A 57,059-nucleotide genomic window follows, 5' to 3' on the forward strand; every position below is an offset into this window, starting at 1 on the left:
GCCCGAGTTCCAGACCCGCCAGCAGGGCATGCTGGGCCTGGAGTCCGTGTACGGCCTGAAGTTCAAGTCGTTCAAGGCGCTCGACGCCGGCGGCCCGCTCACCCAGGCCGCGCTGAAGAAGAACACCGTGCAGGCCGCGGACGTCTTCACCACGGACCCGACCATCACCAAGGAGAAGTTCGTCGTCCTCCAGGACCCGAAGAACCTCTTCGGCTTCGCGAACGTGACCCCGCTGGTCTACAAGAGCGGTCTGTCCCAGGAGGGCGTCGCCGCGCTCAACGCGGTCTCCGCCAAGCTCGACACCAAGACCCTGCTCGACCTGGACTCCCAGGTGCAGCTGGAGAACAAGGACCCGCTGGACGTCGCCAAGGCCTGGCTGAAGACGGCCGGCCTGGACTGACCCACCCCGCGCGCAGCCCACGTGGACACCACGGCGAACGGACCGACCCGGGTGCCCCCGCACGACGGCGGGGGCACCCGGGTCGTCCTGGACGGGACCACCCTCACGGCCGGCGACCTGGTCGCGCTCGCCGACGGCACCGCCGTGCCCGCCGTGGCACCCGGGGCCCGCGCCCGCGCCGTGCGCTCCTGGCGCGCCGCCCAGCGGCTCGCCACCGCCGGCCGCCTCTACGGCCGCGGCACCGGCGTCGGCGCCCAGCGCTCGGTGGCGGTCGCCCCGGACGACGAGGCGGCCCACGGCCTGCGCCTGCTGCGCAGCCACGCCGGGGGCGCCGGCGACCTGCTGCCCGCCCGGCAGGTCCGCGCCCTGCTCGCCGTGCGCGCCAACCAGCTCCTCGCCGGCGGCTCCGGCATCCAGCCCGCCTTCGTCGACGCCCTCACCGACGCCCTGCGCCTCGGCGTCCACCCGGCGGTCAACGAGTACGGCGGGGTCGGCACCGGCGACCTCACCGCCCTGGCCCAGACCGGGCTCACCCTGATCGGGGAACGCCCCTGGCTGGACACCCGGCGGGAGCACCCGGCCGACCTGCCCCCGGACGGCCTGCCCGCACCGGTCACCCTGCGGCCCGGCGACGCGCTCGCCCTGCTCAGCAGCAACGCCCTCGCCCTCGGGCAGGCCGCGCTCGCCTGGCACGACCTCGACGTCCTGCTCCGGGCCACCCACGCGGTGGCCGCCCTGTCCCTGGCCGCCGTGTCGGGCTCGCCCGAGGCCTACGCCGCCCCCGTGCACGCCCTGCGCCCCTACCCCGGTGCCGCGCGCGCCGCCGCCGAGGTGCGCCGACTGCTCGGCCTGCCCGAGCGGCCGCCCGGCCAGGGCCGGCGCATCCAGGACCCGTTCGGCTTCCGGGCGTTCCCCCAGGCGCACGGCTGCGCCCTGGACGCCGCCGACCGGCTGCGCACGGTGGTCGAGGTCGAGATCAACTGCCCCACGGAGAACCCCCTGGTGGCACCCGACGGCTCCGGCGCCTACCACCACGGGGGCTTCTTCGCCGCGCCCCTCGCCCTCGCGCTCGACGGGCTCGACCTGGCGCTGCTGCAGACCGCGCAGCTCTCCGCCGCCCGGCTGACCGCGCTCGGCGATCCCGGGCTGACCGGGCTGACGCCGTTCCTCGCCGTCGGGCCGGCCGGCAGCTCCGGCACGATGATCCTGGAGTACGCCGCCCACTCGGCCCTGGCGGAGCTGCGGGCGAGCGCCGACCCCGCCTCCGCCGGGCACGCCGTCCTGTCCCGGGGACTGGAGGAGGCCGCCAGCTTCGCCGGCCAGGCCGCCCGCCAGACCCTGCGCGCGACCCGCGCCTACGCCACCGTCCTGGCCTGCGAACTGGTCGCCGCCGTACGCGCGTTGCGCCTGCACCCGGCACCCCCACCGGTCCCCGCCTTCACCCTGGCGGCGGCCGCCCTCCCGGCGGGCACGGACGACCGCCCCCTGACGGGCGACGTGACGACGGCGACGGAACTCCTGCCGAGGCTGGCGGAGTTGTAGGGGCGGTGTCGATGCCCGGTTGTCGGCCGGCGGTTGTCGGCCGGCGGTTGTCGGCCAGCGGTTGTCGGTCGTCGGTGGGCGGTGGCGGTAGGCGGCTGTCCGGAGGCGGCGGGACGGAGGTCGGACGGGTGCTGCCTGCTGCGTGAGAAATCAGGTGGGGCTTCCCCCGCCCGCTGGCTAGGCTCGCGTCCCGTGAACCGACGGCGACAGAAGAAGCTCGCGCGGCGTCTCGTCGCGGCCGTGCTCTGCGACGACGGGCGGGCGGTCGACGCGCTGTTGCGGGCCGGTGCCGACCCGGGCGCCGCCGACGCGGACGGGGTGACCCCGCTCTACACGGCCTGTGTGCAGGGCAGCGCGGACACCGCCCGGCGACTGCTGCGGGCCGGGGCGCCGCCGGACGCGGAGAGCGGCGGCCCCGGGGCGGACGGCACGCCGCTGTGCGCGGCCGCCTGCTGGGGCCACACCGAGACGGTCCGCACCCTCCTCGCCCACGGCGCCGACCCCACCCTCCGCGAGGACGAGGGCACCGGGCGCACCCCGCTGGAGTGGGCCCGCGAGGGCGCGCATGCGGAGACCGTCGCGGTGCTCGTCGCGGCGGGGGCGGGCTGAGGCCTGTGCGGGGGACGGCCGGTCGAGAGGGCAGCGCCCCCTCGACCGGTGACCGTCCGGGTCCGTACGGCGGACGTACCCGCGGGCCGGGACCGCGTCAGACCTTCGTCAGGCCCGCCCCGTCCGCCGGCTTCGCCTGCTTGCGTACCCGGCGGCCCCGGCGGGGCTCCTGGTCGGGGAGCCAGCCGAAGGCGAGGCAGCTGCCCGTGACCCCGAGCAGCAGGCCGATGAGGAAGCCGCCGAGGTTCGAGGTGACCCAGGTGCCCAGCGAGAGCAGCACTCCGGTGATCGAGTAGAACAGCCGCTGCGCCGGGTTGAAGAGGATCAGCAGGCCCAGCAGCAGCATCAGGCCCGGCAGGAGGTAGCCCGCCAGGCCCTGCATGCCGATGTGCAGCACGACCTTCAGGGACGCCTTCTCGGTGAGCAGGATCCAGCCCCCGCCCAGGGCGAGCAACAGCCCGCCCCAGAACGGCCGTCGGGCCCGCCAGTGCCGGAAGGCGGGCCGCAGTCCCTGACGCGGACGGTCGGCCGTGGTCATCAGCAACCCGAGCTGCTGAAGCTCAGCTTGAGGCCGGGCAGCTTGAACACACCGGCGGTGGTCGCGTAGTTGACCTGGCGCAGGTTGGCGATGTGGACCGTGTCGGCCTGCTGGCTGAACACGCCGATCGGTCCCTTCACGCCGGCCTTGGTCAGGGTGCTGGCGTCGTTGCCGATCTCGATGTTGTCGAAGGAGGCGTTGCCGGACAGCTCGGTGGAGTCCGTGGTCAGGTCGGTCGCCTGCACCTTCTGCGACCCGGAGCCGGCCTGGATCTTCAGGTTGGTGCCGCCCAGGTCGACGCTCTGGCACAGCTTGGTGAGGGTGGCGTTCTTGATGGCGGAGGTCACCACGAGCACCTGCCCGCCGGTGTCACCGGCGTTGGGGCTGCCCTCGGCCATGTTGTCGAGCGAGCCGAACTGCTCGAAACCGGTTCCGGTGAGGTCCGTCGCGGTGACCGTGAACGGCATGCCGGAGATCGCGAACTGGACCCCCAGCGCGCCTTGGGCGGTGAGGACCGCGAGTCCGGCGGCGACCAGGGTCGCGGGCACCGCCATGACGGCGGCCCGGCGCATCCGCACCCGGCCGCGCCGTTCTTCGGAACCGCTTTCCGGGTTCCCGGGTGTTCTGTCGGCGGACGACGTGACGTCCGAGGACGAGGCCATGTCTGCTCCCATGGGCATAGTCATGCGGGTTGGGCATCAGTGGCGCGTTGTCCTGGCGCGGACACCGGCTGCCGCGAGCGACTCCTCACCAGTCCCGGATTCGCAAGGGCTTTCTCGTTACGCGGCAGTAGCCATTTCGGAAGTTACCGATGGTTACACCCAGGGGTCAAGGGACATGTGGAAAAACGGTGTTCATGGCGTGTCTCCCGGGGGGCGCCCGTCTGGACGGGCCGCGCGCATATATCTGTCGGACCGTCAATTACTGTGATCGACACGTGCGTTGAGCCTTGACGACGTCCCGCGGCGGGTCTACAACTGCCCCAGGCCGACTCCGTGGGCACCGCCCCGGCCGGCCCGGATCCGTGGCGCCGGATCCCCCACGCGGCAGGACGGCCGCGTTTCCCGGACGCACCTCAGCACGGGCGGATTCGCCCCTGAGTCCGTTTTTCTGCACCTCTCCACGGCGACGGCTGCGACCGCTTTCCCCCGCGGTCGCGCCCGTACGTCCCGTTCCGCCCGGCCCGGCCGGGGGCGACTCCCCAGGTGGGTCCCCGGCCGGTACCGGTCGGCTGCCGTTGCCGGTCCGTCGCGTACGGAGAAGGCGTGACGAGCCGGCAACGGCCGGCGCCGCGGACCACGTCCGCGCCCTTTCCCCAACCCTCACACGAAAGAGGCACCCGCATGCGTGCACGCTCCTTCCTGGCCGTCGCCGGTACGGTCGCCGCGCTCTCGATCCCCGCCATCACCCCGGCCTCCGCGGCCGGCAACGTCCTGACGACCGGGAGCGCCGGCGGCACCGCCGTCGCCGCGGGTGACGTCGTCACGGCCCCGCTGGCCTCGGGCACCAGTGCCACCCTCTACTCCAGCGCCACCGGCACCAGCGGCGTGGTCTGTGCCACGTCGCAGTTCACCGCGGCCGTCAACACCAACCCCGCCGCGCCCGGGACGGCCACCGAGTCCGTCACCGCGCACACCTTCGGCAACTGCACCAGCAACGTCACCGGCGTGCTCGGCGTCAACAGCATCACCGTCAACAACCTGCCCTACCAGTCCACCGTCGCCTCCAACGGCACCGTCACGGTGGCCGCGGCCTCCGGCTCGACCATCCAGACCACGGTCGTGCTGCGCACGCTGCTGGGCACCGTCACCTGCGTCTACCGGGTCCCCGGCCTGACCGGCACCGCCAGCAACGCCGACAACAGCATCACCTTCTCCAACCAGCAGTTCACCAAGGTCTCCGGCTCGTCCCTGTGCTTCGCCAACGGCTTCTTCACGGCCAAGTACGCCCCGGTGACCGACAACGGCGCCAAGGTCTTCGTCAACTGACCTGCCGACGCACTCCGTTCCACGGTTCGACCGTTCCACCGTTCACGCCCCCGGCCCGCGGGCCGGGGGCGCTCAGCGCCGCCGCAGCCGCGCGGCCAGGGCGGCGCCGCCGGTGAGCACCAGCACCGCCGCGGCGCCGCCCGCCAGCAGCGGGGCGGAGGGTCCGCCGCCGGTCTCCCGCGACGCGGCGGCCACCGGCGTGCTCCCGGCGGCGGGCCGCTCCGCGGGGGCGCCCGCCGGGGAGGGCGACGTGGTGCCCGGGACGGCGGGGGCCCCGGCCGCCTCCCGGTCCTTCGCCTCCGGGGCGGCCACCGCGCTCGCCCGCGCGTCGCCCCGGCCGCCCCGCGCCGACGGCGTGCCCGCACCGGCCGTGGGGGAGGCCGCCCGGACCTGCGGGAACACCACGTCCGCACACGAGTAGTAGGTGTCGGGCGTGCTGGTGTTCTGCCAGACGGTGTAGAGCACCTGGCGGCCCGTGCGGTCGGCGGGCAGCTTCGCCGTGAGGTGGTAGGCGCCGTCGCTCAGCGCCGGGTCGGTGATCTCGGCGAACGGGCGCCGGGGCAGGTCGTCCCAGGTGAGCGGCTTCGCCGGGTCGTACCCGGGCTCGGTCAGGTACAGCCTGAACGTGCCGGTGTGCGGGATCGTCGACGCGTAGGTCATCCGCAGCCTCCCGCCCGGCGTGAGCCGCGTCGCCGGCCAGTCCGCGCGGGCCAGGTCGAGCCCCCGGTACGCGGGCAGGCCCCCGCTGCACAGCTCGCCGTCGGGCACGACCTGCCGGTCGCGGCCGTCGACGTTCGCCACCCGCAGGTTGTCCCACGCGGTGAAGGGGCCCCCGTTCGCCGCCACCGCGGCCCGGCACGCGGCCGTCCGGGACGCCGCACCCCCCTCGGGCGAGCAGGCGTACACCCGGCTGACCGGATCGGTGGGCGCGCCGTGCGCCAGGGCCGGGCCCGCGGCGCCCAGGGCCAGCAGGACGGGGCTCAGGGCGGCGGCCGCCAGGGCGGCGAGCGGGCCAACTGCGGTCATCCGGGGCATCGGGGACGTCTCCTCGGCCGGCACGGGAACGGTCACCCCAGCAGTACGGGAACGACCCCCGGTGCGTTCACGGCGCCCACCGGCTTCCTGGACCGCCCGCCGGGCACCCCCGCTCGCAGCCCCCGTGTCGGTCCGTCCGCCGGACGCCCGGCCGCCCGTCGCGAAGGCGCCCTACGAAGCTGCCCGTCGCGAACGCGTCCTAGGAGGCCGCCCGTTCCTCCTCCGACGCCAGCACCCGGGCACCCCGGTCGGCGCGGGCGTCCAGGCCCGGGAGCAGGCCCGGGACCGCGATGCTCGGCAGGATGTGCGCCCACATGACCGCGAGCCGGTCGGCCAGGTCGGCGCGGTCCGTGAGCGCCCGGGCCATCAGCTGGACCCCGGTGAAGCACCCGACCAGCAGCTCCACCGTGTCGCGCGGCCTGACCGTCGGCAGCAGCTCGCCGCGCTCCTGCGCCAGTTCGAGCAGCTCGGTGAGCCGGTCGGCCCACTGCCGGAACGGCTCGCCGTGGTCGACCCCGGCCGGCGTCTCCTGGTCCACGGCCAGCCGGACGCTGCCGCGCAGCAGCGCGTTGCCCAGCAGTTGCCGCCCCACCACGAACGTCATGTCGATGACCTCCTGGAGCTTGCACGCCTGCGGCGGCACGGCCCCGAAGGAGACCTGCGACTCCACCACGGCCTGCGCCAGCGACTCCTTGGAGGGGAAGTGGAAGTACAGGGCGCCCTTGGTGACGTCGGCCCGCTCCAGCACCATGGAGATGGTGGTCGAGGCGTAGCCGTGCTCGTCGAAGACCGCGCCGGCCGCTTCGAGGATCGCCCTGCGCGTCCTGATGGCGCGCTCTTGTTTCGCCATAAGAGCCCTTTCACGGCGCCGAGTCGACCGGGCCCCCGCGATCGCCCGCGGCCTCGGCCCGATCATAGGATGCCGTCGACTGATCTCGTTGAAAAACAAACCGGTCGCCTCGTACTCTAACGCCCGACGGAGTGACGGTTCGCCGTCGGCCGTGACCCGCGGGGGGCCGTAGGGAGAGAGATGACCCGACCGCGGCAGCCCGCCGACCCACCGTCCCTGACCACGACGGTTCCCCGCCAGCTCGTCCACCGCGCCGCCGTCGCGGAAACCCTTCCCACCGGCTGGCGCAGGACTTCCGCGGACCACTTCACCGTCCGGGCGCAGTGGCCGCGCGCGCACGGGTTACACGTGTCGCCGGACTGGACGGCCTACGACCCGCTGCTCGTGGTCGAGACCGTCCGGCAGGCCGGCACCCTGATCGCGCACGCCGAGTACGGGGTGCCGCTGGACCACCACTTCGTCCTCCAGGAGTTCCACACGCTGACCCGCCCGAAGGAGCTGGCGGTCGAGCGGCTCCCGGCCGAACCCGAGCTCGAACTCGCCTTCACCGAGGTGCAGTACCGCGGACGGCGCCCGACCGGCGCCCGCTACACCGCGCGGGTCCTGCGCGACGGCGCGGTGGTCGCCACCGCCGACGTCGGCTTCACCTGCGTTCCCGCGGCCGTGTACCGGCGGCTGCGCGGCGGCCGCACCCCGGACACGGTCACCGCCCTGCCCGTCCCGCCGGGGGTCGCGCCGGCCGCGGTGGCCCGCGCCCTGCCCGCGGACGTGGTCCTCGCCCCGACGGCGATATCCGGCCGCTGGCAACTCAGAGTTCATACCGCGCATCCCGTTTTCTTCGACCACCCGCTGGACCACGCCCCCGGGATGCTCCTGCTGGAGGCGGCCCGCCAGGCCGCGTACCTCAGCACGCGGGGCACGCGCGCCCCCGCGGAGTACGAGGCGCACTTCCACCGGTACGCCGAGCTGGACGAACCGTTGTGGATCGAGGCGCGGGACGACGGCACGGGCGTCGTCCAAGTGACCGGGACGCAGGCCGAGTCGGCGGTCTTCACCTGCCGGGTCGGCACCGAAGCGAGGTGAGCTATGGTGGACACGGGGTAGAAAACAAACGGCATGACCCGTTCTTTGCGGCCCAGGAGAGACCCGGATGGCGAGGCAGTTACGCGCCGAACAGACGCGCACGACGATCATCACGGCCGCGGCCGACCTGTTCGACCGGCACGGCTACGAGTCGACCAGCCTGAGCGACATCGTCGAGCACGCCCAAGTCACCAAGGGCGCCCTGTACTTCCACTTCGCGGCCAAGGAGGACCTGGCCCACGCGATCATGGAGTTGCAGTCGCAGGCCTCGCGCCGGGTCGCCTGCGAGATCGACGACCGGGGCTACTCCTCCCTGGAGTCGCTGATGCGGCTGACGTTCGGCATCACGCGCCTGTCCGTGGAGGGTCCCGTGGCCCGCGCCGGGCTGCGCCTGGCCACCGGGGGAGTCGCCGTGCGCCCGCCGCTGCGGCACCCGTTCACCGAGTGGCTGGAGCTGATCTCGCGGGGCCTCGCGGGCGCGGTCCGCGAGGCCGACGTGCACCCGGACGTCGACGTGGACGCGGTGGCCCACTCCCTGGTCTGCTCGTTCGTCGGCACCCGGGTCGTCACCCGCACCCACGAGCCGCCGACGCGACTGCCCCGCCGGATGGCCGAGATGTGGTACGTCCTCATCCGGGGCCTGGTACCGGTACCGCGCCGGCCGCGCTACCTGTCGCTGGCGACCCGGCTGGAGCGGGAGGTCATGGCGGTGTGCGCGGTCTGAGGAGTGCGCGTCCCGAGGGAGGGGCGCGCGAGCGCCTCAACCGGCGCGCGCCCCACCCCGCGCTACGGTGATCGGCATGCACCACAGCCCCGCCCCGCCCGTCCTCCTCGGCGACGAACCCGGTTCCTTCCCGCACGGCGTCCTGGCCGAGCGGCACCCGGCGATCATCGAGCAGGTGCGCGGTGCGTTCCCGTACGGTCCCGAGGTCCACCGCGCGCTGGACGCCCTGCGGGAGAGCTGCCTGCACGGCGTGCTGGAACCGCTCCCCGACGACGCGCACGACCAGCGGCGGTGGCGGGAGTGGGGAGCGGACGCCGTGCTCGGCCGCTCCTGGTTCGACGTGCCGTGGCTGTGGTCGGAGAGCTATTTCTACCGCCGGCTCCTGCACGCCGTCGGCTACTTCGCCCCCGGCCCCTGGCAGGGCGTCGACCCGTTCCGGCCGTTCAAGCTGGCCGAACTCGACAGCGCCGAGACCCGCGAGGAACTGGCCGCCCTCGACGCCCTCGCCCATCGCCCCGCCGCCGACCGCGCCGAGGCCCTGCTGCACGGCTCGCTCTGGGGCAACCGCGCCGACCTCGGCTTCCGGCTCTCCGACGCCGCGGCCGAGGACCGCGCCGCCGCACCGGGACTGGTCGCCGACGACAGCGCGCGGCTGTGGCCGCTGCTCACCGGCCGGGGCACGCTCTGCCTGGTCGCCGACAACGCCGGCCGGGAACTGGTCCCCGACCTGCTGCTCGTCGCCCACCTCCTCGCCGAGGGGCGCGTCGAACGGGTCGTCCTGCACGTCAAGCCCTACCCGTACTACGTCTCCGACGCCACGACCGCCGACCTCGTCGACGCCCTGCGCGCCCTGACCGCCGCGCCCGGCGAGGCCGCCGCGTACGGCCACGCCCTGTGGTCCGCGATGACCGACGGCACGCTCGCCGTGCGCGCCCACCCCTTCTGGGCGTCCCCGCTGCCGTTCGAGGACCTGCCCGCCGACCTGCGCGCGCAGTGCGCCGCCGCCACGCTCACCGTCGTCAAGGGCGACCTCAACTACCGGCGCCTGGTGGGTGACCGGCGCTGGCCGCCGACCACCCCCTTCGCCGACGTCACCGCCCACTTCCCCGGACCGGTCGCCGCGCTGCGGACCCTGAAGTCCGACGTGATCACCGGTCTCGCCCCGGACACCGAACGGGACCTGGTCGCCGCCGAGGGACAGCGCTGGCGCACCGGCGGCACCCACGCGCTCATCCAGGTACGGGACTGAACCGCCCGGCGAGAACCTCCCGACGAACGGCCCGCACACAGCAACGGGGGTGCGAAAGCAAGGGGTTCCGCCCGATTCACGCGATGGTGTGACCATGTGCCCTGCCGAGGATGCCCGTCGCGGCCCCTGGGTAGCCCCCGGCCATGACGCAGCCGTTTCACCTCCCGCGCTTCTACATGCCGTACCCCGCGCGGCTGAACCCGCACGTGGACGCGGCGCGGGCCCACTCCACGCGGTGGGCGCGCGACATGGGCATGCTCGAGGGGTCCGGCGTCTGGGAGCAGGCCGACCTGGACGCCCACGACTACGGCCTGCTGTGCGCCTACACCCACCCCGACTGCGACGCCGACGCGCTGTCGCTGATCACCGACTGGTACGTGTGGGTGTTCTTCTTCGACGACCACTTCCTCGACATGTACAAGCGCACCCAGGACCGCGCCGCGGGCAAGGCCCACCTGGACCGGCTGCCGCTGTTCATGCCGGCGGACCCCGGCGCGGCCGTCCCGGAGCCGCGGAACCCCGTCGAGGCGGGCCTCGCCGACCTGTGGGCGCGCACGGTGCCGGCCATGTCGGCCGGCTGGCGCCGCCGCTTCGCCGTCGCCACCGAGCACCTGCTCAACGAGTCGATGTGGGAGCTGTCCAACATCAACGAGGGGCGCGTCGCCAACCCCGTCGAGTACATCGAGATGCGCCGCAAGGTGGGCGGCGCCCCCTGGTCGGCGGGGCTCGTGGAGTACGCCACCGCGGAGGTCCCCGCCGCGGTCGCCGGCACCCGGCCGCTGCGGGTGCTGATGGAGACCTTCTCCGACGCCGTCCACCTGCGCAACGACCTGTTCTCCTACCAGCGCGAGGTCGAGGAGGAGGGCGAGAACAGCAACGGCGTGCTCGTGCTGGAGACGTTCTTCGGCTGCACCACCCAGGAGGCCGCCGACACCGTCAACGACATCCTCACCTCACGCCTGCACCAGTTCGAGCACACCGCCCTCACCGAAGTGCCCGCGCTCGCCCTGGAGGAGGGACTCGGCCCGGACGAGGTCGCCGCCGTCGCCGCCTACACCAAGGGACTCCAGGACTGGCAGTCCGGCGGCCACGAATGGCACCTGCGCTCCAGCCGCTACATGAACGAGGGGGCCGTGTCCTCCGCCGCGCCGTGGCAGCGGCTCACCGGACCCGGCACCTCCGCCGCGGACGTGGGCGCGCTGCTCGCCTCGGCCGCCGCGGAGCGGCTGCGCGCCCACGCGCACGTGCCGTACCAGAAGGTCGGACCCGCGCGACTGCCCGAGTTCCGCATGCCGTTCCCGCTGCGGCTCAGCCCGCACGTGGACCGGGCCCGCACCCACCTCCTCGGCTGGACCCGCCGCATGGGCATGCTCGCCGAGGGCGTGTGGGACGAGGACCGGCTCGCCTCCTGCGACCTCGCCCTCTGCTCGGCCGGCCTCGACCCGGACGCCACGCCCGAGGCCCTCGACCTGAGCGCCGACTGGCTGGCCTTCGGCACCTACGGCGACGACTACTACCCCCTGGTGTACGGCCACCGCCGCGACCTGGCCGCCGCCCGGCTGACCACGGCCCGCCTGTCGGCGTGCATGCCGGTCGACGCGGCGGACGCGGTGCCGGTCGTCCCGGCCAACGCGATGGAACGCGCCCTGGCCGACCTGTGGGCGCGCACCACGGCGGACATGACCGCCGAGCAGCGCCGCACCCTGAAGTCCGCGGTCGACGCGATGACCGAGAGCTGGGTGTGGGAGCTGTCCAACCAGCTGCAGAACCGCGTCCCCGACCCGGTCGACTACCTGGAGATGCGCCGCTGCACCTTCGGCTCCGACCTCACCCTGAGCCTGTGCCGCATGGGTCACGGCCCCGCCGTCCCGCCGGAGGTCCACCGCAGCGGACCCGTGCGCTCGATGGAGAACGCGGCGACCGACTACGCCTGTCTGCTCAACGACGTGTTCTCGTACCAGAAGGAGATCCAGTACGAGGGCGAGATGCACAACGCGATCCTCGTCGTGCAGACCTTCTTCGGCTGCGACTACCCCACCGGGCTGCGGATCGTGGCCGACCTGATGAACCAGCGGATGGAACAGTTCGAGCACGTCGTCGCCCACGAACTGCCCGTGCTGTACGACGACTTCGACCTGTCGGCCGAGGGGCGGGCGGCGATGGGCGCCTACGTCGACGACCTGCGGAACTGGATGGCGGGCATCCTCAACTGGCACCGCAGCGTGGACCGTTACCGCGCCGACTACCTGGCCCGGCGCGCCCACGGCTTCCTGCCCGACCGGCCGCCCGCGGTGCCCGCGCCCGCGTACCGGGTCACCGCCTGAGCGGCGCCGTACGGCTCGCGTGCTCGACCGCGGCGCGCGCCAGCCCCCGGACCATCGGGTGCGGGCGCGTGCCGTCGCCGTACAGCTCCGGCTGGAACAGCGACGCCAGGAAGAACGGGTGGCCGGGCAGTTCCGCGACCCGCACCTGCCCGGCGGAGTCCCGGCCGGAGAAGCGCAGTCCGTGGGCGCGCAGCGTGTCGAGGTGCCGGCTCGGCCCGTAGTGGCAGGAGTAGCGCTCCACCGAGCGCTCCGCGCCGAACACCGTGCGGGCCAGCGACCCCGGCTCCAGCACGACGGTGTCCTCGTGGCCCGCCAGCGAGCAGGCCAGCGGCTCGATCAGGAAGTCCTCGGCGTCCGGGTCGTTCTCCGCGTGCGCCACGCCCGTCAGGCCGCAGGCGCCGCGCGCGAACTCCAGCAGGGCGTGCTGGAACCCGCCGCACGTGCCGAGGAACGGGATGCCCTCCTCCCGCGCGGTGCGGATCGCGGCGAGCACACCGGCCTCGCTGCGGTACGGGCTGCCCGGGACCACCCACACCGCGTCGAAGCCCCGGACCGCGCCGGGCTCCTCGGCGTCCCCGGAGGGGATCCAGTAGGGGTCCAGCACCAGCCGGTCCCGGGCGGCCAGGGACTCCAGCAGGAGCGGGATGCGGGTGTGGGAGACGACGTGGGGGGAGCGGTCGCCGACGAGGGCGACCTTGGCGATCTGAGCTGCGCTGTCGGTCATGCCGACCATCCTGGGCAGCGACCCGACTTCACGTCCAACGATGATTCACGCACACGCCATAAGCACCTCTGATGCGGCGGGTGGGATGCTGGGCGCGTGGACCCGCACCTCCTGCGCACCTACGTCACCGTCGCCCGCCTCGCCTCCTTCTCGGCGGCCGCCCGGGCCCTCGGCTACACCCAGTCCGCCGTCTCCCAGCACATCGCCGCCCTCGAACAGGACCTCGGCGCCGCGCTCCTCACCCGTCGCCCCGTGGCGCCCACCCCGGCCGGCGAGCGGCTGCTGGAACACGCGGAACCGCTGCTGCTGCGCCTCGACGCGGCCCGCGCCGACGTGGTGCGGATGGCCGCCGCGCCCGCGTTCGGCCTGACCCTGGCCGCCTCCGCGACCGCGCTCGGCGCCCGAGTGCTCGCCGCGCTGCCGCCCGCCGGCGTCACCGTGCGCGTGCTCGCCCGCGACGCCGTCCCCGCGGCCGTCGCCGCCGGGACGGCCGACCTCGGCCTGGTCGACGGACTGGCCGCCCCGAGCGACCCGCTGCGGCTGCCCGACGTGGCACCGCTGACGACGTACGGCGTGGCGGAGGAGCCCGTGCGCGTCCTGCTGCCCACCGCCCACCCGCTCGCCCACCGCACCGGCCTGCGACTCGGCGACCTCGCCGACGCGCGCTGGCTCGACGCCCCCGACACCGGCCTGCCCCTGGCCCAGCTGCGCGCGGCGAACGGCAGCCACGGCTTCCGCCCCGCCCTGCGCTACGAGGGCACGGACGTCCGCGTCCTGATCGCCCTGGTGGCCGCGGGCCACGGCCTGACCCTCCTGCCCCGCACGGCGACCGACACGACCCCGGGCACGACCGCGATCCCCCTGACGGAACCCCGAGTGGTCCACCGCACGGAACTCCTCCACACGACGACCCCACCCGACCCGGCCCGCACCCTGGCAAAGTCCCTGTCCGCCGGCTCTTGATCAGGGGTCGCGGAGGAAGACGAGCGCCCATCACAGCGACCCCAGGGGCGCGGGGAACTGCGCGATCAAGCCCCACGCCCCCGCAGCCGAACGACGACGACCACCACAGCCGACCCAGGGGCGCGGGGAACTGCGCGACCAGCCCCACGCACCCACGGACGAAGACGAGCGCCGACCCACCCCACCGCCCCCAGTCTCACCCGTTCGTGTCCCGTACCACCCCGCCCCACCGGGTAGTGCACCCCCCGGAGGCGATCCCCATGGAACAGACCGCGTTGCGTCCCAAGCCCCTGCCGGGCCAGGAACCCCCCGCCCCGTGCGGCGGTGACACCGGCACCAGCAGGCCCGGCCCCCCGCCCCACCGCCCGCACGCCGCCCGCCGCCGCGGCCGTCGGCTGACGACCCTGCTGCTCGGCCTGCTCGCCGGCGTCGTCCTGGTGCTGACCGGCGTCGGCCTCGGCACCATGGGCGCCACGGTGATCGGCATGAGCAGGCTGGCCGAGTTCCAGCGCCAGGCCGCGGCGGCCCAGGCCGCCCCCGCCACCGGCGCCGCCGACGCGCCCACCGGTCCCCGCACCGGCCCGGCGCACGCCGCTCCGCCCGCACCGGCGCCCGCCCGGGCCACCCTCGGCGTCGAGGCCGTGGACGCGTACAAGGCGGGCGCCAAGGTCGTCGCCGTCCACGTGCCCGGACCCGGCTACACCGCCGGGCTGGTCCGCGGCGACGTCGTGCTGTGGTGCGGCCGCACCCGCGTCGAGACGGCCGCCGACCTCGCCCGGGCCGTCGCCGGGGCGAGCCCCGGCAGGAAGGTGACGCTCACCGTGCGGCACCGCAGCGGCGGCTACCAGCAGCTCGTCGCGGTCCCGGGCGTCGTGACGTGACCGGCCCCGCCCCACGCCCCGCCCCACGCCCCGAAACCCGCCGACCGGCTCGCGCCGCCCCCGCGGGCCGGGCAGGATGCTGCCCGTAGTCCCGCACGTCTCACCTGGGAGGCCCGGATGACCGGCAGCACGCCTTCACCCTTCACCGCCGACGACTACCGGGCCCGCATGGAGCGGGCGGTCCGCGCGGCCGCCGACGCCGGTCTCGCCGGGCTCCTGGTCGCCCCGGGCCCGGACCTGGTGTGGCTCACCGGGTACGCGCCGCCCGCCGTGACCGAGCGGCTGACGCTGCTGGTCCTCGCCCCCGGCCAGGACCCCGTGCTCGTGGTCCCCGCCCTGGAGGCCCCGGACGCCGCCCGCGCCCCGGGCGCGTCCGCGCTGGCCCTGCGGGACTGGACCGACGGCAAGGACCCGTACGCCGCCACCGCGGCCCTCCTCGGCGCCGGCGGCCGGCTCGGCATCAGCGACAACGCCTGGGCGCTGCACCTGCTCGTCCTGCAACGCGCCCTGCCCGGCTCCTCGTACGCCTCGCTCACCGAGGCCCTGCCGATGCTGCGCGCCGTCAAGGACGCCAGGGAGCTGGAGCTGATGGCGGCGGCGGGCGCGGCGGCCGACGCGGCGTTCGAGGAGATCCGCACCGTGCGCTTCGCCGGCCGCCGGGAGTCCGAGGTCGGCGCGGACCTGGCCCGGCTGCTGCGCGAACACGGCCACGAGCAGGTCGACTTCACCATCGTCGGCTCCGGACCCAACGGAGCGAACCCGCACCACGAGATGGGCGAGCGGGTCATCGAGCACGGCGACATGGTCGTCCTCGACTTCGGCGGGCTGAAGGACGGCTACGGCTCCGACACCACCCGCACCGTCCACGTCGGCGAGCCCACCGAGGAGGAGCGCCGGGTGCACGACGTCGTCCGCGAGGCCCAGGAGGCCGGCTTCCGCGCGGTGCGCCCGGGCGTCGCCTGCCAGGAGGTCGACCGGGCCGCCCGCCGGGTCGTCACCGACGCCGGGTACGGCGCGTACTTCATCCACCGCACCGGCCACGGCATCGGCGTGACCACCCACGAGCCGCCGTACATGATCGAGGGGGAGGAGCAGCCCCTCGTGCCCGGCATGTGCTTCTCCGTGGAACCCGGCATCTACCTGCCCGGCCGCTTCGGGGTGCGCATCGAGGACATCGTCACGGTCACCGAGGACGGCGGGCGCCGGCTCAACGACACGACACGCGAGATGGTGGTGGTCGACTGACGGGACGACGCGGCGAGCGGGGATCGCCGGCGACTCCCGGGAACCACCCGCGAGCCCCCGCCCCCTACGACCCCCTCCGACCCCCTACGACCCCCTTCGAGCCCTCTGCGAGCCCCCGCCGAGGGCGTCCATCCGAGCGACGACGGCGCGACCATGACCCAGGCACCGACACCCACCCCGGACACCGTCCGCAGACTGGTCCGCACCCTCCTGCACGAGGGGGGCCCGGCGGGCGCCACCGCGCGCGACGACGCGGGCGGCCCCGACGTACGGCCCGTCGCCGAGGGCGGCGGCCACTGCACCTGGTGGGTCGGCACCCGCCACGTGCTGCGGCTCGCCCCCGACCGCGAGGCCACCGCGCGCCTGCGCCGCGAACTGCGGCTGCGCGACCTGGTCCGCCCGCACGTCCCGCTCGCCGTGCCGACCAGCGTGGCGCACGGCGAGTGGTCGCCGGGGCTGGCGTACACGCTCGACACCAAGGTGCCGGGCGGCACCGCCGAGGACCACGACGTGACCGCCGTCGGCGAGGCCGACCTCGCCGGGCTGCTGGGCGGGCTGCGGGAGGTGCCGCCCCGGCAGGCCGAGGCGCTCGGCGTGCCACGGGCCGCGCCGCGCTCTCTGGAGGCGCTGCGCCGCATGGCGGTGGCCGCCGCGCAACGCCTCGCCGACGCCGACGAGTTCGACGCCGGGCGGCTGCGGCAGCTCACCCCGCCCGGAGCGGCCCAGCTGGCCGCCCAGCCGGGCACGGCCGTCCTCGTCCACCACCGGCTGCGCGGCGAACACCTGGTGGTCGGTCCCGAGGGGCGGGTGCGCGGCGTGCTCGACTGGACCGGGGCGGTGCTCGGCGACCCCGCCGAGGACATCGCCGGCCTCGCCCGCGCGGTGGGCTCCCCGGCCGCCGTCCGCGCGGCCACCCTCGCCGGGTACGGCGCCCGCCCCTGTCTGCGCGGCCTGTGGCTGGCCCGCTGCGACACGGTGGTCCGGCTCGCCGCCGAGCTCGACGGCCACGCCACCGGGCCCCTGCCGCTGCTGCGCGCCCAGCTGCACCGCACCTGGGAGCCGATCCTGCTGGAGCGGGTCACGGACTTCCGCGGGGCCGGGGAGGACTGACCCCGGGAGGCCTCGGACACGGAGCGGGTGCCGGTGCCCTCGGGGACCCGGCACCCGCTCCTGCCGCTCACTCCTGTTCCAGCACCACGCACGACTCGCCGGGCAGGTGCAGCAGGCCGTCCTGACCCGGGACCTCCACGGGCTCCCAGGCGGCCAGGACGCGGGCCGGGCGCGAGCCCAGCGGGATCGCGGCCGGCTTCGGGGAGAGGTTCACGGCGACCCGTACGTCACCGCGCCGGAACGCGAGCCAGCGGGCCTGCTCGTCGTGGGCGACCCGCAGGTCCCCCAGGTCCGGGTCGGTGAGGTCGGGGTGGCTGTGGCGCAGCGCGATCAGCGAGCGGTACCAGGCCAGCAGGCGCGCGTGCGGTGCGCGCTCCGGCTCGGACCAGTCCAGGCACGAGCGGTCGCGGGTCGCCGGGTCCTGCGGGTCGGGCACGTCCTCCTCGGCCCAGCCGTGCGCGGCGAACTCCCGCCGCCTGCCCCGCCGTACGGCCTCGGCGAGCTCGGGGTCGGTGTGGTCGGTGAAGAACTGCCAGGGCGTCGACGCCCCCCACTCCTCGCCCATGAACAGCATCGGCGTGAACGGCGCGGTGAGCACCAGCGCCGCCGCGCAGGCCAGCAGCCCGGGGGAGACCAGGTGGGACAGGCGGTCGCCCTGGGCCCGGTTGCCGATCTGGTCGTGGGTCTGGCTGTAGCCGAGCAGCCGGTGCGCGCCCACGCGCGTGCGGTCCAGCGGCCGCCCGTGCCGGCGTCCCCGGAAGCTGGAGTACGTGCCGTCGTGGAAGTAGCCGCCGGTCAGGGTCTTGACCACGGAAGCCAGCGGGGAGCGCGCGAAGTCGGCGTAGTAGCCCTGCGACTCGCCGGTCAGCGCGGTGTGCAGGGCGTGGTGGAAGTCGTCGTTCCACTGCGCGTGCAGCCCGAGCCCGTGCTCCTCGCGCGGGGCGATCAGCCGCGGGTCGTTCAGGTCGGACTCGGCGATCAGGAACAGCGGCCGGCCGGTCTCGTCCGCCAGCGCGTCCACCGACTCGGTCAGCTCCTCCAGGAACGGGTACGCGCGGGTGTCGACCAGCGCGTGCACCGCGTCCAGGCGCAGCCCGTCCAGCCGGTAGTCGCGCAGCCAGGCCAGCGCGCTGCCGAGCAGGAACGCCCGCACCTCGTCGGAGCCGGGCGCGTCCAGGTTGACCGCGGAACCCCAGGGCGTCTGGTGGGTGTCGGTGAAGTACGGGCCGAAGTACGGCAGGTAGTTGCCCGACGGGCCCAGGTGGTTGTGGACCACGTCCAGCACCACGCCCAGGCCCAGCTCGTGCGCCCGGTCCACGAACCGCTTGAGCGCCTCGGGGCCGCCGTACGGCTCGTGCACGGCCCACAGCGACACCCCCTCGTACCCCCAGCCGTGCCGCCCGGGGAACGGGCACAGCGGCATCAGCTCGACGTGCGTGACGCCCAGTTCGGCGAGGTGGCCGAGCCGCTCGGCGGCCGCGTCCAGGGTGCCCTCGGAGGTGTAGGTGCCCACGTGCAGCTCGTAGAGCACCGCGCCCGCGAGCGGCCGCCCCGACCACTCGGCGCGCCACGCGTAGCGCCCCTGGTCGACGACCGCGCTGAGCCCGTCGGGACCGTCCGGCTGCCGGCGGGACCGCGGGTCGGGCCGCACCGGCCCGTCGTCCGCCGCGAAGCCGTAGCGCGAGCCGTCCGTGGCGTCCGCCTCGCCGACCCACCATCCCACCCGCTCGGGATCGCGTTCCAACGCGCGCGTGACGCCGTCGCACTCGAGCGTCACCCGCTCGGCCTGTGGTGCCCACACCTCGAACTGCACGGATGGTTCCCCTTCGTCCGCTGACCGGAGTAACCCGTCCATCGTGCTTCACACCCGGTCGATCCGCCGCCGAACGGGCCCGCTTCGCCGCGAGTGTCGCCGGACGGCCACCGCGCGGCCCACCGGAGGCGGCAATTTCCGGTTTTCTGGACACCCGGGGTTCACTGCACCGACAATCACCAGCGTGACGTCGTCTTTCGAGTTCAACACGTACCCCGCGCGGCTGTCCGACGCGGAGCGCGACAGGGCGCTGAAGGTGCTCCGGGACGGCGTCGCCATGGGGCGCCTGTCGCACGACACGTTCATCCGGCGCATGGAGCTGGCGCTGGCCGCCCGGCGCGCCGACGAACTCGCCGTCCTGACCGCCGACCTCCCCCGGGAGAACCGTTTCTCGCGCGTGGTCTTCGGCACCGTCGAGGCGGTCTCCGGCTTCACCGTCCGGCTGCGCCGGGCCTGGCAGGCCGAGCGGCTGCCCAAGCTGCTGCTGCCGCACCCCGGCACCGACCACCCGCTGCGCATCGGGCGCGACCCCGCGAGCGGCCTCCGGCTCACCCACGAGACCGTCTCCCGCGTGCACGCCGAACTCCGGCGCCAGGGCGGGACGTGGGTGCTGCGCGACCTCGGCTCGACCAACGGCACGACCGTCAACGGCCGCCGGGTCGTCGGCGCCGCCGTGGTCCGCGAGGGCGACCAGGTGTCCTTCGGGCGCATGGCGTTCCGCCTGTCGGCGAACTGACGGACGGCGGGCGGACGTTCGCCCCCGGCGGCCGGCACGGCGGCCAGCCCGGCGGCACCCCCGGCGGCCGTCGCGCGACCGGCCCCACCCCTTCCGGACCCCGCGTCCCGGAACGGCCCATCCCCTTTCGGACGCCATGTCCCGGAACCACCCCGCGACTTCCGGACACCGTGTCGCGGAAACGTCCCGCCGCATCCGGACACCCTGTCCGAAACACCGCTCCCTTCCGCGGTGTTGACGTAGCCCCACGGCATGACCCAGTGTGATGACCCCGTGTGCGCACACCGCGACACGGGGTGAACCACGGCACGCACTGTGGAGGTGTGCCCTGCCGCCCCTCCTGCGTTACCCGACCGTCGACGAGCTGGCCGCCCGCGCGGCGGCGCTCGTCGCCCGCCACCCCCGGGACGCCCGGCTGCGCCGCGTCGGCACCTCGCGCGCCGGCACCCCGCTGTGGCTGCTGTCCGTCGGCCACGGCGCCCGCCACGCCCTGGTCGTCGCCGGGCCGCACGCCAACGAGCCCGTCGGCGGCGCCACCGTCCTGCGGCTGGCCGAACGGGCCCTCGCCGACCCCCGGCTGACCGAGGGCGCCGACGCCACCTGGAACCTGCTGCTGTGCCTCGACCCCGACGGCCTGCGCCGCAACGAGGGCTGGCTGTCCGGCCCGTACAGCCTCGGCCGCCACTTCCGGCACTTCTTCCGGCCCGGCTTCCTCGAACAGCCCGAGTGGCTGCCCGACGGCGCCGAGGCCGCCGCGCTGCCCGAGACACGCGCCCTGCTCCGCCTCCAGGACGAACTGAAACCTTTCTTCCAGTGCTCGCTGCACGGCGTGGACGTCGGGGGCGCCTTCGTCGAACTCACCCGTGACCTGCCCGGCCTCGCCCAGCGCGTCGCCCACGCCGCCGCCCGGCTCGGCATCCCGCGCGAACTCGGCCCCTACGACGCCCTGTACTGGCCGGGCCTGGGACCGGCCGTCCACCTGATCCCGCCGCCGCACCGGGGCGACCTGGCCGCCGCCATCACCGAGGCGGCCGTGGAGTCGACCTGGTTCCACCCGCAGCGGCACGGCACCGTCACCGCGATCGTCGAGGCGCCCATGTGGGGCGTGCCCGCCGTGGAGGACGGCGCACGGCCCGACGACCGGGACGCGGTCCTGCGGGCCGTCAGCACCACCCTGCGCCACGACACCCGCGTCCTGGAGGACCTCCTGGCCCGCGTCCGGCCCGGACTCGCCGGCCTGCCCGACGCCGCCCGCCTGCTGGCGCCGGTGGACGACTACTTACTGGTCTGCCCCGGCCTCGCCGACGCCTGGGACCCGCGCACCCCCGACCCGGTGCGCCCGCTGCCGCCGCTGCGCCGCGCCCACCTGACGGCCTTGCGGATCGCCGGGCGGCGGCTGGCGCTGCGCACGGCGGGCCTGCTGCACCAGCTCGTCACCGCCCGCGGCGACGACCCGGCCGGGGCCCTGCCGGAGCTGGACCGGCTCATCGACACCTGGTGCGCCGACTACCAGGACGGCTGCGGCGCCCGCTGGATCCCGGTCGCACGCCAGGCCGAGTACCAGACGCGCGTCGTGCGCGCCGCCTTCGAGCTGGCCGCCCGGGACGGCGCACCGTACCCACGTCCGGGTGAGCCGGACTGGGGGACGCAGGCGGCCGTGCCGATGCACCGGGAATGACGCACACACACCCGCACCGGCCCACCCGCCCGCTCACCGCCCCCGCGGCCCTGCGCCGCGCCCTCCCGGTCACCGCCGCCCTCCTGCTGGCCGCCGCCGGCGCGACGACCGCCACGGCGACCACCGCCGGCCCGCTCCCCGTGACCGACCCGGCCCCGGCGGCCGGCACGCCGGGCGCCAGTTGGCTGGAGCTCACCGTCACCCCCGGCGCCGGCCGCTCCGGCGACCCGCGCGGCGCCCTGCTGCTGTGCGACCCGCCGCAGGGGCACTCCCGGGCCGCCGAGGCCTGCGCCGAGCTGACCGCCGCCCACGGCGACGTCCGCGCCGTGCCCCGCCGGGACGCGGTCTGCCCCCTGCTGTACGCCCCGGTGGCCGTCCGCGCCCGCGGCCAGTGGGACGGCCGCCCGGTGGACTACCGCGAGACCTTCGCCAACCGCTGCGAGCTGGAGGCCGCGACGGGGGCGGTGTTCGCGCTGGACGACTGACGCGTGGGAGTGGGCGGGGGCGGGGCACGGGGAGCTGCACGGGCGCGTGCCGGTCCCGCCCGGCTCACCCCCCGTACGGCCGGTCCGGCAGCGCGCGGGCCCGGAGGGCCGCCGCGACGACCGTGCGGGACTGGTGCTCGACCTGGTGCTCCAGCGGCACCCAACGGGCCTGGAAGTGCCGGGCGAAGGCGTCGCTCCAGTCGGCCACGAGGTCCTGGAGCGGGGGCGCCGCGTCGTCCCCCCGCTCGCGCAGCACGCGCAGCAGCATCGCCGCGGCCCGCAGCGGCAGCCGCCGGCCGAAGGCGTCCACGCTGCCGACGTACGCCACCGTGGTGTCGGCCGGCGGCAGGTCGGTCCAGTCCGCGGCCAGCCCCGGGACCAGCTCCAGCACCCACCGCGCGGCCCGCAGCAGCGGCCCGTCCACGCCCTCCAGCCGGGGCAGCGCCTCCGCGAGCACCCGCTCCACCGTCCGCCCGTCGCGCAGCAGCCGGTGCGCCAGGTGCCGCAGCTCCGCCGCCGGGGCGGGGTGCGGGGCGGGGTCGTCCACCAGGTCGCTCGCCCACATCGGCACCTCGACGACGGCGGTGAGCCCGCCGTACCGGTGGACGTGGTACCAGGTGCTGTGCCGGGCGTCGTCCGGCATGCTCGGGTACGCGGCGTCGGTCCCCGGCGCCGGCATCACGTGCACCCCGGGGCCGGCCGCGGGCCAGCCCGCCGCGTCCGAGGCGGCCGTCTCCACCGGGATGTGCAGCTCCGCGGCGGACTTCGCGAACGCCTCGGCCAGTCCGGGCACGTCCCTCGTCAGCTGCACCCAGCTGCCGCCCAGGTCGGTGCCGTGCAGGGTGACCTGGAGGTAGGGGCGCAGCTCGTCGATGACCCGGGTCAGGGCGCGGGTCTCCGGGGGCAGCAGGTGCGCCGGGAGCTGGGCGGGGGACCACTCCGGCTGCTCGGGGCCGGCCGGGCGGTAGAAGCCCAGGTGGTAGTCCAGCAGGGAGGCCGGCTCCGGCGTGACGTGCAGGCTGGCCCCGTCCGGGTCGACGCACAGCAGCAGGTGCCAGGAGATCCCGTCGCGCAACGCCGGTTCGGCGAGCACCCGTTCGGCGAGCGCGAGCAGGGTCGAGCCGCCGGTCGGCTCGTTGGCGTGGGCGCCGGCGACGACCAGGACGGCCCGCCGCGCGTGTCCCACGGACAGCAGGTGCAGCGGACGGCCCGCCCGCGACACACCCACCTGCCGGAGCGTGCACAGCGCGGGCCGGGCGGCGGCCAACGCGCGTGCGAAGGCGGCCAGTTCCACGGGCGTGGGATAGCGCGGATGCGGCAGGACACTCACCCCCGTCGGATTGTCCGGCCTGCTGTGCGCAGTACCCCACGGACACCGACGGCTGTCAAGGCACGGCGGCGAGGCCCCGGAGGCGGTCTTCCCGACCCGCTCGCGGCCTCACTCCCGGGCCCGCCCAGCGGGTGCGTCAGGGGTCAGGTGCGGGGGGTGAGTCGACTGAGCGCCGCGTCGTACCGTGCCTGGACCTCCGGGTCCGCCGATGCCCGCAGGAGGGCGGTGAGTGCCCGCAGCGCGCCGTCGTCGTAGCCGGCCGATTCCGCTTCCCGTGCGGCGAGGTCGAGCTGGGTGATGCCCTCGTCCTGCTTCCCGAGGCCGAGCAGTGCTTCCCCCCTGATGGTGAGCAGCAGGACGTGCGGGATGTCGGTCGTCGCGGGTCGCTGCTCCAGGGCCAGCGCGTGGGTCGCGGTGGTGAGGGCCCGGTGCCAGTGTCCGGCGTCGGCCTGGTGGCGGGCGAGGTGCTGGGTGGCGAGGCGTTCCATCCTGCGGTCGCCGATCCGGCGGGCCAGGCCGGCCGCGCGCTCGCAGCTGTCGGCGGCGGCGTCGAGGCCCCCCAGGGAAGCCTGGGCCATGGCCAGCACGATCAGTGCGTTGGCCTCGGCGAACGCGTCGCCGGCGCGGGCGGCGAGCGTGGACGCGGCCTCCAGGTGGACGAGTGCCTCCGGGGTGCGGTCCTCTTCGGTCAGGACCCAGCCGAGGACGTTGAGCACCCGGGCCTCGCCGTGCTCGTCGCCGTCGGCGCGCGTGGCCGCGAGGGCGGTCCGCAGGAGCGGGGCCCAGCCGTCGCGCACGCGCCACACGATCAGCGGCCACATCGTCATGACGATGCGCCAGGTCCTGTCGTGCAGTGCGGCGGCGTCGGCCGCGGCGACCGCTCGGGTGAGGTTGTCGCGCTCGGCGGCGTACCAGGCCACGGCGGCGGAGCGGTCGTCGAACCGTCGCACCGCGGCCGGCGGGAGGAAGTCGGACGGGAGCGGGAAGCAGTCCTCCGCGCCCGGTTCGGCCGCCGCCACGGCCCCGGTGGCCGTGGCGATGTAGTGGTCGAGGACGCGCTTGAGGGTGTCGGGGTGGGCGTCCAGGCTGCGGGCGTACAGCCGCACCAGGTCGTGCATCGCCCACCGGCCGGGCGCCGTCTCGGTGAGCAGGTGCGCGGCCGTCAGGTGCTCCAGGGCGCTCTCGGCGGCCGCCGGATCCGTGCCCGCCAGGGCGGCCGCCGCGTAACGGTCGATGTGGGTGCCCGGGTGACGGCCGAGATGGGCGAACACCCCGGAGACGCGCGCCGGGAGCTGCTGCAGTGTCAGGTGTAGTGCGGCGCGGACACCGGTGTCCTCCAGGTCCAGCAGGCTCAGGCGGCGTGTCCGGTCCGAGAGTTCATCGGCCATCGACTCCAGGGACCAGTCGGGCCGGCCGGCGAGGCGGGCGGCCACCACCCGCAGGGCCAGCGGCAGTCCGCCGCACAGCTCGGCCAGGCGGAGCGCGGCCGCCGGCTCGGCGTGCACCCGGTGCGTGCCGAGCACCTGGGCCAGGAGGGCGGTGCCGTCCGGGGGAGCGAGGACGTCGACGGCGACGGGCCGGGCGGAGTCGCTGACGATCAGCCCGGGCAGCCGGTGCCTGCTGGTGACGACGGTGACGCAGCGGTCACCGCCGGGCAGGAGCGGCCTCACCTGTTCGGAGTCGCGGGCGTTGTCGAGGACGACCAGCAGCCGGCGGTCGGCGGCCAGCGACCGGAACAGTGCGGCCGCACCGTTCTCCGACTCCGGTATCCGCTCGTGCGGCACGCCCAGGGCCGCCAGGAACTCGCGCAGCACCTCGACGGCGGTCGGCTCGCCCGTGCCGCTGAAGCCGCGCAGGTCGGCGTGGAGGCGCCCGTCGCCGGGTCCGGCGGGGTCGCGGTGGGCCCAGTGCAGGACCAGGGCGGTCTTCCCGACCCCGGCCGGTCCGACGACCAGGCAGACCGGGGCCTCGCCGTGGGTGGCCCGGGTCAGGGCCGCGAGTTCCGCCGCCCGGCCGTGGAAGCCGCGCGGTGCGCGCGGCAGCAGGTCGGGTGCACGCGTGGTCGTGGCGGACGCCGGCCCGGCGGGGGACAGCCGGTCGGCGACCGCCGACCGGCAGGGGCGGGGCCGGCCGAGGCTCGCGGCCTCCTCCAGCTCGTCGGCCCCAGCCGCGTCCAGGCCCAGCGCCTCCGCCAGCGACCGCACCGTACGGCGCTGGGGACCGCGGGTCCGCCCGCGCTCCATGTCGGCCAGTGCCCGCACGCTCACGCCGGCCTCGTGGGACAGCGCCTCCTGGCTCAGTCCGGCGTCCACCCGCAAGGCCCGCAACCGCTGCCCGAAGTTCCTGCCCGAAGACGTGCCGTCGTGCACCGTGCGTTTCCCCGATGGTCCGGCCCGTCCGGATGAGAGCCCCCGGCAGAAGTATCGCCGACCGTACTTCTGCAGGGGGAACTGCCTGGGCGAGGAAGACCGGAAGTGGTCGACTGAAGACCGACACGGAGCGCCTGGTCACGGGCCTGCGCGGGTCCGGCCGTCCCGTCGTGGCCACGGGGCACCTGGGCAGAGGGGCCGGGATCCTCTCCGTCGTCGACCGACCGCATCACCATCCGGGCCGCGGCACCGTGCCGCGGCCCGCACCACGCACGGGGGACCTCTCCATGAACACGCTGCACCGCTCCACGCTGCTCGCCGTCGCGGGCACGGCCCTCGCCCTGTCGCTCACCGCCTGCCAGAGCGACTCCGGCGGCACGTCGTCGTCCCGGCCGACCGCGGCGGCCACGGTGGCGTCGTCACCGGCGGCCGACGCGACGACGGCCGCCGAGGACACGGTCACCTCCGGGGCTGCGGGGCCGGCCGCCTCCGCGCGCTCGGCGGGGGCGAAGGGCGCCACCGGCTCGAACGGTGGACGCGGGACGGCGTCCACCCCGCTCTGCACCGCGCGGGACGTCCGGGTCAGCGCCGCCACGCAGGACGGCCCGCCCTCCACCCACATCGTCCTCACGGCGCGCAACACCTCCGGACACTCCTGCCGGCTGGCGGACTTCCCGCACGTCCAGTTCCTGGAGAGCCACAAGCAGGACGTCCCGGCGGTCGCCAAGAGCGAGCCGGCCACGCCGGTCGTGCTCACGGCCGGGGCCCCGGCGTACGCCCTGGTGAAGCTGTCGGACGGCGGGGTCGACGAGGACAACGAGCCCGTGTCGGCGTTCTCCGTGCAGCTGGAGGGCGACTCCACGGTCATCGCCGTCACCGCCCCCGGCAGTGGCGGCATCGCCGTCGACCCGGCCAAGGCCCTCACCGGCTACTGGACCCCGGAACTCCGCGACGGCGCGGACGACTTCTGAGTCCCGCCGACGGGCGGCGGCAGTCGTGCCCGCCGCCGCCCGGACCGTCCGCTACCCGGCGGCCCGCCCGCCGTCGCCGGAACCGTCGTCGCCGTCGTCGATGCGTTCCAGCAGTGCCACCGGCAGCCGTTCGAACAGCTCCGCCACGCGTACGCGCCCGGTGAACTTCCGGCCCGGGGTGAGGGCGTCGCCCCACCACCCGGGCGGAAGCGCCAGCCGGGTGTCCGCCCAGCCGCCGGCTTCCGCCAGCCGCAGCGACAGCCGGGTCACCGCGGTGACGACCGCCCCGGAGCGCGCGAACGCCAGGCAGTGGTCCGCGGCCGGCCCCTCGGCGGGCAGCGGCGCGTACGACGCCGAGGCGCCGAAGGCGTCCGGATACCGTGCCCGGAGCCTGAGCGCGGCGGCGGTCACCGCGTTCTTGTCGCCCGGGTCCTCGGGCGGGAACCGCACCGGGCGCCGGTTGTCGGGGTCGACCAGGGCCCGGTACTCGCCCTCCGTGCCCTGGTAGACGTCCGGGACGCCCGGCATGGTCAGGTGGACGAGGGCGGTGCCCAGCACGTTGGACCGGACGTGCGGGGCGAGCGCGTCGCGCAGGGCGGTCACGTGCGCGCCGGGCTTCCCGCACGGGCCCTGCGCGACGAACGCGGCCACCGCCTCCTCGTACGGCGGTTCCTGCTCGGTCCAGCTGGTGTACAGGCCCGCCTCGCGCACGTGCTTGAGCAGCGCGTCCTGCACCCGCTCGGGGTCCGCCGGGCCCAGGCCGAACACCGTCTGCCAGGCCGCCCACGCCAGCTGGGCGTCCGGCACCGCCTCGTCCGGGTGGCTCGCGTCGGCCAGGGTCACGGCCCAGCGCTCCGGGCACTCGGTGAGCACGGCCAGCGCGGCGCGCACGTCGGCGCTGCGCTTGGTGTCGTGCGTGGACACGACGGTCCCGGTCAGCGGCCAGTCGCGCTGCACGCGCGCGCAGTACGCGTGGAAGTCCTCCGGCGACACCGCCGGGGCGCCCGGGTTCCCGCCCACCTCGGTCGCCGACAGCAGTGGCACGTACCGGTAGAACGCCGTGTCCTCCACCGACTTGGCGCGCAGCGCGGACGAGGTCTGGGCGAACCGGGCGCGGAACTCCACGGCCGCCGGCACGTCCCCGCCGCGCCGCCCGAGCACCAGGTCGCGCACGACGTCGACCACGCCGGCCTCCTCCGGCACCACGAACGCCCGCCGGGCCTCCGCCGCGGCCTCCTCGGTGACCACCTCCGCCGCGTCGACGGAGGTGTACGGCCGGTACACCTCCATGCGGACCAGCAGCTCCTCCAGGGCGGTGCGCAGCGCCCAGGGTGCCCGGTCGCGCAGGGCGGGGTCGGGCGAGGCGGCGCACACCTTGACGGCCGTGCGCACGAGCCGGTCCAGCTCGGTGGCCAGCTCGTGGGTGAGCACCGCGTACGCGGCCCGGCGCACGGTCGCCGCCCAGTCGCCGCCCCGGTCGGTCTGCGGGGCGGCGAAGGCGCGGTAGCGGGTCACCAGTTCGTCGGCGCCCGCGGGGTCGGCGAACAGGCCGTCGACGTGGCGCAGGGCGTCGTAGCCGGTGGTGCCGGCGACGGGCCAGGAGGGCGGCAGGTGCTCGCCGTCGGCGAGGATCTTCTCGACCACCGTCCAGCGGCCGCCCGTCGCCTCGTGCAGCCGTACCAGGTAGCCGTCGGGGTCGGCGAGGCCGTCGGGGTGGTCGATGCGCAGCCCGTCGATCACGCCCTCGTGCAGCAGCCGCAGGATCGTGCCGTGGGTCGCCTCGAACACCTGGGGGTCCTCCACCCGCACCCCCATCAGCTCGGAGATGCTGAAGAACCGCCGGTAGTTCAGCTCGGTGCGGGCCAGCCGCCACCACACCGGCCGGTACCACTGGGCGTCCAGCAGCTCCGGCAGCGGCAGGTCGGCGGTGCCCTCGCGCAGCGGGAAGACGTGGTCGTAGTAGCGCAGCACGTCCCCGTCGACCGTGAGGTGGTCGATCTCGTCGCCGAGCGGCCCGCCGAGCACGGGCAGCAGCAGCTGCCCGGCCTGCGCCTCCCAGTCGATGTCGAACCAGCGCGCGTAGGGCGAGGCGGGGCCCTCCCGCAGCACCTCCCACAGGGGGCGGTTGTGGCGCGGGGCCATCGCCATGTGGTTCGGCACGATGTCCACGACCAGCCCGAGTCCGTGCTCGTGCGCGACCCGGGCCAGCTCGCGCAGCCCGTCCTCGCCGCCGAGCTCCTCGCGCACGCGCGCGGGGTCGACGACGTCGTACCCGTGCAGCGAGCCGGGCACGGCCTCCAGGACCGGGGAGAGGTGCAGGTGGGAGATGCCGAGCGAGGCGAGGTAGGGCACGGCGTCCGCCGCCGCGGCGAACGGGAAGCCGGGCTGGAGCTGGAGCCGGTAGGTGGCGGTGGGGACGGAGGGCACGGGCTCAGGCGTCATGCACACCTACGTACCCGCTCCCGGCCGGTTCCTGCGCGCCGACACCCGGACGCGGCGGGTCGTGCCCCGGCACGGACGGGGGCCGTGCCGGGGCACGGACGAGGGGCGCGGGGACCACGTCCCCACGCCCCTCGCCGCGCTCGCGCGTCCGCCCGCCGGGTCAGGCGGGTCGCTGCAGGACCGTCATGCTGCGGTCCACCAGGGTCAGCCGGTCACCGGCCTCCACCTTCGCCCCGGAGCCCTCCCGCATCGTCTCCGGCTTGGCGGTGTCCACGACCACCTGCCACTGCCGGCCGTGGTCGACGGGCACCACGAAGTCGATCGGCTCGGCGGAGGCGTTGAACATCAGCAGGAACGAGTCGTCGGTCACCCGTTCGCCACGGGCGCCCGGCTCGGAGATCGCGTTGCCGTTGAGGAACACGGTCAGCGCGGACGCCTGGGCCGAGTCCCAGTCCTCCTGGGTCATCTCCCGCCCGTCGGGAGTGAACCACGCGATGTCCGACAGGTCGTCGTGGGTGCCCTCCACGGGCCGTCCGTGGAAGAACCGGCGCCGCCGGAAGACGGGGTGCTCCCTGCGCAGCCACACCAGCGCGCGCGTGAAGTCCCGCAGCCCGGTGTCGACGCCCCCGGCCCCCTCGCCGCCTTCGCCGTCGCCCCCCGCACCTCCTTCCTCGTCCGGCCACCGCACCCAGGACAGCTCGTTGTCCTGGCAGTAGGCGTTGTTGTTGCCCTGCTGAGTGCGGGCGAACTCGTCCCCGTGGCTGATCATGGGGACGCCCTGCGAGAGCATCAGCGTGGCGATGAAGTTGCGCATCTGCCGCTCCCGCAGCTCCAGCACCCCCTCGTCGTCCGTGTCGCCCTCGACGCCGCAGTTCCACGACCGGTTGTGGCTCTCGCCGTCCCGGTTGTCCTCGCCGTTGGCCTCGTTGTGCTTGTCGTTGTACGACACCAGGTCGTGCAGCGTGAAGCCGTCGTGGCAGGTCACGAAGTTGATCGAGGCCAGCGGCCGGCGCCCGTCGTCCTGGTACAGGTCGGAGGAGCCGGTCAGCCGCGAGGCGAACTCCGCGAGCGCGCGCTGCTCGCCCCGCCACAGGTCGCGGACGGTGTCCCGGTACTTGCCGTTCCACTCGGTCCACAGCGGCGGGAAGTTGCCCACCTGGTAGCCGCCCTCGCCCACGTCCCACGGCTCGGCGATCAGCTTCACCTGGGAGACCACCGGGTCCTGCTGGACCAGGTCGAAGAACGACGACAGCCGGTCCACCTCGTGGAACTGCCGGGCCAGCGTCGCCGCCAGGTCGAAGCGGAACCCGTCGACGTGCATCTCGGTGACCCAGTACCGCAGCGAGTCCATGATCATCTGGAGCACGTGCGGGGACCGCATGAGCAGCGAGTTCCCGGTGCCCGTGGTGTCCATGTAGTACTGCGGGTCGTCCGTGAGCCGGTAGTAGCTCGGGTTGTCGATGCCCTTGAAGGACAGCGTCGGACCCAGGTGGTTGCCCTCCGCGGTGTGGTTGTAGACCACGTCCAGGATCACCTCGATCCCGGCCTCGTGCAGCGCCCGGACCGCCGACTTGAACTCCAGCACCTGCTGCCCGCGGTCGCCCCAGGAGGCGTAGGCGTTGTGCGGGGCGAAGAACCCGATCGTGTTGTAGCCCCAGTAGTTGTTGAGGCCCATGTCGACCAGGCGGTGGTCGTTGACGAACTGGTGCACGGGCATCAGCTCCAGCGCCGTGACCCCCAGCTCCTTGAGGTGCTCGATCACCGCGGGGTGCGCGAGGCCCGCGTAGGTGCCGCGCAGTTCCTCGGGCAGCCCGGGGTGCCGCATGGTCAGGCCCTTCACGTGGGCCTCGTAGAGGACCGTGTGGTGGTACTCGGTGCGCGGCGGCCGGTCGTCGCCCCAGTCGAAGTAGGGGTTGACCACGACCGACGCCATCGTGTGCGGCGCCGAGTCCAGGTCGTTGCGCCGCTCGGGGTCGTCGAAGTGGTAGCCGTACACCTCCTCGCCCCAGCGGATCGACCCGCTGACCGCCTTCGCGTAGGGGTCCAGGAGCAGCTTCGCCGAGTTGCACCGCAACCCGCGCCCCGGGTCGTAGGGGCCGTGCACCCGGAACCCGTAGCGCTGCCCGGGCATCACCCCGGGCAGGTACGCGTGGCGTACGAATGCGTCGCTCTCGCGGAGTTCCACCGCCGTCTCCGAGCCGTCGTCGTGCAACAGACACAGCTCTACTCGGTCCGCGGCTTCCGTGAAGACCGCGAAGTTCGTGCCGGCACCGTCATACGTGGCGCCGAGGGGATACGCCTCACCAGGCCAGACCTGCATGGATACGACTCTTTCAGGTGTCCACCGGCGCGGGGGGCGCCTTACTCAACGAGTCTCCCGGAAAGTCGTGGAACCACCTATGACTTACGTCCCTCTTACCCGATGACCAGCGCATGCGCCCGAACGGGCGTATTGCCGACACCAGTGGGGCAGAACATACTCCCGGGGACACAGGGGGAGTAGGGGGACATTGTGCGCACGACAGTGCGCCGCCACCTGGGCAAGGTGGTGGCGGGTGCGGCGATCGCGGTGACCGGAACGGCCGTGATGGTCGCGATCACCCTGCCGGGCACGGCGGGGGCCGACGACACGACAGGACGGGCGGGCGGCGCGGCCGCGTCCGCCGCGGCGGGGCAGCAGGGCGGGGCGGGCGGCGCGGTGCCGCCCGCGGTCGTCGAGGCGGCCCCCGCCGAGGGGGACCGGGGGACCGGCCACGATCCGCTGACCGACGACGAGGTCCGGCGGGTGGAGCGGATCGCGCTCAGCCGGCAGATGATGGCGGCCGGCGAGGACGTCGGGGGCGACCGCGGCCCGCAGCGCCTCGGCGTCGACCTCGCCGAGCCCGACGCGGCCGAGGTGGACGACCCGGGCGCGCCGCGCCGCGCGGACGTCACGTACTACGACTACCGCAACGACACGCTCGTCACACGGACGGTGAACCTCGCCACCGGCACCGTGGAGCGGACCGGGACCCAGCACGGCGTGCAGCCGCCGCTGAGCCCCGAGGAGCAGACCGAGGCGGCCCGGCTGCTGATCGCCGACCCGCTCGGCGCGGGCCTGAAGGCCGACTACCGGGACGCCACCGGCAAGGAGCTGACCTCACCGGACCAGCTGCTGCTCGCGAGCATGGTCTACCGGGCCGTGCCCGGCGCCGAGCCCGCCGCCCTGGACCGGTGCGGGGAGCACCGCTGCGTGCGGCTGCTGCCCAAGGTCAAGGACGGCCCGTGGATCGACGCCCGGTCCCTGGTCGTGGACCTGAGCACCCGCAAGGTCTCGCGCCTGGCCGGCTAGGCGCCCGTTCCGTCATCGCTCACCTCCCGGTACCCGTCGGTACCTCCTGTCGAGGAGTCATGTCTTCATGCACGTGAACAGAACGCGTCGCGCCCACCGGGGAGCGGCGGCCCTGGGCCTGTCCGTGGCGGCCCTCGCCGCCGGCGTGACCACCGCCGCCGGACCGGCCGCCGCCGGGCCCCGGACGGCCCCCGCGCCCGCGCCCGCCTGCAGCGCGGCCTACCGCATCGAACAGAAGCTCTCCACCGGCACCACCTGGCGGATGTGCTGGCGCTACGAGGCCAAGTCCGGCCTCGTCCTGGAGGACGTCAGCTACCAGCCGCCCGGCGAGCCCAAGCCGATCAAGGTCCTCAACAGTGCCAAGATCGCCCAGATCCACGTGCCGTACGACGACGGCACCAACGAGTACAACGACGTCACCGACTACAACTTCGGCTCCGGCCTGGTGAACCTGGCCCCCGCCGAGTGCCCCGGCGGCACCATCAAGACCGTCAAGGTCCCCGAGGCGTTCGACCCGGCCCACCCGAACGTCAAGGGCCTGTGCACCACCACGCGTTCGCGCGGCCACGCCTACCGGATGCAGGCCGACACCGGCAACAAGGTCTACCAGGCCCAGGGCAAGGACCTGCTCGTCTACACCGTCAACAAGGTCGGCTGGTACGAGTACATGACGGAGTGGCGCTTCTCCGACGACGGCACCCTGAACATGAACGTCGGCGCCACCGGCAGCCTCTCGCCGTTCGACTACGACGCCGGCGACGGCCGCGGCTGGCCCATCGGCAAGGGAGCCCACTCCTACGCCACCAGCCACAGCCACAACGTCTTCTGGCGGCTGGACTTCGGCCTCGACGGCTCCTCCAAGACCAAGGTCGAGCAGTACGACTCGAAGGTCAGCGCCCCCGCGAGCGGCCAGCAGGGCCCGACCGCGAAGACCACCCGCACCGCCGTCACCAAGGAACTCGCCGGTGACGCGGCCACCATGCGCTGGTGGCGGGTGGTCAGCACGGCCGGCAAGAACAAGGACGGCCACGCGCGGTCCTACGAGCTCGTGCCCGGCGCCACCACCAAGTACTCCGGGCGCCCGTTCACCAAGCACGACCTGTACGTCACCGAGTACAACAAGTGCGAGCAGTACGCGAGCAACAACCCGCTCAACTGCGGTACCGGACACGGCAAGTCCGTCGACAAGTGGGTCAACGGGCAGACCCTCACCCACCCCGTGCTCTGGATGAACGTCGGCTTCCACCACATCGCGCGCGACGAGGACCAGCAGCCCATGCCGGTCCACTGGCAGGGCTTCTCGCTGGCCCCGCGGGACGTCACCGCCATGAACCCGCTCACCCCGGCCGCGCTCGCCAATCAGAACGGCCAAGTGGAACCGCGGTAGTTGGGCAACGACCCTGTCCATCCGGCTGCACCGCCGACCGCTCGCGGAGTACCCTTCCTTGATCGTCGGGGAAGGGTCGGGACACAGGGCCCGGCGGAGCGGAAGGCGGTGCTCGGGTGGGCTCGGGAGGGCTGGAGCTGCCCCCTGGTGACGAGGGTCACGAGGGGGGCTCCGCGGACGTCCCGCCCGGGACGGTGTCCCTGGCCCGGCCGATGGAGGCGGGTGCCATCGGCCCGGAGCTGGACTGGGACGCCGAGGCCTGGCGCGAGGTGCGCACGCGCGCGCAGCGGGCCGGCCGCGCCTACATCTGGCTGAACCTGGTGGAACAGCGGCTGCGCGCCGTGGTGGCCGCCGTCCTGCGGCCCATCTACGAACCCGTCCACGGCGACGACTGGGTGGTGGCCGCGGCCGGCCCCGCCGGGCAGGAGTGGGTGCAGCGCGCGGTCGCCGTCCGCGAGGTCAGCCGCCGCAAGGGCTACCTGCTCGACCCGGCCGACGACAACGTCGTCTCGTTCCTGACACTGCCCCAGCTGCGCGAGCTGATGGTGCAGCACTGGCCGTGCTTCGAGCCGTACTTCGACGACCGCCGCGACGTCGAACTGGCCCTGGACGAGCTGGAGGTCACCCGCAACGTCGTCTCCCGCAACCGCGCGCTGTCCGAGGCGGTCCTCAACCAGGCCGAGCGGGCCTCCGCGCGGCTGCTGGAGATGCTCGGCACCGGCGGCGACGTGCCCTCCGCGCGCCGGCTGCCGGTCGACGCCGTCGAGGACCTGGTGGGCGACCGCTACGCCGACGTGGTCGCGGTCCACTCCGACCGGGTGCGGCTGCTGCGGCAGTTCCCCGCCGAGGACATCTTCGACGGCGCCCGCCGCGTCGACGCCATCGGCATCGGCCTCAACCTGCTCGTGCAGAACTTCTCCGGCCGGCGGATGGTCCGGCTCGCCGAGGCCGGGTGCCGGGTGCGGCTGCTGTTCCTCAACCCCGCCTCCAGCGCCGTCAAGCGGCGCGAGCGCGAACTCGGCGTCAAGCGGGGCGAGCTGAGCCGCGCGGTGGAGATGAACATCCTGCACATGCGCCGGGTCCGCGCCCGGCTGCGCGACCCGGGCGCCTTCCAGATCCAGGTCTACGACGACACGCCCCGGTTCACCGCCTACCTCGTCGACGGCGACGGCACCGACGGCATCGGGGTGGTGCAATCCTACCTGCGGCGCCTGCGCGGCATGGAGGCTCCCGTGCTGGTGCTGCGGGGCGGCAACCGGGTGGTCAAGGCGGGCGAGGTGGACGAAGGGGGTCTCTTCGGGGCGTACCGCGAGGAGTTCGAGCTTGCTTGGGCGGATTCGCGCCCGGTGTCCTGAACGCCCCACCGCTCCCGGGTCGATGGGGATCGTCCCACCACGGAAGCGGAATGCGGTCCTCGGATTGTCAGTGGCGCATGGCAGGGTGAAGACCACTGGGGGGACGCACCACCGAGAAGGGGGGCCACCATGGCCTGGCACCAGGAGCTGATGGTCGGCTTCGACCTGGAGACGACCGGCACCGATCCGCGCGAGGCGCGCATCGTGACGGCCGCCGTCATCGAGGTCAGGGACGGTCAGGTGCTGGGCCGCCGCGAGTGGCTGGCCGACCCGGGCGTGGAGATCCCGGCTGACGCGGTCGCGGTCCACGGCATCAGCACCGCACGCGCGACCGCCGAGGGCCACCCCGCCGACCGGGTCGCGGACTCGCTCGCCGACGTGCTGACGACGTACTGGAAGACGGGCGTCCCGGTCGTCGCGTACAACGCCGCGTTCGACCTGACCCTGCTCTCCGCCGAACTGCACCGGTACGGACTGCCGTCCCTGCGCGAGCGCCTGGGCGGCCTCGACCCGGCCCCCGTCGTCGACCCGTACACCATCGACCGCTGGGCCGACCGCTACCGCCGCGGCAAGCGCAACCTCGAAGCGGTCTGCGCCGAGTACGGCGTCGCCCTCGACTCCGCGCACGACGCGGGCGCCGACGCCCTCGCCGCGGCCCGCCTCGCCTGCGCGATAGCCGTCCGCCACCCCAAGGTCGCGGCCCTCGGCCCGGCCGAGCTGCACCTGCGCCAGATCGAGTGGTACGCCGCCTGGGCGGCCGACTTCCAGAGCTTCCTGCGCCGCAAGGGGGAGGCCGACGCGGTGGTGGACGCCACCTGGCCCGTCCGGGAGTTCACGGCAGCCACCCCCTGAGTCTCCTGCCCCCGCTCGCCCGCACGGCTCAGAAGGGGTACCAGCGCACCGTCGGGTCGCCGTCGCGCAGCGAGGCCACCCGGCGCTCGAACTCGGCCAGCGCCTTCGGGTTGCTCGGCGCGTGCTGGGCCACCCAGGCGCAGCTCGCCGTCTCCCGCGCCCCGCGCAGCACGGCGCACCCGTCCCACTCCCGCACGTCCCAGCCGTAGGCGCAGGTGAAGGCGTCGTGGTCCTCGGCGGGCAGGCCGTAGCGGTCGTGGGACAGGGCCATCACGACCAGGTCGTGCTCGCGCAGGTCGGCGGAGAAGGTCTCCAGGTCGACCAGGACCGGGCCGTCGGGGCCGATGTGCACGTTGCGCGGCAGGGCGTCGCCGTGGATGGGGCCCGGCGGCAGGTGCGGGGTGAGCGCGGCGGCCGCCGCGGCGAAGCCGTCCCGGCGCTCGCGCAGGTACGCCGCGTCCGCCGGGTCGATCGCCCCACCCGCGAGCCGCAGCCAGCGCTCCACCCCGGACAGCAGGTCGCGCGGCGGCAGGACGAACGGGGGCGCGGGCAGGGCGTGCACGCGCCGCAGCAGTGCGGCCAGGTCCGCCGGTCCCGCCGGGCGCACCGGGTCGGGCAGCCGGTGCCACACGGTGACCGGGTGCCCGGCGACGAGCCGTGCCTCCGGCTCCGCCGCCCGCACCGCCGGGACGCCCGTCCCGGCCAGCCAGCGGGCGATGTCCAACTCGCGCCGGGCCCGGTCGAGCAGTTCGGCGTCGCGGCCCACCTTGACGACGAGGTCCCCGGCGGCGAACACCGCGTTCTCGCCGAGGGCGAGCAGCCGTGCGTCCCCGGCCGGCCCGGGCAGCACCCCCGCCCCGGCCAGTACCTCCCGCGCCGTCGCCTCGTCCATCGTCCGCCTCCGTGCCGTCGTCGTAGCGCTGCCGCGGTCAGTCTCGCATTCCCCCAGGTCGGATCCCGGGCGCGGGGCGACGGGGTGGTCGAGCCGCGAGGAATTCGGTGGACGAGACGTCTCGTCTCGCCTAGCGTCATCGACATGACCCCTTCCGCCCCCGCCGTGCCCCCCGCCCACATCGCGATGTTCTCCATCGCCGCCCACGGCCACGTCAACCCCGGCCTGGAGGTGATCCGGGAGCTCGTGGCACGCGGCCACCGCGTCACCTACGCCGTCCCGCCGGCCCTCGCCGACAAGGTCGCCGGCACCGGCGCCGAGGTGCGGACCTGGCACTCGACGCTGCCCGGACCGGACGACGACCCCTCGGCCTGGGGCAGCACCCTCCTCGACCACGTGGAGCTGTTCCTGGCCGACGCCGTCCAGGCGCTGCCGCAGCTCACCGACGCCTACGCCGGGGACACCCCCGAGCTCGTGCTGCACGACATCACGGCCTACCCGGCCCGTGTCCTCGCCCACCGCTGGGGCGTCCCCGCGGTCTCCCTGTCGCCCAACCTCGTCGCCTGGGAGGGCTACGAGGAGGAGGTCGCCGCCCACGTCTGGGCCGAGGCCCGCGGCTCCGAGCGGGGCCGTGCCTACTTCGACCGGTTCCACGCCTGGCTGACCGAGCACGGAGTGACCCTGCACCACGACGACTTCGTCGGCCGGCCCGACCGGTCCCTGGTCCTGATCCCGCGGGCCCTCCAGCCGCACGCCGACCGGGTCGACGAGAGCGTGTACACGTTCGTCGGCGCCTGCCAGGGCGACCGCTCGGCCGAGGGCGCCTGGGAGCGGCCCGCCGGCGCCGAGAAGGTCGTGCTGGTGTCGCTCGGCTCGACCTTCACCGCCCCGCCGGAGTTCTACCGGGCCTGCGTCCGGGCCTTCGCCGGCCTGCCCGGCTGGCACCTGGTCCTGCGGACCGGCCCCCGCATCGACCCGGCCGAGCTGGGCGCCGTACCGGCGAACGTCGAGGTGCGGCCGTGGGTGCCGCAGTTGGCGGTGCTCCGGGAGGCCGACCTGTTCGTCACGCACGCCGGCGCGGGCGGCAGCCAGGAGGGCCTGGCCACGGCGACCCCGATGATCGCCGTCCCGCAGGCGGTGGACCAGTTCGGCAACGCCGACCAGCTGGAGGCGCTGGGCGTGGCCCGCCGGCTGGCCACCGAGGAGGCGACCGCGGAGACCCTCCGGGAGACGGCGCTCGCCCTGGTGGACGACCCGGAGGTCGCCCGGCGCCTGGCGGACGTCCGGGACGGGATGGCCCGCGAGGGCGGCACCCGGCGGGCGGCCGACCTGATCGAGGCCGAGCTGGCCGCCGCGCGCTCCGGTCGCCGGCCCGGCACGCGAAAGGGCCCGTTGGCTCCCCGGTGACCAACGGGCCCTGCTCCCGGGAGGGTCGGTCCGCCCTGCGACGGGGCGGACCGGCCCTCATCCGGTGGGGGTCACACCCCCACCGGCCGCTCCTCCCGCGGCGCCGTCGCGAGGACCGCCTCGGGCGACTCGTCGTGGGTGAGGTCGGGCAGCCGGTGCAGCCACTTCGGCAGGTACCAGTTGCGCTCGCCCAGCAGCGCCATCACCGCCGGGAGCAGCACGCCCCGGATGACGGTCGCGTCGATCAGCACGGCGGCCGCCAGACCCACGCCCATCTGCTTCATCGACTGCATCGACAGCGTCCCGAAGATGGCGAACACGGCGACCATGATGACCGCGGCACTGGTGACCACGCCCGCCGTGGTGACCACGCCGTGGGCGATCGCGTCCCGCGTGGTGCGGCCCCGCAGCCGCGCCTCGCGGATCCGGGAGACCACGAACACGTGGTAGTCCATCGACAGGCCGAACAGGATCACGAAGAGGAACAGCGGCAGCCAGGTGACGATCGCGCCGACCCCCTCGGCGCCCACCAGCGAGGCGCCCCAGCCGTGCTGGAAGACCGCGACGAGGATGCCGTACGCGGCGCCCACCGACAGCAGGTTGAGCAGGATCGAGGTGACCGCGATGGTCAGCGAGCGGAACGACAGCAGCATCAGCACGAAGGCGAACACCACCACGAAGGCGAACACCGGGACGACCGCGCCGCCGAGCTGGTCGTTGAAGTCCTTCGACCCGGCGACCTGACCGGTGATCGGCGCCTGGAGGCCGTCGACCTTGCCGAGCGTGGCCGGGCGCACCTCGTCGCGCAGCTTGTCCAGGCTCGCGCCCGCCTTGTCCAGGTCGGAGCCGCCGACCAGCGGGACGTACACGTAGGCGATGTTCTGCGCGTCGTGCAGCTTGATCTCCACCGGGCCGCGCGAGGCGCCCGAACTGATCGCGCGGGCCTTGAAGTCGGCGAGCGCGTCGCGCACCTCGGGCGCGTTGATGTCCTTGGCGTGGACGACCACCTCGGCCGGCTCGGAGCCGCCGGGGAAGGCGTCGTTGACCCGGTTGTAGGTCTGCACGATCGGCAGCGAGTCGCCGAACTCCTGGTCCAGGGTGAGGTTCTGGGTCTTCATGCCGACCGCGGGGGCGGCGATCGCCAGCAGCGCGCCGCCTGCGACCAGCACCGACACCAGCGGCCGGGCGAGCACGCCCTTCAGCACCGCCGACCAGAAGCGGCTCTCGCCGCCCGTCCGGGCGGCACGGCGCCGCATCGCCTTGTGCAGGAAGGGGATCCGGCCCCGCTCCACCCGCTCGCCCAGCAGCGACAGCAGTGCCGGCAGCACCGTCACGGAGCCCACCATCGCCACGGCGACCACCATCAGCGAGGCCAGGCCCATCGCCTCGAACTCGGCGAGCCCGGTGAACAGCATGCCCGCCATCGCCACGCAGACCGTGACGCCGGAGACGATGATCGCGCGGCCACTGGTCGCCGCGGCGACCCGCAGGGCCGTCTGCGCGTCCCGGCCCGCCTCGCGCTCCTCGCGCTCACGGCGCAGGTAGAACAGGCAGTAGTCGACGCCGACGGCCAGACCGACCAGCAGCATCACGGAGTTGGCGGTGTCGCTCATCGGCATCACGTGGCTGACGACGCCCATCAGGCCCATCGTCGCCATGATCGCGGTGATCGCCAGCGCCACCGGCAGCAGCGCCGCGACCAGCGCGCCGAAGGCGATCAGCAGGATGCCGAGGGCCACCGGCACCGCCGAGTACTCGGCCTTCTGGAAATCGTCCCCGAACGCGTCGTCGAACGTCTTCATCATGCTCGCGCCGCCGATCTCCTCGATCCGCAGCGTGTCCGCGTGGCCCTCCTGCACCCCCGCGACGGCCTTCAGCACCGGCTCGACCCGCTCGCCCGCGGTGTCGGAGTCGCCGCGCATGTCGAACTGCACCAGCGCGCTGCGCCCGTCCCGGGAGATGGTCTTCGTGTCGTACGGCGACGTCACGTCGCTGACCCGGCCGGTGCCCCGCACGGCCGTGACGACCTCGGCGACCGCCGCGCGGAACTCGGCGTCGGTGGCCTTCAGCTCGGTGCCCCGCGCCTGCACCAGCACGGACTCGCCGGCCGGCTCCTCGATGCCCGCGTCCTCGATGATCTTCGCCGCGGTGTGCGTCTCGCCCTTGAGCTGGTCGCTCTCCTTGACGTCGACCCGGCCCGCGGCCGAGCCGAGCCCCATCGCCAGCACCACGAACAGCACCCAGATGCCGACCGCCGCCCACCGGTGCCGGGCGCTCCAGCCGCCGGCCCGCGCGGCCAGACCCCGCACCCGTGTGTCTCTTGTCCCCATGACGGGCCTGCCCCCTCGTGAGCGGTGACAGCCCCCTGCCGCCACCTCCAGGAACGACGCTAGGGGGCGGGTGGGCCGCACTCGTCGTACTGCCCGGTGAAAGGACGGCGGCCCGGCTCCTCCCCTCGGACCCCGCCGGCTCCGCACAGGGGAGGACAGCGGTCCCTTACATCTATCCCGCCGGCTCGGGGACGACGCTCAGGGACCGCACCCCGCGGCCCCGCTCTCCCCGACCGGCAACGGCCTAGGGTGACCCCATGACGACGACGTACGCGGCCCTGCTGCGCGGCATCAACGTGGGCGGCAGCCGCAAGCTGCCGATGGGTGACCTGCGCACCCTGATGGAGGGCCTCGGGTACACCGGGGTCCGCACCTACCTGCAGAGCGGCCAGGCGGTCTTCGCCAGTGACCACGGCGACGAGGGCTCCCTCGCCGCCGAGCTCGCCGCGGCCGTCGCGGAGCGCTTCGGGTTCGCCGTCGACGTGATCGTCCGCGACCACGCCTACCTGAGGGCCGTCGTCGAGGCGTGCCCGTTCCCGGCCGCCGACCTCCAGCCGAAGCAGCTGCACGTCACCTACTTCTCCGCCCCCGTCGACGCCGCCCGCTTCGCCGGCGTCGACCCGGCCGCCCACGCCCCCGAGGAGTTCCGCCTCGGCGACCGCGCCCTGTACCTGTACGCGCCCGACGGCCTCGGCCGCTCCAAGCTCGCCGAACAGCTCTCCCGGCCCCGCGTCACGAAGGGCCTGGTCGCCACCACCCGCAACTGGAACACGGTCCTGAAGCTGGTGGAGATGACCGCCGGCTGACCCGCGGCACAGCCCCCGGAACCGTGTCGCGTTTCTTCAAGAGCGCACCCCGCACGGGTCCCTAGCGTGGGACGCATGACGTACGACGACCCGCACCCGTACCTGAACGACACGCACCGGTACCTGTCCGTGTGCGCCACCGCGGCGGCCCGCGTCGCCCACGGCGTGCCGGCGGACCGGCTGGACGCCCCGACGCACTGCCCCGACTGGGACGTGCGGGCCCTGGTCAACCACTGGGTCCTGTACACCTCCCACGGCCTGGAGCACCGCGCCCTGCGCACCCCGCTCCCCGACGAGCTGGTCGCGCGCGACTTCACCGCCGACCCGCACTGGGCGGACGCGTACGCCGCGCAGCTGCGGCGGGCGGTCGCGGCCTGGTCCGACCCGGCGGCCTGGGAGGGCGAGGTGGACCTCGGCATGGCGTCGATGCCCGCCGACGAACTCGCCGGGATGCTCGTCAAGGAACTGGCGGTGCACGGCTGGGACGTGGCCGTGTCCACCGGCCAGGACTTCACCGTCTCCGAGGAGGTGGGCCGCTTCGTCCTCGACGTGGTCGTCAAGCACGGCGACATCTACCGCCGGTACGACGGCTTCGCCGACCCGGTGCCGGTCGCGCCCGACGCCCCCGCGTTCGAGCGGGCACTGGCGGAGAGCGGCCGGGACCCGGGGCTGCGGTCGGGCTGACGCCGCACCGCCTGGCGGGGGCGCACGGGGGACGTCCCCGTCAGGCACCCACCGCGGCAGCCAGCGGCAGGCACGCCGCGTCGTAGCGCTCCAGCACCACGCGCGCCACCTCCGGGGCCGGGCCCAGCACCTCGGCGAGGACGTCCGCGCCGGTCGCGCCCCGCGCGATGCGGTCCGGCAGGAAGCCGGGCGCCAGCACGTACGGCGCGACCGCGACGCGCTCACAGCCGTCGGCCCGCAGCGCGCGCACGACGTCCTCGGTGCGGGGGAAGCCCGCGGGGCGTCCCGCGCCGGTCGCGGTGTGCGGTCCCGCGGAGGCGAACGCGGGTCGCACGGCGCACCAACCGGTGAGCCGCCACTCCCGCGCGATGGCTGCGATCACCGCGATCGCCTCCGGGTCGGTGGACCCCGCCGAGGCCAGCACGACCCCGGTCGAGGACTTGTCGGCCGGGCTCAACCCGGCCTCCCACAGGCGGCGTTCGAGCGCCGCCCGCAGCAGCGGGGACGGCCCGAGGACGTCCGCCTGACGGATCCGCAGCCACGGCGGGGCGCCCCGCAGCACCGCCGGGATGTCCGCCTTGGCGTGGAAGGCGCGGGTCAGCAGCAGCGGCAGCGCCACCACCTCGCGCACGCCCTCCGCGGCCAGCGACTCCAGCACCCCGTGCACCGACGGGACGTTGAAGTCAAGGAACCCGGTCTCCACGCGGGTGCCGGGCCGCAGCGACCGCACCCGCTCCACGAGGGCGTGCACCGTCGCGGCGTGCCGCGGGTCACGGCTGCCGTGCGCGATGACGAGGAGGACCGGTTCGTGGCGCATGCGGTCAGCCCTTCACCAGCAGACCGCGGCCGCGCAGCACCCGGCGCTCCAGCGGGCTGAAGATCAGCAGGTCGATCGCGATGCCGACGAACAGGATCAGGATGATCGCCTCGAACACCATGGACATCGAGCTGGCGTTGCGGCCGTTCTCCAGCAACGCGCCCAGGCCGATGCCCAGGTCGGGCGAGGAGGCGATGATCTCCGCCGCCATCAGCGAGCGCCAGGAGAACGCCCAGCCCTGCTTCAGGCCCGCCAGGTAGCCCGGCAGCGCGGCCGGCATCACGATGTGCCAGGCGCCCCGCCAGCCGGTCGCGCCCATGGTGCGGCCGGCCCGCAGGAACAGCGGCGGCACCTGGTCGATGCCGGACACCAGGCCGTTGGCGATGGACGGCACGGCACCCAGCAGGATCACCGCGTACATCATCGAGTTGTTCAGACCCAGCCAGATCACGGCCGGCGGCACCCACGCCACCGACGGCAGCGACTGCAGCCCGGACAGGATCGGCCCGATCGCCGCCCGCACGAACTTCACCCGCGCCACCAGCAGGCCCAGCGGGGTGCCGATGGCCAGCGCGAACAGGAAGCCGAGCAGACCGCGCGAGACGCTGGTCCAGATGTAGCCGAGGAGCCGGCCCTCCAGCCACGCGTCCTTGAACTCGTCGCCCACGTCCGCGGGCGACGGCAGCTTCGACGGGTCGTCGACGACCTTCAGCGAGATCAGGGCCTGCCAGACCAGCAGGACCACCGCGACCGCGACGACCGGCGGCAGCACCTTGTCGACGAGCGTCCTGCGCAGCGGCGTGCGGTCCGTCGCCGAGGTCTCCAGGGCGTCCAGGCCCGCCTCGAGACCGCCGAGGCCGTCCTTGGCGGGTCCGCCCGGGGCGGCGCCGTCCTCCGCGCTGGCGGTCGTTCCGGCCGTGCCGGTCGTCTCAGTGCTGGCCATGACGGCGGATCTCCCCACGCAGGACTTCGGTGATCTCCAAGGACAGCTCCGCCACCGGCGCGTCCTCGATCCGGCGCGGCTGCGGGATGTCCACCCGCCACTCGCGGGCCACCCGGCCCGGCCGCGACGACAGCAGCACCACGCGCTGCGCCAGCCGTACGGCCTCGCGCACGTTGTGCGTCACGAACAGGACCGACACCCCGGTCTCCGCCCAGATCCGGGTCAGCTCGTCGTGCAGCACGTCCCGGGTGATCGCGTCCAGCGCCGCGAACGGCTCGTCCATCAGCAGCAGCCGGCTGTCCTGGGCGAGCGCCCGGGCCAGCGCGACCCGCTGGCGCATGCCGCCGGACAGCTCGTGCACCCGCTTGCCGTACGAGCCGGTCAGCCGGACCAGTTCGAGCAGTTCCCCGGCGCGCCCGCGTCGCTCGTTCTTCGGCACGCCCCGCAGCTTCAGGGCGAGTTCGATGTTCTTGCCCGCGGTCAGCCACGGGAACAGGGCGTGCTCCTGGAACATCAGCGAGGGGCGCCCGTCGGTCGTGATGCCGCCGGCGGTGGGCCGGTCCAGGCCCGCCACCAGGTTCAGCAGCGTCGACTTGCCGCAGCCCGAGGCCCCCAGGAGGGTGACGAACTCGCCCGGCGCGACATCGAGGGTGATGTCGTCGAGGACCAGCTGCTGCCCGGCGGGCCCGGCGAAGGACTTCGAGACGTGCTCGATCCGGGCGGCGTACTCGACCGACGCCGCGCCCTCGGCCTTCAGAATCGTGGTGGCCATGGTCGTCACCTCCTGGGGACTCGGGGACTCGGGCTTACTTGGCGCCGAGACCGGCGTCGGCGACCGCGGTCCCGCCCTCGGCCGCCAGGACCTTGTTCAGGAGCGTGAGGTCGTAGATCCCGTCCAGCTTGGGCTTCTCCAGCAGGCCGGCCTTGACCGCGTGCGCCGCCTCGGTGTTGAGCGTGGAGGCCAGCGGGTCGTCCGTGAACGTGATCGACTTCCACGCCGGGTCCAGCACCTCGGCCGGGAGCTCCTTGCCGGAGTCCGCCTTCAGCTGGGCGTTCGCCGCGGCCTTCGCCGCGTCCGGGTTGGCGTTGATCCACTTGTTGGTGTCGACCGACGCCTTCAGCACCGCCTCGACGGCCTTCGGGTGCGCGGCGAGGAACTTCTGCGACACGATGATGTTCGTGATCACGAACTTCTTGTCCGGCCACAGGTCGGCCTCGTCGAGCAGCACCTTCGCGCCCTCGGCGACCAGCTTCGACGCGGTCGGCTCCGGCACCCACGCGCCGTCGATGGAACCCGACTTGTAGGCGTCCGGGGTCACCTTGTTGTCGGTGCGGATCACCGACACGTCGCCCTTGCCGCTCTCGGCGTCGACCTTCCAGCCCTTCTCGGCGATCCAGTTGAGGAACGCCACGTCCTGCGTGTTGCCGAGCTGCGGGGTCGCGATCTTCTTGCCCTTGACGTCGTCCAGGGACTTGATCTTCTTCGGGTTCACCACCAGCTTCACGCCGCCGGACGCCGAACCGCCGATGATGCGCAGGCTCTTGCCGTCGGACTTGGTGTAGCCGTTGATCGACGGGGAGGGGCCGATCCAGCCGATGTCGATCGCGCCGGAGTTCAGCGCCTCGATCTCGGAGGGGCCCGCGTTGAAGATCTGGTACTTCGCGTCCGTGGCGCCCAGCGCCTTCTGGAAGAAGCCCTTGTTCACGCCCACCAGCGCGGTGCCGTGCGTGAGGTTGCCGAAGTAGCCGATCTTGACGGAGTCGAGCCCGTCGATCTTCTCGGCGCCGGCGGCGACCTTCTGCTGGCCGGAGCTGTCGTCCTTCGAGTCGGAGCCGTAGCCGCAGGCGGCCAGGGCGAGGAGGGGAAGCGAGGCGACGACGGCGAGGCCGCGGCGCAGGTGGGTCGATCGGGTGGCAGGCACGGGAGGGGTTCCTCTCGTTGGCCCGGCGGTCACGACGCTCTCAGGTCGTGGCCGGGGGGTCGGCAGAAGGGCTTCGTCGCTTCCGGGACGTCGGGTGGGGGGACAGGGCGCGCGAGCGGTGCGCGTACGTCACGGTGCACATCGGGCCACCCCGCCCTGTCCGCTGCCGAGGGCGCCGCTGCCGACGCGGCCGCCCTCCTTGGCGAACGTCGAGTAGAAATCGCGGGAGTTCATGCTCAGAAGTCCCACCCGTCGTCCTCGGCCGGGTCCTTGACCGGCTCGGGGGAGGCGAACGACTCGCCGACCATGCCCGCGGTCAGCGTGGTGCCGTCGGACGGGTCGATCAGGATGAAGGAGCCGGTGCGGCGCGAGTCGGCGTAGGAGTCGACCGGGAGCGGCTCGGCGGTGCGGATCTTGACCCGGCCGATGTCGTTGGCGGCGAGCTGCCCCGGGTGCGGGTGCAGGGACAGGTCGTCCAGCGTCAGCCGGGACGGGATGTCCTTGACGATCGCCTTCACCGTGCGCGTGCCGTGCTTGATCAGCACCCGGTGGCCCACGGTCAGCGGCTGGTCCGCGACGTGGCACACGGTCGCCTCGACGTCCTGCGTGATCGGCGGGGCGTCCTGGGTGGGCACGAGGAGGTCGCCCCGCGAGACGTCGACGTCGTCCTCCAGCAGGACCGTCACCGACTGCGTCGTCCACGCCTCCTGGACCGCGCGGCCCAGCACGTCGATGCCGGAGATCCGGCTCGTGCGGCCCGAGGGCAGCACCGTGACCCGCTCGCCGACCCGGAAGGTGCCGGCCGCGATCTGGCCCGCGTAGCCCCGGTAGTCCGGGTGCTCGGCGGTCTGCGGACGGATCACGTACTGCACGGGCAGCCGCGCGTGGCAGTGCGCCAGGTCGTGGCTGACCGGGACGGTCTCCAGGTGCTCCAGCACGGTCGGGCCGCCGTACCAGTCCATGTGCGCGGACGGCTCCACCACGTTGTCGCCGGCCAGCGCCGAGATGGGGATCGCGGTGACCTCGGGCACGCCCAGCTCGAGGGCGTACGCCGTGAACTCCTCGGCGATCGCCGCGAAGACGCTCTCGCGGTACTCCACCAGGTCCATCTTGTTGACCGCGAGGACGACGTGCGGGACGCGCAGCAGGGCCGCGATCGCCGCGTGCCGCCGGGTCTGCTCGACCACGCCGTTGCGGGCGTCGACCAGGACCACCGTCAGCTCGGCCGTCGAGGCGCCCGTCACCATGTTCCGGGTGTACTGCACGTGCCCGGGGGTGTCGGCGAGGATGAACCGCCGCCGGGGCGTGGCGAAGTAGCGGTAGGCGACGTCGATGGTGATGCCCTGCTCGCGCTCGGCGCGCAGCCCGTCGGTCAGCAGCGCGAGGTCGGGGCCCTCCTGGCCGCGGCTCGCGGACGCCCGCTCCACGGCCTCCAGCTGGTCGGTGAGGACCGACTTGGAGTCGTGCAGCAGCCGGCCCACCAGGGTGGACTTGCCGTCGTCGACGGAGCCGGCGGTGGCGAACCGCAGCAGGGTGGTGGCCGAGAGCTTCTCGGTCGTGGTCGTGCTCATGGTTAGAAGTACCCCTCGCGCTTGCGGTCTTCCATCGCGGCCTCGGAGAGCTTGTCGTCGGCCCGGGTCGCGCCGCGCTCGGTCAGCCGGGAGGCGGCGATCTCGGCGATCACGGCGTCCAGCGTGGTGGCGTCCGAGTCCACCGCGCCCGTGCAGGACATGTCACCGACGGTGCGGTAGCGCACCAGGCGCTTCTCGACGGTCTCGCCGTCCTTCGGGCCGCCCCACTCGCCGGCCGTCAGCCACATCCCGGCCCGCTGGAACACCTCCCGCTCGTGCGCGAAGTAGATCTGCGGCAGCTCTATGCCCTCGCGGGCGATGTACTGCCAGACGTCCAGCTCGGTCCAGTTGGACAGCGGGAAGACGCGGACGTGCTCGCCGGGCGCGTGGCGGCCGTTGTAGAGGTTCCACAGCTCGGGGCGCTGGCGGCGCGGGTCCCACTGGGAGAACTCGTCGCGCAGGGAGAAGACGCGTTCCTTGGCGCGGGCCTTCTCCTCGTCGCGGCGGCCGCCGCCGAAGACGGCGTCGAACTTCTCGGCCTGGATCTTCTCCGTCAGCGGCAGCGTCTGGAGTGGGTTGCGGGTGCCGTCGGGGCGCTCCTTGAGCACCCCGCGGTCGATGTAGTCCTGCACGGACGCCACGTGCAGGCGCAGCCGGTGCCGCTCGACGGTGCGGTCGCGGTACTCGAGGACCTCGGGGAAGTTGTGCCCGGTGTCGACGTGCAGCAGCGAGAACGGCACCGGCGCGGGCGTGAACGCCTTCAGCGCCAGGTGCAGCATGACGATGGAGTCCTTGCCGCCGGAGAAGAGGATCACCGGGTTCTCGAACTCACCCGCCACCTCGCGGAAGATGTGCACCGCCTCCGACTCGAGCGCGTCCAGGTGCGACAGGGCGTACGGGCTGCCCGTGCCCTCGTGGGCGGTGGTGGCGGCGGTCGTCACGCCAGTCCCCTCTCGGTCAGCAGGGCGTGCACCGACGCGGCGGACTCCTGCACGGTCTGGTCCTGCGACTCGATCCGCAGGTCGGGTGCCTCGGGCTCCTCGTACGGGTCGTCGACGCCCGTCAGGCCCGACAGCTCGCCCGCGGCCTGCTTGGCGTACAGGCCCTTGACGTCCCGTACGGAGCACACCTCGACGGGCGTGGCCACGTGGACCTCCAGGTACGTCGTGCCGTTCGTCTCGTGCCGCTTGCGCACCGCGTCCCGGCTGTCCGCGTACGGCGCGATGACCGGGACGAGCACCTTCACGCCGTTGCGGGAGAGCAGTTCGGCGACGAAACCGATGCGCTGCACGTTGGTGTGCCGGTCCTCGCGGCTGAAGCCGAGGCCCGCCGAGATGAACTCGCGGACCTCGTCGCCGTCGAGCACCTCCACGCGGTGGCCCTCGGCGCGCAGCCGGCCGGCCAGCTCGTACGCGATGGTGGTCTTGCCGGCGCTCGGCAGACCCGTGAGCCAGACGGTGGCTCCGCTCGTCACGTCAGTCTCCTGGGGGTTGGTCGTCATCCGTGCAGTCCGCACTCGGTCTTGCCCCGGCCGGCCCAGCGGCCGGCGCGCGCGTCCTCGCCCTCGAGGACCCGGCGGGTGCAGGGGGCGCAGCCGACGGAGGCGTAGCCGTCCGTCAGCAGCGGGTTGGTCAGCACCCCGTGCTCGGCGACGTAGGCGTCCACGTCGTCCTGGGTCCAGCGGGCGATCGGGGAGACCTTGACCTTGCGACGCTTGTCGTCCCAGCCGACCACCGGGGTGTTCGCCCGGGTCGGCGACTCGTCGCGGCGCAGGCCGGTCGCCCACGCCCGGTAGCCCTTCAGGCCCTCCTCCAGCGGCTGCACCTTGCGCAGCCGGCAGCACAGGTCGGGGTCGCGGTCGTGCAGCTTCGGGCCGTACCGGGCGTCCTGTTCGGCGACCGTCTGCCGGGGGGTGAGCGTGATGACGTTGACGTCCATCACGGCCGCCACCGCGTCGCGGGTGCCGATGGTCTCCTCGAAGTGGTAGCCGGTGTCGAGGAACACCACGTCCACGCCCTTGAGCACGCGGGACGCGAGGTGCGCGACCACCGCGTCCTCCATCGAGGAGGTGACGCAGAACTCCTTGCCGAAGGTGTCCACCGCCCACTGGAGGATCTCCAGCGCGCTGGCGTCCTCCAGGTCGCGGCCCGCCTGTTCGGCGAGCGCCTGCAACTCCGCTTCCGTACCGGCGTCCTGAGCCGTCGTCATGTGTCGTCGCCTCCGTTGTCCTGGGCTCGCTGAAGACCCCGGGCGAGCAGCCCGAGGAACTTCAGCTGGAATGCGCGGTTGCACGCCGCGCATTCCCAGGCGCCGTGCCCCGCCTCGTGCGGACGCAGGTCCTCGTCGCCGCAGTAGGGGCAGTGGAAGGGGGCCGCGCGCTCGCTCACGACAGGGCCTCCTCGGACGCCCGGGCCGTCCAGGCGGCGAACCGCTCGCCCTCCGTGCGCTCGGCCCGGAACCGCGTCAGCACCCGCTCGATGTAGTCGGGCAGTTCGTCCGCCGTGACCTTCAGGCCGCGGACCTTGCGGCCGAAGCCGGCCTCCAGGCCGAGTGCGCCGCCGAGGTGCACCTGGTAGCCCTCGACCTGCCGGCCCTCGTCGTCCAGGACCAGCTGGCCCTTGAGACCGATGTCCGCGACCTGGATACGGGCGCAGGCGTTGGGGCAGCCGTTGAGGTTGATGGTGAGCGGCTCGTCGAAGTCCGGGAGCCGGCGCTCGAGTTCGTCGATGAGCGTGGATCCGCGCTGCTTGGTCTCGACGATGGCGAGCTTGCAGAACTCGATGCCGGTGCAGGCCATGGTGCCGCGCCGGAATGTGGACGGCCGGGCGGTGAGGTCCAGCGCCTCCAGGCCCTCGACCAGCGACTCGACCCGGTCCTGCTCGACGTCCAGGACGATCATCTTCTGCTCGACCGTGGTGCGCACCCGGCCCGAGCCGTGCGCCTCCGCCAGGTCGGCGATCTTCGTCAGCGTGGCACCGTCGACGCGGCCGACGCGCGGGGCGAACCCGACGTAGAACCGGCCGTCCTTCTGGCGGTGCACGCCGATGTGGTCGCGCCACTGCTGCACGGGCTGCTCGGGCGCGGGCCCGTCGACGAGCTTGCGCCCGCCCAGGTACTCGTCCTCCAGCACCTGCCGGAACTTCTCGGCGCCCCAGTCGGCGACCAGGAACTTCAGCCGGGCGCGGTTGCGCAGCCGGCGGTAGCCGTAGTCGCGGAAGATCGAGATGACGCCCTCGTGGACGTCCGGCACGTCCTCGATCGGCACCCAGGCGCCCAGCCGCACGCCCAGCTTGGGGTTGGTGGACAGCCCGCCGCCGACCCACACGTCGAAGCCGGGGCCGTGCTCGGGGTGCCGTACGCCCACGAACGCCACGTCGTTGATCTCGTGCACCACGTCCAGCAGCGGCGAACCCGAGATGGCCGTCTTGAACTTGCGGGGGAGGTTCGAGTACGCGGGGTTGTTCAGGACGCGGCGCTTCATCTCCTCCAGCGCGGGCGTGGCGTCGATGATCTCGTCCTCGGCGATGCCCGCCACGGGGGAGCCGATCATCACGCGCGGGGTGTCGCCGCAGGCGGTCACGGTGGACAGGCCCACGGCCTCCAGCCGCTGCCAGATCTCGGGGACGTCCTCGATGCGGATCCAGTGGTACTGGACGTTCTGCCGGTCGGTGATGTCGGCGGTCCCGCGCGCGAACTCCTGCGAGACCTCGCCGATGACGCGGAGCTGCTGCGTGGTGAGCGCTCCGGCCTCGATGCGCACCCGCAGCATGAAGTAGCGGTCGTCGAGCTCCTCCGGCTCCAGCACGGCGGTCTTGCCGCCGTCGATCCCGGGGCGGCGCTGGGTGTACAGGCCCCACCAGCGCATCCGGCCGCGCAGGTCGTTGGGGTCGATCGAGTCGAAGCCGCGCTTCGAGTAGATCGTCTCAATGCGTGTCCGCACATTGAGACCGTCGTCGTCCTTCTTGAACTGCTCGTTGCCGTTCAGCGGGGTGAAGTGACCCGCGGCCCACTGACCCTCGCCGCGGTGACGGCTCACCTTGCGGCGGGGCCCGGAGGCGGCGGGGTTCTGGGGGCTGGCGGCCATGGTGAATCGTCCTTCGGGACAGGCGGAATGCGCTTCTGACCTGTGCGTAGGGGCGCACGGGGGCATACGTGCGCGCCGTTGCGCACAGGGAGAGGGGGAACAGGAGGCGCCGGGAGGGCTGGAGACGTCAGCGGACCGGACAGATGGCGCTGGACATGCGGCCGAGGTCGACGTGGCGCCGACTCACCAAGGCAATTCCAGTTCCGGACATGACGGAAGCGTGGCACGGCGAAATGGACACAGTCCAGCTTCGTCCGCCATCCGGACACACTGGTCTCGCTTTGTGAGACAGAGGTGTCCTCGATCACACGGTCCGTCGCGGGGCTTGTCCGCCCAGGTCAGACCCGGTATGGGCGGACGGGGGAGCGCGGCGCCCCGCGCGCGTGCGCGCGCCGCGCGGACGCAGGTCAGGCCGGGTACGCGCCGGGCCAGGGGCCCGGGGTGGCCACCTCGGCCTCCTCCTTCACCTCGGTGTCGAACAGGCGGAAGCCGCGCCGCTGGTAGTTGGCCATGGCGTGTTCGCCGTCCCTGCTGCACGTGTGCAGCCACACCCGCTTGGTCTGCGGCAGCCCCGGCCAGCGCCCCGCCAGGTCCCAGGCCCGGGCGGTGCCGTACGACAGCAGGTGGCCGCCGATCCGCCGGCCGCGGAAGGCGGGGATCAGCCCGAAGTACTCGATCTCGACGACCCCGTCGTCCTGCGGGGCCAGCTCCACGTACCCCGCGGGCGTGCCCCGGTCATGGGCGACCCACGTCTCCACGCCCGGCCGCTCCAGGTGCTCGCGCCACCGCGCGTACGTCCAGCCCAGCCGGTCCACCCACTGGATGTCCCCGCCCACGGACGCGTACAGGAAGCGGCTGAACTCGGGGGAGGGCACCTCGGCCCGCACGATCCGCACGTCGCCGTCGGGCGCGTCGGCCGGCAGCAGGTCGCTCGGGTCGGTCTGCTCCAGGGACCAGGTGGTCACGGGGATGTTGGTCATGCCGCACAGGGAATCATCCGACCGGCGAGCCCGTCCACCGGGGCATCGGCGCCGGTCGCGGCCTTGCGGACCGGGCCGGCCGCGCCCGGGGACGGGGCGGGTCCGTCGGCCGGCCCGCCGCCCGTGGACACCGGTCCCGCCATGCGGACCGCAGTACCCGTCCCCGCTACTCCGCCGCGTCGTCGAGCGCGGCCATCGGCAGGGCGAACAGCACCCGTCCCGACTGGGTCCACACCTCGCCGGTCTCCTCCCAGTACGACAGCGACGGCGTGCCCTCGCTCCAGCACCGCTGGGTGCTCTCGTCGCCGCACCGCGCGGCCCGCGCCCCGTCCGGGTCCTGGCGCCACAGCGAGCCCCGCTCGTCCCCGGAGCCGGCCGGCCGCGTCACGTACCAGGTGTCCCCGCGCGCCAGCACGCCCCGCACACCGCTCGCCCGGGTCTCGTACGCCCCCGTCGGCTCCGCGCGCCCGGTGGCGTCCGTGCTGAGCAGGCCGGCCCGCTGGGGCACCGTGCTCAGGGAGTAGCGCCACAGCCGTGCGTGCCGGCCGTCGCCGGGCAGCGTCCACTCGGCCGCGACCAGGCTGTCCGGCGTGGTGCTGCGGTCCAGGGAGAGCGCGGCGGGCCGCGGCGCGCCCGGGCCGCCGTCGAGCCGGTAGGCGGCCACGGCGGGCAGGACGTAGCGCTCCCCGTGCGCCGACCAGCCGCCGGGCACCCGGCCCACCGCCCGGCCCGCCACGCCGGCCCGCTGGACCCGGTCGAGGTCGAAGACGTACAGCCCGGCCCGGTCCCCGTCGTCGGCGGTGACCAGCAGCCGGTTCCGGTACCAGACCATCCCGGACACGTGCGAGGCGAGCGCCCGGTAGTCCAGGCCGCCTTCCACCGGGATCGCCAGCAGCACCCAGGTGTAGGAGAGGTGGCCGGGGTCGTCCGCGTCGACGAAGGCCACCCGGGCCAGCCGTCCGCCGCCCGTCGCGTGGTCCGGGGCGGACCAGCCGGACAGCACGACGCGGTGCGCGCCCCACCGGCCGTCACCGTCCGCGTCGCCGGAGGTGGTGACCGCGCCCGGCTGCCAGCCGTGGGTGTCGTCGGCGTTCCAGCAGTACACGCGCGTGGCCGCCGGCGCCACGGGCAGCGCCCGGCGCTCGCCGGACGCGCAGTCGGGGGCGGCGCGCAGCGTGCGGTCCGCGTCGGCCAGGACCTCGCCCACGCCCACCGGCGTGCCCATCGCGGCGGTCAGCCGGTCCAGGGACCCCGGCGGGACCGCCTCCTCGGTCAGCCGCGCCTGGCGGGCCACGGCGGACCGGGCCAGCGGCTCCAGCGCCCCGGGGTCGTCCGTGACGGTGGCCTGGGACGCGCTGATCATGGTGGCGGCCGCGGTGAGCGCGAGAGCGGTTCCGGCCAGGAACGCCCGCAGCGCCCTGCCGCGCCTGCGCCGGCGGTGTCGGCCCCGTTGCTTCATTCGTCCTCCCGAGGCGAGCCAACTGCGTCCGTCGATCCGTACGTTGACCGTGGAGCAGGTGGGGTGGCCCGTACCGGATGCTACGGCAGGTGACACGTGCAGGGGAGGAAGACCCGGCAGATCGTGGGAAGATGCCCCACGATCACGCGTTTTCCGGTACGGAACGGGCGTCCCGCGAGGAGTTCACGACCCCGTGCCCCGGCGGCCGGCCACCGCGGGCGCCGTGGAGTGCGGCAGCAGGTCCCGTGGGTCGTCGGGCAGCAGGACCTCGACCTCCGCGTCCTCGCAGAAACGATACGGCCGATGCTCCAGGAACCCCCCGAGGTACCGCCGCACTCGCGACATCTCCGCCCGCACCGTGACCGTGCGCCCCGGGTCCCCGAACACGTCCCCGGCCAGCCCGGACGCACTGCGCCCGCCCCGGTGCACCGCCAGCAGGTACAGCAACTCCGCGTGCCGAGGGCTCAGTTCGTGGCTCCACGCCCCCGCGCTGCCCGACACCGTCACCGACCAGCGGCGCGGCCGGGTCAGATCCAGCACGATGCGCGTACTGCCCGGCGGCGACGGCTCGTCCACCGCCCGCAGCAGCCAGCCCCCGTCCAGCGGCTCCAGCGTGCACAGTCCCAGCGCCGGCAGCCATCTGCGGCCCGGCGCCGTCGACTTGGGCAACGCGATCCGGTTCGTGTACGGCATCCCCGTCACGGCCGCCGTCCAGCCGTCCCGGTCCACCACCGCCGCCCGCCCGGCCAGCCGCGCCAGCACCGGCGCCGCCACCGCGCGCAGCCGCTCCAGCGCGTTAAGGTGCCGTTCGCGCAGCCGCGCCTCGGCCAGCTTCGCCACCGAGTCGACCCAGGCCAGGGTCGCCGGGTGCATCGTCTCCAGCGGCCCGCTGACGTCCACCACGCCGATCAGCCGCCCGTCGCGCGGATCGGTGATGGGCGCGCCCGCGCAGGTCCAGCTGGCGTGCGAGCGCACGAAGTGCTCCGCCGCGAACACCTGCACCGGCCGGCGCACCACCGCCGGCGTGCCCACGCCGTTGGTGCCGACCACGTCCTCGCGCCAGTCCGCGCCCAGCTCGAACCCCAGCCCGTCCGCCTTGCGCAGCACCGGCGTGCAGCCCTCCCGCCACAGCACCCGGCCGTCCTGGTCCGCGACCACCATGATGTGGTGGGCCACGTCCGCCACCGACAGCAGCCCCTCGCGCAGGACCGGCAGCACCTCCTTCAGCGGCGACTCCTCCCGCCGCCGGCGCACCTCGTCGGAGCTGAGCAGCCCCGAGCGGAAGTCGTGGTCCGGATCGACCCCGCTGCGCAGCAAGCGGTCCCAGGACTGCTCGATCACCGGGCGGGGCGCCACCCGCGCCCGCTGGCCGGCCAGCCGGGCCTCCCGCACCTCGTTGAGCACCCGTGCCGCGCGCGCGGCGTCGACGGCCGCGAGGCGCGCCACGTTCATCGGCGAGTTCGCCACTGGGGCCTCCCGGAATGGAGCTGCGGACAAGCGAGCGGACCTCGGGATGCCGATCCGGCCACCCCGTCCTCCGGTCCCGCTCGCCGTCCCATCCTCCTCAATACTGCCGCTCCGCCGTGACGGAGGGGCACACTCCGGTCACTCGCCCCGTCCGAGTTGCAACCCCTTGCAACCCTGGTGGACGTCAGCGGGACTGTTTGAAAATTGAGCTACGCCGTCCCGAGCGGCGTTCCTGGCCTCGCAGGGCCATTGCGGCGGGGGTGGTGCCGTGTCGGCGCAGCACCACCCCCGCTCACCTGTACGCATCCGGGAAAGCGACTGAGCGCCCGGTCAGGCCAGGGGCCGGGCCCGCTGCACCACCGCCGCCAGGTCCAGCGTCGCCGGCAGCGTCCCGAAGGCCGCGCCCCCGTCCCCGCCCAGCCGCGCGGCGCAGAACGCGTCCGCGACCTGCGGCGGCGCGAACCGGACGAGCAGCGACCCCTGCAGCACCAGCGCGAACCGCTCCGCGAGCCGCCGGGCCCGCGCCTCGACGCCGCTCAGGTCGGCCAGGTCCGTCAGCAGGTCCTTGATCGCCGCGTCCAGCCGGTGGTCCGCACCGCGCGCCCGCCCGACCTCCTCCAGGAAGGCGTTCAGCGCCTGCGGCTCCCGGCGCAGCGCCCGCAGCAGGTCCAGCGCCTGCACGTTGCCCGCGCCCTCCCAGACCGAGTTCAGCGGCGACTCCCGCACCAGCCGGGGCAGGCCCGACTCCTCGACGTACCCGTTCCCGCCCAGGCACTCCGCGGCCTCCACCACCACCGGCGCACACCGCTTGGTCACCCAGTACTTCGCCGCCGGCACCGCGATCCGCAGCAGCGCCCGCTCCTGCTCGCCCCCGTCGTCACAGGCGGCCGCCAGGCGCAGCGCCAGCGTCGTCGCCGCCTCCGACTCCAGCGCGAGATCGGCCAGGACGTTGCGCATCAGCGGCTTGTCGACCAGCTTCCCGCCGAACGCCTCGCGGTGGACGCAGTGGTGCACGGCCTGGGTGACCGCCTGCCGCATCAGCCCCGCCGAGCCGAGCGCACAGTCCAGCCGGGTCGCCGCGACCATGTCGATGATGGTGCGCACCCCGCGCCCCTCCTCGCCGACCCGGCGCGCCCACGTCCCGTCGAACTCGACCTCCGCCGAGGCGTTGGACCGGTTGCCCAGCTTGTCCTTCAGCCGCTGGATCCGGAACGGGTTGCGCGTGCCGTCCTCCAGCACCCGCGGCACCAGGAAGCAGGTCAGCGCGTCCTCCCGGGCCGCGCCGGCCGCGTCCGCCGCCCGCGCCAGCACCAGGAAGCCGTCCGACATCGGCGCCGAGCAGAACCACTTGTGGCCGGTCAGCTCGTACGTCCCGTCCTCGGCGAGCGGCCGCGCCACCGTGGCGTTGACCCGGACGTCGCTGCCGCCCTGCTTCTCCGTCATGCCCATCCCGAACAGCGCGCCCGCCTTGAGCCGGGCCGGGCGCAGCTCGCGCTCGTAGAGCGTGGACGTCAGCCGCGGCTCCCACTCGGCCGCCAGGGCGGGGTCGGTGCGCAGCGCGGGCACCGCCGCGTGGGTCATCGACAGCGGGCAGCAGGTGCCGGCGTCGACCTGCGTCCACACCAGGAACGCGGCCGCCCGCCGCACGTGCCCGCCCGGCCGCCCCCAGGCCGCCGTCAGCCC

The 57,059-nt window shown here is 74.3% G+C and carries 50 protein-coding genes (2 of these 50 running past the window's edge); 23 read left to right on the top strand and 27 right to left on the bottom strand.

Features of this window, described 5'->3' with window-relative positions:
* The 3 genes from AQJ30_RS05740 to AQJ30_RS05750 all read left to right on the top strand — a co-directional run.
* Positions 1–400, top strand: the final stretch of a protein-coding gene (locus tag AQJ30_RS05740; RefSeq protein WP_067229436.1) for an ABC transporter substrate-binding protein. 557 nt of this gene lie to the left of the window's left edge; 400 of the gene's 957 nt are visible here — the last part of the coding sequence; its start codon lies off the left edge, out of view; the stop codon is at positions 398–400.
* Between the two features lie 21 nt (positions 401–421).
* The gene (locus tag AQJ30_RS05745; RefSeq protein WP_067229439.1) at positions 422–1,942 is read left to right on the top strand and encodes an aromatic amino acid ammonia-lyase; all 1,521 of its coding nucleotides are present in this window, start codon (positions 422–424) and stop codon (positions 1,940–1,942) included.
* 192 nt (positions 1,943–2,134) lie between these two features.
* A complete protein-coding gene (locus AQJ30_RS05750; RefSeq protein WP_067229442.1) occupies positions 2,135–2,551 on the top strand; it encodes an ankyrin repeat domain-containing protein in 417 nt (138 codons plus the stop codon).
* Positions 2,552–2,648: 97 nt separating this feature from the next.
* Here AQJ30_RS05750 and AQJ30_RS05755 read toward each other — a convergent pair whose 3' ends face one another.
* Positions 2,649–3,089: a DUF6114 domain-containing protein gene (locus AQJ30_RS05755; RefSeq protein ID WP_211278932.1), complete on the bottom strand. Its 441-nt coding sequence runs from the start codon at positions 3,087–3,089 to the stop codon at positions 2,649–2,651.
* Positions 3,089–3,751: a DUF6230 family protein gene (locus AQJ30_RS05760; RefSeq protein ID WP_067229448.1), complete on the bottom strand. Its 663-nt coding sequence runs from the start codon at positions 3,749–3,751 to the stop codon at positions 3,089–3,091. The genes AQJ30_RS05755 and AQJ30_RS05760 overlap by 1 nt, the downstream gene beginning before the upstream one ends.
* Before the next feature lie 681 nt (positions 3,752–4,432).
* Here AQJ30_RS05760 and AQJ30_RS05765 point away from each other — a divergent pair.
* Complete coding sequence (locus AQJ30_RS05765; protein ID WP_067229450.1) at positions 4,433–5,077, top strand: Tat pathway signal sequence domain protein; 645 nt, start codon at positions 4,433–4,435, stop codon at positions 5,075–5,077.
* A 72-nt stretch (positions 5,078–5,149) separates the two neighbouring features.
* On the opposite strand, the gene AQJ30_RS05770 is transcribed toward AQJ30_RS05765, so the two are convergent.
* Together AQJ30_RS05770 and AQJ30_RS05775 are read right to left on the bottom strand one after the other, a co-directional pair.
* Positions 5,150–6,112 (bottom strand): lytic polysaccharide monooxygenase, encoded by a 963-nt coding sequence (locus AQJ30_RS05770; RefSeq protein WP_067229452.1) that lies wholly within the window; start codon positions 6,110–6,112, stop codon positions 5,150–5,152.
* 199 nt (positions 6,113–6,311) lie between these two features.
* Positions 6,312–6,962, bottom strand: coding sequence for a ScbR family autoregulator-binding transcription factor (locus AQJ30_RS05775; RefSeq protein ID WP_067229455.1), 651 nt, complete (start codon positions 6,960–6,962; stop codon positions 6,312–6,314).
* Between the two features lie 180 nt (positions 6,963–7,142).
* Between AQJ30_RS05775 and AQJ30_RS05780 the strand changes: the two genes are divergently transcribed.
* The 4 genes from AQJ30_RS05780 (at position 7,143) to cyc2 (ending at position 12,342) form a co-directional block, all read left to right on the top strand.
* Positions 7,143–8,045 (top strand): ScbA/BarX family gamma-butyrolactone biosynthesis protein, encoded by a 903-nt coding sequence (locus tag AQJ30_RS05780; RefSeq protein ID WP_067229458.1) that lies wholly within the window; start codon positions 7,143–7,145, stop codon positions 8,043–8,045.
* A gap of 67 nt (positions 8,046–8,112) precedes the next feature.
* Entirely contained in the window at positions 8,113–8,769 is a 657-nt protein-coding gene (locus tag AQJ30_RS05785; RefSeq protein WP_067229461.1) for a ScbR family autoregulator-binding transcription factor, read from the top strand.
* A gap of 76 nt (positions 8,770–8,845) precedes the next feature.
* Positions 8,846–10,018 (top strand): damage-control phosphatase ARMT1 family protein, encoded by a 1,173-nt coding sequence (locus tag AQJ30_RS05790; RefSeq protein WP_067229464.1) that lies wholly within the window; start codon positions 8,846–8,848, stop codon positions 10,016–10,018.
* 143 nt (positions 10,019–10,161) lie between these two features.
* Positions 10,162–12,342, top strand: coding sequence for a germacradienol/geosmin synthase Cyc2 (gene cyc2, locus AQJ30_RS05795; RefSeq protein ID WP_067229468.1), 2,181 nt, complete (start codon positions 10,162–10,164; stop codon positions 12,340–12,342).
* On the opposite strand, the gene AQJ30_RS05800 is transcribed toward cyc2, so the two are convergent.
* Entirely contained in the window at positions 12,332–13,066 is a 735-nt protein-coding gene (locus AQJ30_RS05800; RefSeq protein WP_067230860.1) for a CTP synthase C-terminal region-related (seleno)protein, read from the bottom strand. The two genes, cyc2 and AQJ30_RS05800, sit on opposite strands and share 11 nt — an antisense overlap.
* Before the next feature lie 96 nt (positions 13,067–13,162).
* Between AQJ30_RS05800 and AQJ30_RS05805 the strand changes: the two genes are divergently transcribed.
* The 4 genes from AQJ30_RS05805 to AQJ30_RS05820 all read left to right on the top strand — a co-directional run bounded on the left by AQJ30_RS05805 (position 13,163) and on the right by AQJ30_RS05820 (position 17,265).
* Positions 13,163–14,029, top strand: coding sequence for a LysR family transcriptional regulator (locus tag AQJ30_RS05805; RefSeq protein ID WP_067229471.1), 867 nt, complete (start codon positions 13,163–13,165; stop codon positions 14,027–14,029).
* Positions 14,030–14,289: 260 nt separating this feature from the next.
* Entirely contained in the window at positions 14,290–14,910 is a 621-nt protein-coding gene (locus AQJ30_RS05810) for a PDZ domain-containing protein (RefSeq protein ID WP_067229474.1), read from the top strand.
* A gap of 117 nt (positions 14,911–15,027) precedes the next feature.
* Positions 15,028–16,155, top strand: a complete 1,128-nt coding sequence (locus AQJ30_RS05815; protein WP_067229477.1) for an aminopeptidase P family protein — start codon at positions 15,028–15,030, stop codon at positions 16,153–16,155.
* A 153-nt stretch (positions 16,156–16,308) separates the two neighbouring features.
* Positions 16,309–17,265, top strand: a complete 957-nt coding sequence (locus AQJ30_RS05820) for a phosphotransferase family protein (RefSeq protein WP_067229480.1) — start codon at positions 16,309–16,311, stop codon at positions 17,263–17,265.
* A 67-nt stretch (positions 17,266–17,332) separates the two neighbouring features.
* On the opposite strand, the gene treZ is transcribed toward AQJ30_RS05820, so the two are convergent.
* Positions 17,333–19,078 carry a malto-oligosyltrehalose trehalohydrolase gene (gene treZ, locus AQJ30_RS05825; RefSeq protein ID WP_067229482.1) on the bottom strand — a complete coding sequence of 582 codons (1,746 nt, stop codon included), beginning with the start codon at positions 19,076–19,078 and terminating at the stop codon, positions 17,333–17,335.
* Between the two features lie 184 nt (positions 19,079–19,262).
* Between treZ and AQJ30_RS05830 the strand changes: the two genes are divergently transcribed.
* The 3 genes from AQJ30_RS05830 to AQJ30_RS05840 all read left to right on the top strand — a co-directional run bounded on the left by AQJ30_RS05830 (position 19,263) and on the right by AQJ30_RS05840 (position 21,977).
* Complete coding sequence (locus AQJ30_RS05830; protein WP_067229485.1) at positions 19,263–19,814, top strand: FHA domain-containing protein; 552 nt, start codon at positions 19,263–19,265, stop codon at positions 19,812–19,814.
* A 265-nt stretch (positions 19,815–20,079) separates the two neighbouring features.
* A complete protein-coding gene (locus tag AQJ30_RS05835) occupies positions 20,080–21,492 on the top strand; it encodes a M14 family zinc carboxypeptidase (protein WP_211278933.1) in 1,413 nt (470 codons plus the stop codon).
* On the top strand, positions 21,489–21,977 hold the full coding sequence (locus AQJ30_RS05840; protein WP_079083851.1) for an SSI family serine proteinase inhibitor: 489 nt from the start codon (positions 21,489–21,491) through the stop codon (positions 21,975–21,977). The genes AQJ30_RS05835 and AQJ30_RS05840 overlap by 4 nt, the downstream gene beginning before the upstream one ends.
* A 64-nt stretch (positions 21,978–22,041) precedes the next feature.
* On the opposite strand, the gene AQJ30_RS05845 is transcribed toward AQJ30_RS05840, so the two are convergent.
* On the bottom strand, positions 22,042–23,307 hold the full coding sequence (locus tag AQJ30_RS05845) for a M14 family zinc carboxypeptidase (protein WP_067229488.1): 1,266 nt from the start codon (positions 23,305–23,307) through the stop codon (positions 22,042–22,044).
* 143 nt (positions 23,308–23,450) lie between these two features.
* A complete protein-coding gene (locus AQJ30_RS05850) occupies positions 23,451–25,676 on the bottom strand; it encodes an ATP-binding protein (protein ID WP_107119492.1) in 2,226 nt (741 codons plus the stop codon).
* A gap of 287 nt (positions 25,677–25,963) precedes the next feature.
* Here AQJ30_RS05850 and AQJ30_RS05855 point away from each other — a divergent pair, with 287 nt between their 5' ends.
* Complete coding sequence (locus AQJ30_RS05855) at positions 25,964–26,647, top strand: DUF4232 domain-containing protein (protein WP_067229494.1); 684 nt, start codon at positions 25,964–25,966, stop codon at positions 26,645–26,647.
* A 51-nt stretch (positions 26,648–26,698) separates the two neighbouring features.
* Here AQJ30_RS05855 and treY read toward each other — a convergent pair whose 3' ends face one another.
* Positions 26,699–29,089, bottom strand: coding sequence for a malto-oligosyltrehalose synthase (gene treY / locus AQJ30_RS05860; protein WP_067229496.1), 2,391 nt, complete (start codon positions 29,087–29,089; stop codon positions 26,699–26,701).
* 160 nt (positions 29,090–29,249) lie between these two features.
* Positions 29,250–31,409: a glycogen debranching protein GlgX gene (gene glgX, locus AQJ30_RS05865; RefSeq protein ID WP_067229498.1), complete on the bottom strand. Its 2,160-nt coding sequence runs from the start codon at positions 31,407–31,409 to the stop codon at positions 29,250–29,252.
* A 192-nt stretch (positions 31,410–31,601) separates the two neighbouring features.
* On the opposite strand from glgX, the gene AQJ30_RS05870 reads away from it, so the two are divergent.
* The 4 genes from AQJ30_RS05870 to AQJ30_RS05885 all read left to right on the top strand — a co-directional run bounded on the left by AQJ30_RS05870 (position 31,602) and on the right by AQJ30_RS05885 (position 36,014).
* Positions 31,602–32,420: a Tat pathway signal sequence domain protein gene (locus AQJ30_RS05870; protein ID WP_067229500.1), complete on the top strand. Its 819-nt coding sequence runs from the start codon at positions 31,602–31,604 to the stop codon at positions 32,418–32,420.
* Positions 32,421–32,487: 67 nt separating this feature from the next.
* Positions 32,488–33,807, top strand: coding sequence for a copper amine oxidase (locus AQJ30_RS05875; protein ID WP_067229503.1), 1,320 nt, complete (start codon positions 32,488–32,490; stop codon positions 33,805–33,807).
* Between the two features lie 116 nt (positions 33,808–33,923).
* Positions 33,924–35,162 (top strand): SAV2148 family HEPN domain-containing protein, encoded by a 1,239-nt coding sequence (locus AQJ30_RS05880; protein WP_067229505.1) that lies wholly within the window; start codon positions 33,924–33,926, stop codon positions 35,160–35,162.
* A 129-nt stretch (positions 35,163–35,291) separates the two neighbouring features.
* Positions 35,292–36,014 (top strand): 3'-5' exonuclease, encoded by a 723-nt coding sequence (locus AQJ30_RS05885; protein WP_067229507.1) that lies wholly within the window; start codon positions 35,292–35,294, stop codon positions 36,012–36,014.
* Positions 36,015–36,042: 28 nt separating this feature from the next.
* On the opposite strand, the gene AQJ30_RS05890 is transcribed toward AQJ30_RS05885, so the two are convergent.
* The gene (locus AQJ30_RS05890; RefSeq protein WP_067229509.1) at positions 36,043–36,906 is read right to left on the bottom strand and encodes a phosphotransferase enzyme family protein; all 864 of its coding nucleotides are present in this window, start codon (positions 36,904–36,906) and stop codon (positions 36,043–36,045) included.
* Positions 36,907–37,050: 144 nt separating this feature from the next.
* Here AQJ30_RS05890 and mgt point away from each other — a divergent pair, with 144 nt between their 5' ends.
* Positions 37,051–38,313 (top strand): macrolide-inactivating glycosyltransferase, encoded by a 1,263-nt coding sequence (gene mgt / locus AQJ30_RS05895; protein WP_067229512.1) that lies wholly within the window; start codon positions 37,051–37,053, stop codon positions 38,311–38,313.
* Between the two features lie 71 nt (positions 38,314–38,384).
* On the opposite strand, the gene AQJ30_RS05900 is transcribed toward mgt, so the two are convergent.
* The gene (locus AQJ30_RS05900; protein ID WP_067229513.1) at positions 38,385–40,643 is read right to left on the bottom strand and encodes an MMPL family transporter; all 2,259 of its coding nucleotides are present in this window, start codon (positions 40,641–40,643) and stop codon (positions 38,385–38,387) included.
* A 257-nt stretch (positions 40,644–40,900) separates the two neighbouring features.
* Between AQJ30_RS05900 and AQJ30_RS05905 the strand changes: the two genes are divergently transcribed.
* Complete coding sequence (locus AQJ30_RS05905; protein ID WP_067229517.1) at positions 40,901–41,449, top strand: DUF1697 domain-containing protein; 549 nt, start codon at positions 40,901–40,903, stop codon at positions 41,447–41,449.
* Between the two features lie 75 nt (positions 41,450–41,524).
* Positions 41,525–42,133 (top strand): TIGR03086 family metal-binding protein, encoded by a 609-nt coding sequence (locus tag AQJ30_RS05910; RefSeq protein ID WP_067229520.1) that lies wholly within the window; start codon positions 41,525–41,527, stop codon positions 42,131–42,133.
* Positions 42,134–42,173: 40 nt separating this feature from the next.
* Here AQJ30_RS05910 and AQJ30_RS05915 read toward each other — a convergent pair whose 3' ends face one another.
* The 15 genes from AQJ30_RS05915 to AQJ30_RS05980 all read right to left on the bottom strand — a co-directional run.
* Entirely contained in the window at positions 42,174–42,950 is a 777-nt protein-coding gene (locus tag AQJ30_RS05915) for a sirohydrochlorin chelatase (protein ID WP_067229523.1), read from the bottom strand.
* 4 nt (positions 42,951–42,954) lie between these two features.
* Entirely contained in the window at positions 42,955–43,893 is a 939-nt protein-coding gene (locus AQJ30_RS05920) for an ABC transporter permease (protein WP_067229526.1), read from the bottom strand.
* Positions 43,880–44,665 (bottom strand): ABC transporter ATP-binding protein, encoded by a 786-nt coding sequence (locus AQJ30_RS05925; RefSeq protein ID WP_067229528.1) that lies wholly within the window; start codon positions 44,663–44,665, stop codon positions 43,880–43,882. The genes AQJ30_RS05920 and AQJ30_RS05925 overlap by 14 nt, the downstream gene beginning before the upstream one ends.
* 34 nt (positions 44,666–44,699) lie before the next feature.
* Positions 44,700–45,815 carry an ABC transporter substrate-binding protein gene (locus AQJ30_RS05930; RefSeq protein ID WP_067229530.1) on the bottom strand — a complete coding sequence of 372 codons (1,116 nt, stop codon included), beginning with the start codon at positions 45,813–45,815 and terminating at the stop codon, positions 44,700–44,702.
* 236 nt (positions 45,816–46,051) lie between these two features.
* Positions 46,052–47,386: a sulfate adenylyltransferase subunit 1 gene (locus tag AQJ30_RS05935; protein WP_067229533.1), complete on the bottom strand. Its 1,335-nt coding sequence runs from the start codon at positions 47,384–47,386 to the stop codon at positions 46,052–46,054.
* Positions 47,387–47,388: 2 nt separating this feature from the next.
* Positions 47,389–48,327 carry a sulfate adenylyltransferase subunit CysD gene (cysD, locus tag AQJ30_RS05940; protein ID WP_067229536.1) on the bottom strand — a complete coding sequence of 313 codons (939 nt, stop codon included), beginning with the start codon at positions 48,325–48,327 and terminating at the stop codon, positions 47,389–47,391.
* Positions 48,324–48,887, bottom strand: coding sequence for an adenylyl-sulfate kinase (cysC, locus tag AQJ30_RS05945; RefSeq protein WP_079083854.1), 564 nt, complete (start codon positions 48,885–48,887; stop codon positions 48,324–48,326). The genes cysD and cysC overlap by 4 nt, the downstream gene beginning before the upstream one ends.
* Entirely contained in the window at positions 48,884–49,594 is a 711-nt protein-coding gene (locus AQJ30_RS05950) for a phosphoadenylyl-sulfate reductase (RefSeq protein WP_067229538.1), read from the bottom strand. The genes cysC and AQJ30_RS05950 overlap by 4 nt, the downstream gene beginning before the upstream one ends.
* On the bottom strand, positions 49,591–49,773 hold the full coding sequence (locus AQJ30_RS05955) for a hypothetical protein (RefSeq protein WP_067229541.1): 183 nt from the start codon (positions 49,771–49,773) through the stop codon (positions 49,591–49,593). Before AQJ30_RS05955 ends, AQJ30_RS05950 begins: the two co-directional genes overlap by 4 nt.
* Entirely contained in the window at positions 49,770–51,470 is a 1,701-nt protein-coding gene (locus tag AQJ30_RS05960; protein ID WP_067229543.1) for a nitrite/sulfite reductase, read from the bottom strand. Before AQJ30_RS05960 ends, AQJ30_RS05955 begins: the two co-directional genes overlap by 4 nt.
* Positions 51,471–51,597: 127 nt before the next feature.
* On the bottom strand, positions 51,598–51,681 hold the full coding sequence (locus tag AQJ30_RS40045) for a putative leader peptide (protein ID WP_349817346.1): 84 nt from the start codon (positions 51,679–51,681) through the stop codon (positions 51,598–51,600).
* Positions 51,682–51,877: 196 nt separating this feature from the next.
* On the bottom strand, positions 51,878–52,450 hold the full coding sequence (locus AQJ30_RS05965) for a GNAT family N-acetyltransferase (protein ID WP_067229546.1): 573 nt from the start codon (positions 52,448–52,450) through the stop codon (positions 51,878–51,880).
* Positions 52,451–52,616: 166 nt separating this feature from the next.
* Complete coding sequence (locus tag AQJ30_RS05970) at positions 52,617–53,909, bottom strand: hypothetical protein (protein ID WP_067229548.1); 1,293 nt, start codon at positions 53,907–53,909, stop codon at positions 52,617–52,619.
* Between the two features lie 183 nt (positions 53,910–54,092).
* A complete protein-coding gene (locus AQJ30_RS05975; RefSeq protein WP_079083933.1) occupies positions 54,093–55,361 on the bottom strand; it encodes a GAF domain-containing protein in 1,269 nt (422 codons plus the stop codon).
* A gap of 345 nt (positions 55,362–55,706) precedes the next feature.
* On the bottom strand, positions 55,707–57,059 hold the 3' portion of the coding sequence (locus AQJ30_RS05980) for an acyl-CoA dehydrogenase family protein (protein WP_067229552.1). It continues 306 nt past the right edge of the window; only the last 1,353 of its 1,659 coding nucleotides appear in the window; its start codon lies beyond the right edge, outside the window; its stop codon occupies positions 55,707–55,709.

This window comes from Streptomyces longwoodensis (assembly GCF_001514125.1).
Taxonomy (GTDB): domain Bacteria; phylum Actinomycetota; class Actinomycetes; order Streptomycetales; family Streptomycetaceae; genus Streptomyces; species Streptomyces longwoodensis.

Coding starts and splice junctions, on each gene's coding strand:
- cyc2 (WP_067229468.1), top strand. CDS start 10,162: ATGACGCAGCCGTTTCACCTCCCGCGCTTCTACATGCCGTACCCCGCG.
- AQJ30_RS05950 (WP_067229538.1), bottom strand. CDS start 49,594: ATGACGACGGCTCAGGACGCCGGTACGGAAGCGGAGTTGCAGGCGCTC.
- AQJ30_RS05885 (WP_067229507.1), top strand. CDS start 35,292: ATGGCCTGGCACCAGGAGCTGATGGTCGGCTTCGACCTGGAGACGACC.
- AQJ30_RS05890 (WP_067229509.1), bottom strand. CDS start 36,906: ATGGACGAGGCGACGGCGCGGGAGGTACTGGCCGGGGCGGGGGTGCTG.
- AQJ30_RS05790 (WP_067229464.1), top strand. CDS start 8,846: ATGCACCACAGCCCCGCCCCGCCCGTCCTCCTCGGCGACGAACCCGGT.
- AQJ30_RS05775 (WP_067229455.1), bottom strand. CDS start 6,962: ATGGCGAAACAAGAGCGCGCCATCAGGACGCGCAGGGCGATCCTCGAA.
- AQJ30_RS05785 (WP_067229461.1), top strand. CDS start 8,113: ATGGCGAGGCAGTTACGCGCCGAACAGACGCGCACGACGATCATCACG.
- treY (WP_067229496.1), bottom strand. CDS start 29,089: ATGACGCCTGAGCCCGTGCCCTCCGTCCCCACCGCCACCTACCGGCTC.
- AQJ30_RS05920 (WP_067229526.1), bottom strand. CDS start 43,893: ATGGCCAGCACTGAGACGACCGGCACGGCCGGAACGACCGCCAGCGCG.
- AQJ30_RS05755 (WP_211278932.1), bottom strand. CDS start 3,089: ATGACCACGGCCGACCGTCCGCGTCAGGGACTGCGGCCCGCCTTCCGG.
- AQJ30_RS05820 (WP_067229480.1), top strand. CDS start 16,309: ATGACCCAGGCACCGACACCCACCCCGGACACCGTCCGCAGACTGGTC.
- AQJ30_RS05900 (WP_067229513.1), bottom strand. CDS start 40,643: ATGGGGACAAGAGACACACGGGTGCGGGGTCTGGCCGCGCGGGCCGGC.
- AQJ30_RS05970 (WP_067229548.1), bottom strand. CDS start 53,909: ATGAAGCAACGGGGCCGACACCGCCGGCGCAGGCGCGGCAGGGCGCTG.
- AQJ30_RS05960 (WP_067229543.1), bottom strand. CDS start 51,470: ATGGCCGCCAGCCCCCAGAACCCCGCCGCCTCCGGGCCCCGCCGCAAG.
- AQJ30_RS05810 (WP_067229474.1), top strand. CDS start 14,290: ATGGAACAGACCGCGTTGCGTCCCAAGCCCCTGCCGGGCCAGGAACCC.
- AQJ30_RS05935 (WP_067229533.1), bottom strand. CDS start 47,386: ATGAGCACGACCACGACCGAGAAGCTCTCGGCCACCACCCTGCTGCGG.
- mgt (WP_067229512.1), top strand. CDS start 37,051: ATGACCCCTTCCGCCCCCGCCGTGCCCCCCGCCCACATCGCGATGTTC.
- AQJ30_RS05800 (WP_067230860.1), bottom strand. CDS start 13,066: ATGACCGACAGCGCAGCTCAGATCGCCAAGGTCGCCCTCGTCGGCGAC.
- AQJ30_RS05975 (WP_079083933.1), bottom strand. CDS start 55,361: ATGAACGTGGCGCGCCTCGCGGCCGTCGACGCCGCGCGCGCGGCACGG.
- AQJ30_RS40045 (WP_349817346.1), bottom strand. CDS start 51,681: ATGTCCGGAACTGGAATTGCCTTGGTGAGTCGGCGCCACGTCGACCTC.
- AQJ30_RS05840 (WP_079083851.1), top strand. CDS start 21,489: ATGACGCACACACACCCGCACCGGCCCACCCGCCCGCTCACCGCCCCC.
- glgX (WP_067229498.1), bottom strand. CDS start 31,409: ATGCAGGTCTGGCCTGGTGAGGCGTATCCCCTCGGCGCCACGTATGAC.
- cysC (WP_079083854.1), bottom strand. CDS start 48,887: ATGACGACCAACCCCCAGGAGACTGACGTGACGAGCGGAGCCACCGTC.
- AQJ30_RS05815 (WP_067229477.1), top strand. CDS start 15,028: ATGACCGGCAGCACGCCTTCACCCTTCACCGCCGACGACTACCGGGCC.
- AQJ30_RS05915 (WP_067229523.1), bottom strand. CDS start 42,950: ATGCGCCACGAACCGGTCCTCCTCGTCATCGCGCACGGCAGCCGTGAC.
- AQJ30_RS05875 (WP_067229503.1), top strand. CDS start 32,488: ATGCACGTGAACAGAACGCGTCGCGCCCACCGGGGAGCGGCGGCCCTG.
- AQJ30_RS05770 (WP_067229452.1), bottom strand. CDS start 6,112: ATGCCCCGGATGACCGCAGTTGGCCCGCTCGCCGCCCTGGCGGCCGCC.
- AQJ30_RS05965 (WP_067229546.1), bottom strand. CDS start 52,450: ATGACCAACATCCCCGTGACCACCTGGTCCCTGGAGCAGACCGACCCG.
- AQJ30_RS05910 (WP_067229520.1), top strand. CDS start 41,525: ATGACGTACGACGACCCGCACCCGTACCTGAACGACACGCACCGGTAC.
- AQJ30_RS05835 (WP_211278933.1), top strand. CDS start 20,080: ATGACCCCGTGTGCGCACACCGCGACACGGGGTGAACCACGGCACGCA.
- AQJ30_RS05780 (WP_067229458.1), top strand. CDS start 7,143: ATGACCCGACCGCGGCAGCCCGCCGACCCACCGTCCCTGACCACGACG.
- AQJ30_RS05925 (WP_067229528.1), bottom strand. CDS start 44,665: ATGGCCACCACGATTCTGAAGGCCGAGGGCGCGGCGTCGGTCGAGTAC.
- AQJ30_RS05905 (WP_067229517.1), top strand. CDS start 40,901: ATGACGACGACGTACGCGGCCCTGCTGCGCGGCATCAACGTGGGCGGC.
- AQJ30_RS05765 (WP_067229450.1), top strand. CDS start 4,433: ATGCGTGCACGCTCCTTCCTGGCCGTCGCCGGTACGGTCGCCGCGCTC.
- AQJ30_RS05760 (WP_067229448.1), bottom strand. CDS start 3,751: ATGGCCTCGTCCTCGGACGTCACGTCGTCCGCCGACAGAACACCCGGG.
- AQJ30_RS05855 (WP_067229494.1), top strand. CDS start 25,964: ATGAACACGCTGCACCGCTCCACGCTGCTCGCCGTCGCGGGCACGGCC.